This is a genomic window from Kitasatospora sp. NBC_01246, from assembly GCF_036226505.1.
GTDB lineage: Bacteria > Actinomycetota > Actinomycetes > Streptomycetales > Streptomycetaceae > Kitasatospora.
Map to the genome: position 1 here is coordinate 343188 of NZ_CP108484.1, position 57195 is coordinate 400382.

At 73.4% G+C, this 57195-nt stretch carries 48 protein-coding genes (1 of these 48 cut by a window edge); 12 read left to right on the top strand and 36 right to left on the bottom strand.

Annotated features, from left to right (window positions below; all coding sequences use genetic code 11):
* Window positions 1-99: 99 nt before the first annotated feature.
* Window positions 100-900 carry a helix-turn-helix domain-containing protein gene (locus OG618_RS01525; RefSeq protein ID WP_329485267.1) on the bottom strand — a complete coding sequence of 267 codons (801 nt, stop codon included), beginning with the start codon at window positions 898-900 and terminating at the stop codon, window positions 100-102.
* A gap of 64 nt (window positions 901-964) precedes the next feature.
* On the opposite strand from OG618_RS01525, the gene OG618_RS01530 reads away from it, so the two are divergent.
* Window positions 965-1558 carry a TIGR03086 family metal-binding protein gene (locus OG618_RS01530; protein WP_329485268.1) on the top strand — a complete coding sequence of 198 codons (594 nt, stop codon included), beginning with the start codon at window positions 965-967 and terminating at the stop codon, window positions 1556-1558.
* A 258-nt stretch (window positions 1559-1816) separates the two neighbouring features.
* On the opposite strand, the gene OG618_RS01535 is transcribed toward OG618_RS01530, so the two are convergent.
* Window positions 1817-2284 carry a MarR family winged helix-turn-helix transcriptional regulator gene (locus tag OG618_RS01535; RefSeq protein ID WP_329485269.1) on the bottom strand — a complete coding sequence of 156 codons (468 nt, stop codon included), beginning with the start codon at window positions 2282-2284 and terminating at the stop codon, window positions 1817-1819.
* A gap of 220 nt (window positions 2285-2504) precedes the next feature.
* Here OG618_RS01535 and OG618_RS01540 point away from each other — a divergent pair, with 220 nt between their 5' ends.
* On the top strand, window positions 2505-2960 hold the full coding sequence (locus tag OG618_RS01540; RefSeq protein WP_329485270.1) for a hypothetical protein: 456 nt from the start codon (window positions 2505-2507) through the stop codon (window positions 2958-2960).
* A gap of 91 nt (window positions 2961-3051) precedes the next feature.
* Here the strand turns inward: OG618_RS01540 and OG618_RS01545 are convergent, their stop codons facing one another.
* From OG618_RS01545 to OG618_RS01560, 4 genes are all read right to left on the bottom strand, one after another.
* Entirely contained in the window at window positions 3052-5769 is a 2718-nt protein-coding gene (locus OG618_RS01545) for a YhgE/Pip family protein (RefSeq protein ID WP_329485271.1), read from the bottom strand.
* Between the two features lie 901 nt (window positions 5770-6670).
* On the bottom strand, window positions 6671-7873 hold the full coding sequence (locus OG618_RS01550) for a polysaccharide lyase (RefSeq protein ID WP_329485272.1): 1203 nt from the start codon (window positions 7871-7873) through the stop codon (window positions 6671-6673).
* Between the two features lie 428 nt (window positions 7874-8301).
* Window positions 8302-8658 carry an STAS domain-containing protein gene (locus tag OG618_RS01555; protein WP_329485273.1) on the bottom strand — a complete coding sequence of 119 codons (357 nt, stop codon included), beginning with the start codon at window positions 8656-8658 and terminating at the stop codon, window positions 8302-8304.
* 312 nt (window positions 8659-8970) lie between these two features.
* Window positions 8971-9864, bottom strand: coding sequence for an SDR family oxidoreductase (locus OG618_RS01560; RefSeq protein WP_329485274.1), 894 nt, complete (start codon window positions 9862-9864; stop codon window positions 8971-8973).
* Between the two features lie 186 nt (window positions 9865-10050).
* Here OG618_RS01560 and OG618_RS01565 point away from each other — a divergent pair, with 186 nt between their 5' ends.
* Window positions 10051-10524 carry a hemerythrin domain-containing protein gene (locus OG618_RS01565; protein ID WP_329485275.1) on the top strand — a complete coding sequence of 158 codons (474 nt, stop codon included), beginning with the start codon at window positions 10051-10053 and terminating at the stop codon, window positions 10522-10524.
* Between the two features lie 710 nt (window positions 10525-11234).
* A complete protein-coding gene (locus OG618_RS01570; protein WP_329485277.1) occupies window positions 11235-12290 on the top strand; it encodes a substrate-binding domain-containing protein in 1056 nt (351 codons plus the stop codon).
* Between the two features lie 364 nt (window positions 12291-12654).
* Here the strand turns inward: OG618_RS01570 and OG618_RS01575 are convergent, their stop codons facing one another.
* The 18 genes from OG618_RS01575 to OG618_RS01660 all read right to left on the bottom strand — a co-directional run bounded on the left by OG618_RS01575 (window position 12655) and on the right by OG618_RS01660 (window position 34146).
* On the bottom strand, window positions 12655-13590 hold the full coding sequence (locus OG618_RS01575; protein ID WP_329485278.1) for an aldo/keto reductase: 936 nt from the start codon (window positions 13588-13590) through the stop codon (window positions 12655-12657).
* Window positions 13587-15080: a GMC family oxidoreductase gene (locus tag OG618_RS01580; RefSeq protein WP_329485279.1), complete on the bottom strand. Its 1494-nt coding sequence runs from the start codon at window positions 15078-15080 to the stop codon at window positions 13587-13589. The genes OG618_RS01575 and OG618_RS01580 overlap by 4 nt, the downstream gene beginning before the upstream one ends.
* Window positions 15077-16003: an adenosine kinase gene (locus OG618_RS01585; protein ID WP_329485280.1), complete on the bottom strand. Its 927-nt coding sequence runs from the start codon at window positions 16001-16003 to the stop codon at window positions 15077-15079. The genes OG618_RS01580 and OG618_RS01585 overlap by 4 nt, the downstream gene beginning before the upstream one ends.
* A gap of 172 nt (window positions 16004-16175) precedes the next feature.
* Window positions 16176-18284 (bottom strand): 4-alpha-glucanotransferase, encoded by a 2109-nt coding sequence (malQ, locus tag OG618_RS01590; RefSeq protein WP_329485281.1) that lies wholly within the window; start codon window positions 18282-18284, stop codon window positions 16176-16178.
* Entirely contained in the window at window positions 18268-19176 is a 909-nt protein-coding gene (locus OG618_RS01595; RefSeq protein WP_329485282.1) for an HAD family hydrolase, read from the bottom strand. Before OG618_RS01595 ends, malQ begins: the two co-directional genes overlap by 17 nt.
* 3 nt (window positions 19177-19179) lie before the next feature.
* Window positions 19180-21339 (bottom strand): glycogen/starch synthase, encoded by a 2160-nt coding sequence (locus tag OG618_RS01600; RefSeq protein WP_329485283.1) that lies wholly within the window; start codon window positions 21337-21339, stop codon window positions 19180-19182.
* A 38-nt stretch (window positions 21340-21377) separates the two neighbouring features.
* Window positions 21378-21920, bottom strand: coding sequence for an NUDIX hydrolase (locus tag OG618_RS01605; RefSeq protein ID WP_329485284.1), 543 nt, complete (start codon window positions 21918-21920; stop codon window positions 21378-21380).
* A complete protein-coding gene (locus OG618_RS01610; RefSeq protein ID WP_329485285.1) occupies window positions 21917-22804 on the bottom strand; it encodes an SDR family oxidoreductase in 888 nt (295 codons plus the stop codon). Before OG618_RS01610 ends, OG618_RS01605 begins: the two co-directional genes overlap by 4 nt.
* Window positions 22801-23829, bottom strand: coding sequence for an ROK family protein (locus OG618_RS01615; protein ID WP_329485286.1), 1029 nt, complete (start codon window positions 23827-23829; stop codon window positions 22801-22803). The genes OG618_RS01610 and OG618_RS01615 overlap by 4 nt, the downstream gene beginning before the upstream one ends.
* Window positions 23822-24922, bottom strand: a complete 1101-nt coding sequence (locus tag OG618_RS01620) for a sugar phosphate nucleotidyltransferase (RefSeq protein ID WP_329485287.1) — start codon at window positions 24920-24922, stop codon at window positions 23822-23824. Before OG618_RS01620 ends, OG618_RS01615 begins: the two co-directional genes overlap by 8 nt.
* Entirely contained in the window at window positions 24915-27020 is a 2106-nt protein-coding gene (locus OG618_RS01625) for a glycosyltransferase (protein ID WP_329485288.1), read from the bottom strand. Before OG618_RS01625 ends, OG618_RS01620 begins: the two co-directional genes overlap by 8 nt.
* Window positions 27021-27025: 5 nt before the next feature.
* Window positions 27026-28492 (bottom strand): hypothetical protein, encoded by a 1467-nt coding sequence (locus tag OG618_RS01630; protein ID WP_329485289.1) that lies wholly within the window; start codon window positions 28490-28492, stop codon window positions 27026-27028.
* A 2-nt stretch (window positions 28493-28494) separates the two neighbouring features.
* Complete coding sequence (locus tag OG618_RS01635) at window positions 28495-29301, bottom strand: ABC transporter permease (protein ID WP_329485290.1); 807 nt, start codon at window positions 29299-29301, stop codon at window positions 28495-28497.
* Entirely contained in the window at window positions 29298-30143 is an 846-nt protein-coding gene (locus tag OG618_RS01640; protein WP_329485291.1) for an ABC transporter permease, read from the bottom strand. Before OG618_RS01640 ends, OG618_RS01635 begins: the two co-directional genes overlap by 4 nt.
* On the bottom strand, window positions 30140-31156 hold the full coding sequence (locus tag OG618_RS01645) for an ABC transporter ATP-binding protein (protein ID WP_329485292.1): 1017 nt from the start codon (window positions 31154-31156) through the stop codon (window positions 30140-30142). The genes OG618_RS01640 and OG618_RS01645 overlap by 4 nt, the downstream gene beginning before the upstream one ends.
* Entirely contained in the window at window positions 31153-32454 is a 1302-nt protein-coding gene (locus OG618_RS01650) for an aspartate aminotransferase family protein (protein ID WP_329485293.1), read from the bottom strand. Before OG618_RS01650 ends, OG618_RS01645 begins: the two co-directional genes overlap by 4 nt.
* On the bottom strand, window positions 32451-32858 hold the full coding sequence (locus OG618_RS01655) for a cupin domain-containing protein (protein WP_329485294.1): 408 nt from the start codon (window positions 32856-32858) through the stop codon (window positions 32451-32453). The genes OG618_RS01650 and OG618_RS01655 overlap by 4 nt, the downstream gene beginning before the upstream one ends.
* Window positions 32859-32925: 67 nt before the next feature.
* The gene (locus OG618_RS01660; RefSeq protein WP_329485295.1) at window positions 32926-34146 is read right to left on the bottom strand and encodes a sedoheptulose 7-phosphate cyclase; all 1221 of its coding nucleotides are present in this window, start codon (window positions 34144-34146) and stop codon (window positions 32926-32928) included.
* A 176-nt stretch (window positions 34147-34322) separates the two neighbouring features.
* Here OG618_RS01660 and OG618_RS01665 point away from each other — a divergent pair, with 176 nt between their 5' ends.
* The 3 genes from OG618_RS01665 (at window position 34323) to OG618_RS01675 (ending at window position 37112) form a co-directional block, all read left to right on the top strand.
* Window positions 34323-35984: a glycoside hydrolase family 13 protein gene (locus tag OG618_RS01665; protein WP_329485296.1), complete on the top strand. Its 1662-nt coding sequence runs from the start codon at window positions 34323-34325 to the stop codon at window positions 35982-35984.
* A 133-nt stretch (window positions 35985-36117) separates the two neighbouring features.
* Window positions 36118-36552 carry an Hsp20/alpha crystallin family protein gene (locus tag OG618_RS01670; protein WP_329485297.1) on the top strand — a complete coding sequence of 145 codons (435 nt, stop codon included), beginning with the start codon at window positions 36118-36120 and terminating at the stop codon, window positions 36550-36552.
* Between the two features lie 161 nt (window positions 36553-36713).
* Complete coding sequence (locus OG618_RS01675; protein WP_329485298.1) at window positions 36714-37112, top strand: DUF2267 domain-containing protein; 399 nt, start codon at window positions 36714-36716, stop codon at window positions 37110-37112.
* A 98-nt stretch (window positions 37113-37210) separates the two neighbouring features.
* Here OG618_RS01675 and OG618_RS01680 read toward each other — a convergent pair whose 3' ends face one another.
* From OG618_RS01680 to OG618_RS01715, 8 genes are all read right to left on the bottom strand, one after another.
* Window positions 37211-38521: a cellulase family glycosylhydrolase gene (locus tag OG618_RS01680; protein ID WP_329485299.1), complete on the bottom strand. Its 1311-nt coding sequence runs from the start codon at window positions 38519-38521 to the stop codon at window positions 37211-37213.
* A 120-nt stretch (window positions 38522-38641) separates the two neighbouring features.
* On the bottom strand, window positions 38642-39256 hold the full coding sequence (locus OG618_RS01685) for an SGNH/GDSL hydrolase family protein (protein WP_329485300.1): 615 nt from the start codon (window positions 39254-39256) through the stop codon (window positions 38642-38644).
* A 66-nt stretch (window positions 39257-39322) separates the two neighbouring features.
* Window positions 39323-40630 (bottom strand): glycoside hydrolase 5 family protein, encoded by a 1308-nt coding sequence (locus OG618_RS01690; protein ID WP_329485301.1) that lies wholly within the window; start codon window positions 40628-40630, stop codon window positions 39323-39325.
* A gap of 56 nt (window positions 40631-40686) precedes the next feature.
* Window positions 40687-41880 (bottom strand): mannose-6-phosphate isomerase, class I, encoded by a 1194-nt coding sequence (gene manA / locus OG618_RS01695; protein ID WP_329485302.1) that lies wholly within the window; start codon window positions 41878-41880, stop codon window positions 40687-40689.
* 94 nt (window positions 41881-41974) lie between these two features.
* On the bottom strand, window positions 41975-43003 hold the full coding sequence (locus OG618_RS01700; protein WP_329485304.1) for a LacI family DNA-binding transcriptional regulator: 1029 nt from the start codon (window positions 43001-43003) through the stop codon (window positions 41975-41977).
* Between the two features lie 145 nt (window positions 43004-43148).
* Window positions 43149-44030 carry a carbohydrate ABC transporter permease gene (locus OG618_RS01705; RefSeq protein WP_442906725.1) on the bottom strand — a complete coding sequence of 294 codons (882 nt, stop codon included), beginning with the start codon at window positions 44028-44030 and terminating at the stop codon, window positions 43149-43151.
* The gene (locus OG618_RS01710; RefSeq protein WP_329485305.1) at window positions 44027-45025 is read right to left on the bottom strand and encodes a carbohydrate ABC transporter permease; all 999 of its coding nucleotides are present in this window, start codon (window positions 45023-45025) and stop codon (window positions 44027-44029) included. The genes OG618_RS01705 and OG618_RS01710 overlap by 4 nt, the downstream gene beginning before the upstream one ends.
* A gap of 97 nt (window positions 45026-45122) precedes the next feature.
* Complete coding sequence (locus OG618_RS01715; RefSeq protein WP_329485306.1) at window positions 45123-46430, bottom strand: ABC transporter substrate-binding protein; 1308 nt, start codon at window positions 46428-46430, stop codon at window positions 45123-45125.
* A gap of 348 nt (window positions 46431-46778) precedes the next feature.
* On the opposite strand from OG618_RS01715, the gene OG618_RS01720 reads away from it, so the two are divergent.
* Window positions 46779-47780, top strand: coding sequence for an ROK family protein (locus OG618_RS01720; RefSeq protein WP_329485307.1), 1002 nt, complete (start codon window positions 46779-46781; stop codon window positions 47778-47780).
* Between the two features lie 254 nt (window positions 47781-48034).
* Window positions 48035-49060, top strand: coding sequence for a LacI family DNA-binding transcriptional regulator (locus tag OG618_RS01725; protein WP_442906726.1), 1026 nt, complete (start codon window positions 48035-48037; stop codon window positions 49058-49060).
* Between the two features lie 13 nt (window positions 49061-49073).
* On the opposite strand, the gene OG618_RS01730 is transcribed toward OG618_RS01725, so the two are convergent.
* Entirely contained in the window at window positions 49074-50129 is a 1056-nt protein-coding gene (locus OG618_RS01730; protein ID WP_442906923.1) for a LacI family DNA-binding transcriptional regulator, read from the bottom strand.
* Between the two features lie 522 nt (window positions 50130-50651).
* On the opposite strand from OG618_RS01730, the gene OG618_RS01735 reads away from it, so the two are divergent.
* The 3 genes from OG618_RS01735 to OG618_RS01745 all read left to right on the top strand — a co-directional run bounded on the left by OG618_RS01735 (window position 50652) and on the right by OG618_RS01745 (window position 55330).
* Window positions 50652-53063: a glycoside hydrolase family 2 protein gene (locus OG618_RS01735; RefSeq protein WP_329485310.1), complete on the top strand. Its 2412-nt coding sequence runs from the start codon at window positions 50652-50654 to the stop codon at window positions 53061-53063.
* 536 nt (window positions 53064-53599) lie between these two features.
* The gene (locus tag OG618_RS01740) at window positions 53600-53941 is read left to right on the top strand and encodes a hypothetical protein (RefSeq protein WP_329485311.1); all 342 of its coding nucleotides are present in this window, start codon (window positions 53600-53602) and stop codon (window positions 53939-53941) included.
* A gap of 411 nt (window positions 53942-54352) precedes the next feature.
* Entirely contained in the window at window positions 54353-55330 is a 978-nt protein-coding gene (locus tag OG618_RS01745; RefSeq protein ID WP_329485312.1) for a 2-hydroxyacid dehydrogenase, read from the top strand.
* Between the two features lie 157 nt (window positions 55331-55487).
* Here OG618_RS01745 and OG618_RS01750 read toward each other — a convergent pair whose 3' ends face one another.
* From OG618_RS01750 to OG618_RS01760, 3 genes are all read right to left on the bottom strand, one after another.
* Complete coding sequence (locus OG618_RS01750) at window positions 55488-55853, bottom strand: hypothetical protein (RefSeq protein WP_329485313.1); 366 nt, start codon at window positions 55851-55853, stop codon at window positions 55488-55490.
* 456 nt (window positions 55854-56309) lie between these two features.
* A complete protein-coding gene (locus tag OG618_RS01755) occupies window positions 56310-56954 on the bottom strand; it encodes a dihydrofolate reductase family protein (RefSeq protein ID WP_329485314.1) in 645 nt (214 codons plus the stop codon).
* 141 nt (window positions 56955-57095) lie between these two features.
* Window positions 57096-57195, bottom strand: the 3' end of a protein-coding gene (locus OG618_RS01760; RefSeq protein ID WP_329485315.1) for a maleylpyruvate isomerase N-terminal domain-containing protein. Its footprint extends 566 nt past the window's final position; the window shows 100 of its 666 coding nt (coding positions 567-666); its start codon lies beyond the right edge, outside the window; the stop codon is at window positions 57096-57098.

Here is a 57195-nt window from a genome sequence, read left to right on the forward strand (position 1 = left end):
GGCCGGCCGCGACCGGTCATCCCCTGGTCGAACCCCATCGGCGGAGGGAACGGCCCGGACCCTCGGTGCGGGCGGCAACCCGCTTGCCGGGGGCCGGAGTTACGGCCTTCCCGAGGCGTAGCGGACCGGTGACGTACCGACCGTGGCCGTGAAATCGCGGGTGAGGTGGGCCTGATCGGCGTAGCCGAGGTCGGCGGCGAGCGCCGCCCAGTCGATGTCGGTACCGCGGTCGGCTCGCTCGGCGGCCTCGTGCAGGCGGGCCCGGCGCAGCACCCACTTCGGGGTGGCCCCGACGTACTCGGCGAACAGCCGCTGCAGGCGGCGCACGGTGATGCCGAACTCCTCGGCCAGTTGGTCGACCCGGCGCAGATCGGTGGTGCCGGCGATCCGCTCGACCATCGCGGCGACCTGCTCGGCCACCGGGTCGGGCGCGGGCGACCGGGCGAGCAGGAAGGAGTCCACCCGGGCGGCGAGGGCGTCGAGGTCCCCGGCACCGCGGAGCACCTCGTCGTTGAGCCGGTCCGCCCCGGGGCCGAAGACCTCGGCGGCCGGGACGATCCGGTCGGCCAGGTCGGCCACCGGGCGGTCGGTGAACGGACGGAAGCCGCCGGGGCGGAACTTGGCTCCGAGCACGTGGCCGGTCCCCTCCAGCCTGCGGACGAAGAGGGACTTGCCGACCCCGTGGACGTGGGCCGCCGGCGCCTCCAGGACGAGGTGGACGCTGGGGTGGACGAGCACCTTCTGCTCGTGGGCGGGCAGGCCGTCACGGTTCCAGCGCACCAGCCAGTAGAACTCGACGAAACGCGCCAGCTCCGGGGCGGGCTCGTACCGGATCAGGCTGATCGCGGCCGCGGCCCGGTCGGGATGGAGCACTCCGCGTCCGAGGTCCGGGAAGGTCATGCCGCCAGGCTAGCCGTCGCGTTTGTTCAAGACGGCGCCCGGCCCCCGGGGCGAGGATCGACACATGAACGGTCACGCACTCCACCCCCTCATGTCCCGCGCCGCAGCGGAGGCCGCGCGCATCGCCCGCAGTGTCCGACCGGAGCACCTGGACGGGCCGACGCCCTGCACCGCGTTCGACACCAGGACCCTGGTCAACCACTGGGTGCTGTACACCTCCCACGGCCTCGAACGCCGGGCACGCCGGGAGCCGCTGCCGGAGGAACTGGTGGCGCGCGACTTCACCGCCGACCCCGATTGGGCGCTCGCCTACGCGGACCAGCTCGACCGTGCCGTGGCGGCCTGGTCGGACCCGGCCGCCTGGGAGGGGGAGATCGATCTGGGCGGGATGTCGGTGTCGGCGGCATCGGTCGCCCGGATGGTGGTCAAGGAGATGGTGCTCCACGGCTGGGACGTCGCCCGGGCCACCGGCCGGCAGGTGGACGTCGACGACGATCTGGCCCGTCTGGTTCTCACGGTGGTCGAGGAGAACGCCGAGATCTACCGCCAGTACGGCGGCTTCGCCGAAGCGGTGCCGGTGGCCGCCACCGCCTCGTCCCTCGACCGCGCCCTCGCCGCCTCCGGCCGCGACCCGGGCTGGGAGCGTTCCACGGGCTGAGTTCCCGACGGCCGCCGTCGGTACGGCGGTCGAACCGACGGAGGGCGAACCGACGGAGGGCGAACCGACGGCGGCGCAGCGGCCCTCGCGCGGCCACGAGCGGCGTGAGCCACTGGAAGCCGACCGGACGGTGCCGCCCGGAGGTCGTGTTCCACCGCGGCTGAGACCCGCAGCCGAGACCCGCGGCTGAGCCGCGGGGCGGAGGCCCGGGGACGTGGTGCGCTCCTGGCCCGGGCCGGACGCCCGGGCCAGGGGTCGCTAGGCGAGCCGCCCGCCCGCGTTGCGGATCAGTCGCCGGAGCACCTTCACGGCGGTGACGTAGTCCGCGTCGTCGATGCCTTCGTGGAGGGCGGCGCGGATCGCGGGGGCGTTGCGCGCCAGGTCCAGGCGGGCCCGCTCCCCCTCCTCGGTGAGCCGGAGCCGGTCCCCGGTGTCCCGGCTCAGCCAGCCGCGCTCCAGGAGTACCGCGGCCTCCGCCGCCAGATCGTCCTCGGGCCGGAGGTACGAGGCCATCGCCTCCCGCAGCTCGGACAGCGTCATGCTCGCGCCGTCGGGCGAGATGTCGTTCACCGACAGATTGCGCAGCAGCCAGAACTGCGGCTGCGTGTAGCCCTTCTCGGCCTGCCGGGCCCGGGTGAACGCGATGAGCGACTCGTAGGCGACACCGGTCCAGTAGGCGGCGGGCTGGCCGGCGAGTTCGACGTCGGACATCTGCTGGGTCGTCATGGGGTGTCCCCTCGTGGTGCTCAGGTGGAATCCGCGGGCCCGGCACCTGCCGGGCGGGTCATACGAAGACCGTAGAACCTCAAGTCCGGTTGAAGGCAAGCCGGCCCGAGCCGGTCGGACGAAGCCACTCTCGACGCCGCCGGTCCGGATCCGTCGTCACCGAGGGCGCACCGCAAGGAGATCTCTGTGCAGAACAAGTTTGTTGCGCAGACCTGTCTGCATGACAACTCATCCTGGCCCGGCCGCGGGCGACCCTCGCCATCTCCTGACGATGCAACGGGACCTGGTCCGCCGTGTCCGCCGCGAGCAGCGCGGAGCCTGGTTCCCGCTCCTGGTCTTCGCCGTGGTGCGGTTCGGCGCTGCGCCGGTGGTCCGCTTCGGCCAGGGCGACAACGTCCGGCTGGCGATCTGGTACTACCCGGTGGCGTTGGGGCTGGCGTTCGCCCTGATCGGCTGGTTCTACCTGCGCCGTTCCGCCCGGCTCGGTGTGGGCACCCGGGTCGGTCCCTACCTGGCCGTCGGCCTCGTCCTGGCCGTCGGCCTCGTCCTGGCCGTGCTCACCACGGGTTACCAGGTGTGGGCGGCGCTGGGGACGGCGCCCTACCCCCACTTCCGCGAACCGACGTTCCTCTACACGCTCTACAACGTGGTCGGCCGGATCCCCACGACCGGCTGACGGGGAGGGCCCGGCGCCGTGCGGCCCGCCCTCGGCGTGGGGGCGAGCCGCACGGCGCCCCCCCGGGCGGGGCCGCGGTCGGGTCCGTCCGTCAGAGGTCCAGGTCGGGGTGGAGCCGGGCGACCGTCCACACGCGCCGACGGCGCAGGGCCAGCGAGGTGAGGACCAGGAACAGGACACCGAAACCCGCCAGAACGGCGATGTCCCGGATGACATGGGAGGACGGGCCACCGCTGATCGTCACCCGGAGCCCGTCGACCAGGTAGGTCATCGGCAGGAAGGGGTGGACCGCCTGGAACGGTGCCGGGGTGGTCTGCATCGGGTACAGGCCGCCGGAGGCGGTGAGCTGCAGGATGAGCAGGACCAGTGACAGGACGTCGCCCGCCGTACCGAACGCCGTCCGCAGGCAGTGGTCGATGGCGATGAACGCGGCGGCGCCGACCGTGAGGAGCAGGACGGTCGTCCACGGGGCGGCGGCGTGCAGCCCGAGACCGGCGCTGACGACGCCGTAGAGGATCACGGCCCCGAGCACGCCCAGCGCCGCGGCCGGGAGCCAGCCCGCCACGGCGACGGTGGAGGCCCGGGTACGGGCGGCCAACGCCCGGGTGTTGACCGGTCGCAGGAAGAGGTAGGCGAAGAGGCCGAACACCCACAGCGCGATGCCGAAGAAGAACGGGGCCAGTCCGCGGCCGTACACGCCGGCCGGGTGGAGGTTCGACCGGTCGATGGCGACGGGTGTCCCCAACACCTCGGCGGCGTGTTCCAGTTGGGCCGAGTCCAGGACGGGCACCTGCTTCTTCCCGTCGTCGATCACGGTGGCCAGGGTCGTGGCGCCGTTGTGGGCCTGGTCGGCGGCGGTCTGCAGCGCCACGGATCCCTGCTGAAGGGCGGACAGCCCCGTGGACACGGTGGCCGTCCCGGCGGCGATGCTCCGGGCGCCGGAGTCGACCAGGGCCAGCGGGGTCTGCGCGTTCTGGGCCGACTGCTGGACGGCCGCGGCCGTCCTCCGGAGACCGACGGCCTGCTGGAGCGCCGCGTGGGCGTTGCCGGCGGCGGTGGCGGCGTGACCGTCGATCTGCCCGGCCGCGGCGTCGGCCGCCGTCACATCCTGTTGGAGGCGCTGGAACAGGGGGTCGTCGCCCAGTCCCGGGTGCGCCGCGGCCAGGTGGTCCAGATCGGTCACCGCCTTGGCGGTTCCCTGCTTCACCGTCGACGTCGCGGTGTGGACGGCGTCCACGCCCTGGGTGACGAGAGTGGCCGCGCTCACCACGGCGTCGGCGGCCGCGCCCAGTGGCGGCGCGGCCTCGCCGAGGGCGGTGGCCGCCGCGTGCACCTGGGTCGTGGCCTGGCTCAGCTTCTGGGCGCCGTCGGCGAGTTGGGTGGAGCCGGACCGCAGCGTGGCGCTCGCGCCGGCGGCGGCTGAACTCCCCTGCTGGGCCACGGTGGTGGCGTTCACCAGCCCCTGGGCCGCCTGCGCCGCCGTGTCCAGCTTCCCGCCGATGTCCGCGAGCCGTCCGTAGACGCCGCGGACATAGGCCTCGTGCGCGGCGGAGTTGACCTGCTCCTGCAGCTTCGCTTCGACGACCTCGGTCATGACGCCCGCGATGTAGTTGTTCGCGTCGTTGAGCAGGATGTGGATCCGGGCCTGTTCGGGCTGGGTGTCGGGGCCGGTGGCGAGGCCGGCGCTGAAGTCGGCGGGGATCCGGATCGTGAACGCGTAGCGCCCGCGCTCCAGGCCGTCGCGGGCCGCGGCCTCGTCGACGAACGCCCAGTCGAACTGCCGTGAGGCCTTGAGCTCCGTCACCACCTGGGCGCCCGCGTCCACCCGCTGTCCCTGCCGGGTCTCGGCCGGGTGGTCCTCGTTGACCACCGCCACGGGGATGTGCCCCGTCTTGCCGTAGGGGTCCCAGTTCGCCCACAGGTACATGGCGCCGTACAACAGCGGGACCAGGCACAGCACGAGCGGGACGAAGCGCCTCAGTGGGCCCCGGAAGCCGCGCAGCTCCAACACGGCCAGCCTGATCGCGGTCATGCGTCCTCCTCGCCCCGGCGCGCGCCGGGGCGCCCGCCGTCCGGTTCCCGCCGCCCGAGCAACCGCCACGACCGACGCGTCTGTCCCGTCTGGCTCGGCTGCCCTGTCTGCCCCGTCTGTCCCGTCTGGCTCGGCCGGCTCGCCTGCCCCGTCCTCCTCGGCGGCCGCCGCCGGCCGCTCGGGCAGGTGGCTGCGGCGGGGCAGGGCCACCAGCACCGGCGCCGGGTCGAGGCCGGCACCGGAGGCGGGAGGGTCGAGGGCGCCCGCCAGGACCGTGCAGCCCACCCGGCAGACCCGCCCCACGAGCTGCCAGGCCCGGACGCGCTCGTCCGCCGGGCACCCGCGGTCCACGTCGTCCGCGACGATCACGGCGGGGCGCGTGGCCAGAGCGAGCGCGAGGGCCACGCCCAGTGCCTCCACCGGCGGCAGGTCCCGGACCAGCGTCCGGTGGTCCACGTCGACACCGAGGACCGAGAACGCCTCCCCGAGCTGTGCTCTGCTCAGCCGGCGGCTCAACCAGCGGCGCTCGTCCACCAGCTCCCGCACCCGCAGATCCGGGTCCAGGCCGAGGGCGGGCTCCGCACGGGCCACCGCCACCAGGTCCCTGACACGACGGCCGTCGCGGGGCAGGACGTGCCCGCCCACCCGAACCGCTCCGCCGTCCAGCCGCATCCGCCCCGCGAGCGCGAGCAACGCCGTCGTCCGGCCCGAGCCGCCCGGCCCGTGGAGCACCAGCAGCCCGCCGGGTTCCACCCCCAGGTCCAGATTCTCGAACACCGCTCCCCGGGGCCCTCGCACGCTCGCTCCGCGCGCGACCACGTCCATGCCGGCAATCTCCACTCCCAGTGGGTAACCCGTCCGTGCCGCGCCATGTCTGTCAGACCGGTCACACTCCCGCGTCCGCGGACCGCGGTCATCCCTCCCGGTCGGGCGGCGGGAGGGCGGACTGCCGGGCCGCGCACAAGCTACCCACGGCACGGCGGAGTTGGGCGGCCTCGCAGTCGGAGCACATCGGCCTGCCCGTAGCGCCATGGGCGGCGCGGCGAGCGCGAGGCTGTCGGCCGGCGGTCAGCCGTGCCCGGTCGACTGGGAGCTGGCCGGCGCACCGACCCTCGACACTATGGGGCACCGAGGGCATCAAGGAGGGGGTGCGGATCGGCCTCGGGGTGGGGCTGGTGCCGCGCCGGTCGGTCCGGCTCGAACTCCGGCACGGGGTGCCGGCCGAACTGGCCGTCAGCCCCGCGCCCGAGGCCCGCACGGTGACGGTCGACTGGACCCTGGCCCGGCCGCTGACGGCGTACCAGCAGATGCTGCTGCCAGTCCTGCGGGAGGTGACCCGGGCGCCGGACCACGACCGGTCGACGCCGCAGGGACGCGGCGGTGGAGGTGCCGTCAAGCGCCGATCGCCCTCTCAGAGGCGCAGGTCCGAGCAGCACGAAGTGATCGGTCGGCCGTGCCATGACGCCCTCCCCTCCGTGGCGTCCGGGGCCCCACCCCGGGAAGGGCACCCACCAGCCGCGGCGGGCCCCGCCGAACCGCCGCCCGCCGCGGCCCCCGGCATCGAGCGCCGGCTCGAACGGGCCCTTCAGTACGGCAGGGGGCCGCCCGGCGCGCACCTGACCCGGGGGGGAGGACCCGGGGGGCTCCGCGTGCCGAGGGCGGATCCTCCGGGCGGTGGTCAGTGCGCCTTTCGGTGGGTCCGGCGGGTGGCGCTCCTCCTCCGGAGCCGGTAGGCGAGGAGGAGTCCGGCGATGAGCAGGGTGCTACCGGCGGCCACGACCAGCGGGATGCGGCTGGAGGAGCCGGTGTGCGCCAGGACGTAGTCGTGGTTGTCCCTGTCCGTGTCCGTGTCCGCCTGGGCGAGAGCGTCGTCCACGGTCGGGGACGGGGTGGGGAACGCCGTCCCGGGTGCTGCCGCTCCGGTCGTGGCGGCCGGGGTCCGGGCCGACGGGGACTCCTGCGCCGGCTCAGAGGAGGAGGGCCGTACGGGCGGGGGTGACGGTACGGGCTTCGCGGTGGTGGCGGGCGCCGGCGCGGCAGCGGACGACATGGTGGGAGCCGGTCCGGCGGGGGTCGGTGCGGCCGTCGGGTTGCCGGCGGCCGGGGAGATGGAGGTGATGGAGACGTCGTCGTAGTAGATGACCACGGGGGGCGTCCCGCCGTTCACGTATCCCTTCTCGGCCTTCCAGTTCGGCCGGTACAGGCCGATCTTGTGATACGGGGCCGTGTCGCGGTGGGGGGCGTTCGTGGTCCGGCTGTAGTCGTTGGGGCCCTGGTGGGAGCCCACCAGGGTGCCGTCGAGGCGGGCGGTGAGCGAACCGGGTGTGGTGGCGGTGGACCAGGTGATGTCGAAGGACCACTGGTTCCAGTGACCAAGTCGTACGGGCCCGAGGTCGTACCTGGCCTCGTTCAGGGGACCCGCCCCCTCGGTCCAGTGGACGAGCATCAGCCACCTGTCCGCCTTGACCGCGAGGACGACGGCGGGGGTCGTGCCCTCCCCGCCGTGCCACTGGGACACGATGGTCTGGGCGTCGAAGGACGTCCAGTCCTGCGGCAGGTAGTTGGCGAATGTGTAGCGGTAACTGCCGTACGGCAAACGGCTGGTGGCGATCTCGGCGCGGTAGGAGTTGCCCTGGTCCGGCATGGTGAACCGGGCGGCCTTGCCGCCGTGGCCACCGGGCGCCGCCACGACGTCCACCGAGCCCTTGCCGTCGATGCCCTCGCGGGGCCACACGGCGGTGTTGCCGGACTCGAAACCGTCGCTGAAAGGGACGGCGGTGGACTCCGCGGCCGCGACGGGGCCGACGGACACGCCGCCCACCGCCAGGACGGCCGTCAGAAGTACGGCGGCCCGACGGCTGCGGCTGTGACGCTGGGACATGGACCATCCTTGGAGCTGAGGAGTGACGGCTGCGGTGCGGTGCGGGGACCCACGCCGGGGAGGGTGACGCGGACCCCCGCACCCAGCTCTCTCCGGACACGCCTGGCATATGCGGTGAGAGCCGACTACCGGTAAGAGACGGGCGTCTCGCCGCCCCGTCCCGGCCCGTTACCCACGTGTTATCGATGGCCTTCGGCCCACCGGTCGACCGCCGACCCGTCGGACCGTCCGAGGTAACGAACCGGCCAAGCCGCGGGCCGGGGCTCTCGCTCGGTACTCCCTCCTGGCTCATGACGACGCCCGGTCGGTGCGCAGGGCGCCACCGGGCGCGGACCCACCCGCACGCCCGAGGAGAACCGTGGGAGAGTCAGCCCTCGCTCATGTCGCCGTCCCCAGCGACGAGGCCGCCTGTTCCGTCCCGACCCTTCTCAGGCGCTGCGCGCCGGCGGCCCCTCGGTCACCTCGAACACCTGGTCCGTGCCGGTGACGTCGAGCAGCCGGACCACCTGGCGCGAGGGGCGGGCGAGAGCCAGGAGAGTCCCGCGCTGCTCGGCTTGCAGGCGGGCCCGGAGCAGCTCGTTGAGGCCGCTGGAATCGCAGAACGGGACCGCCCACAGGTCGACGAGCACCACGGACGGGGCCGGGGTGCGTAGCAGGACCTGGTTGAACACGGCATGCAGGACGTCGACTTGGTCGATGTCCAGGTCCCCCGAGACCTCGATCACAGGCCCGGTACCGGTCTCCCGGACGACGGCCGCGATCTCACGCCCTGGGGTATCGCTCACGGTGGCCCCTCTTTCCGCTGTCTCGCATCGAATGGACACGACGATCCTAGAGGGGGTCCGACCGCTGGTGATCCGGCGAAGCCTCTGTCCACCGCCCCGTCTCGTCAGTGATCGAGGGCGGGGTGTGCGGCGCCTGTCGGCCCCTGGGTGGGCGATCCCCGCTGGGGCCGCCGGTCGTCGCGGCGGGCCTGCCGTCCACCCGCGGGCACGCTGCCACACACCCGCCCGACTCGACCGGATGCGGCCGCCCGCCGTCCGGGCCTCCGCGAGCCCGGGCGTCCGGCCGGGGCCCGGAGGCCGGGGCCCCGCTGGTCAGGGCAGAGGCGTGCCGCCGGTGGCGTTGACGATCTCGGCGGTGATGTACGAGGACTCCTGGGAGGCGAGGAAGACGTAGGCGGGGGCCATTTCGGCGGGCTGGGCGGCGCGACCGAGCGGGGACTGCTCGCCGAAGTGCGCGACCTTCTCCTCGTCCATCGTCGCCGGGATCAGCGGCGTCCACACCGGGCCGGGCGCGACGGCGTTCACCCGGATGCCGTCGGGCGCGAGCTGCCCGGCCAGGCCCTGGGTGAACGCGACGATCGCGGCCTTGGTCATGGCGTAGTCCAGGAGGTGGGGGCTGGGCTTGTACGCCTGGACGGAGGCGGTGTTGATGATCGAGGCGCCTTCGCGCAGGTGGGGCAGGGCGGCCCGGGTAATCCAGAACATCCCGTACAGGTTGGTCCTCATCACCCGGTCGAACTGGTCGGTGGTGATCGCGGCGAGGCCGTCGGGCTGGGACATCTGGTAGGCGGCGTTGTTGACCAGGATGTCGAGGCGGCCGAACACGTCGACGCAGCGGGCCACCAGCTCGGCGCAGAAGTCCTCGTCGCGCAGGTCGCCCGCGACGGCGAGGGCGCGCCTCCCGGCGTCCTCGACCAGCCGGGTGGTCTCCGCCGCGTCGGCCTCCTCCTCGGGGAGGTGGCAGAAGGCGACGTCGGCGCCCTCGCGGGCGAAGGCGAGGGCGACGGCGCGGCCGATGCCGGAGTCGCCGCCGGTGATCAGCGCGACGCGGCCGGCCAGCCGGTCGGCGCCGCGGTAGCTGTCCTCCCCGTGGTCGGGGCTGGGGCGCATGGTCTCACCGCTGCCCGGGTGGGGCTGGGACTGCTCGGGGAACGGCGGCTGCGGCTGCTGGGAGGTGGGGTCCTGAGGGGTGTGCTGGTCGCTCATCACGGCGGATCCGGTGCTCCTTCGGAGTGGGTGCGTCGGGTTCGGGGCGAGTCTGGCCCCGCGCGGGGCCGTTCGCGCGGTGGGACGGGCCGTGCGGGTGGTCCGTGCGCCGCCCGGGTGTCCGCGGCGGCGCACGGGGTACACGTGCGCCCGACCACGGGCCGTCTACCCCGGAAAGGAACGCGCATGGACGCGATCGTGCTGCTGAAGGAAGACCACAAGACCGTCGAGAGCCTGTTCAAGGCCTTCGAGAAGGCCGGCGACCGGGCCTTCGCCGAGAAGCGCCGGATCGCCGACCAGGTGATCGAGGAGCTGACGGTCCACGCCGTCATCGAGGAGGAGGTCTTCTACCCGGCCGCCCGCGAGGCCGCGCCCGACACGAAGGACCACGTGCTGGAGAGCGTCGAGGAGCACCACGTCGTCGTGTGGATGCTCTCCGAGCTGGCCGGCATGGACCCGGAGGACGAGCGGTTCGACGCGAAGATGACGGTGCTTATGGAGAACGTCCGCCACCATGTCGAGGAGGAGGAGAAGGAGTGGTTCCCCGAGGTCCGCAAGGCGATGGGCCGCAACCGCCTGGTCGAGCTCGGCGAACAGCTGGAGGAGGCGAAGAAGTCCGCCACCCGCGACCCCCTCAAGGTGCCCAGCGCCACCGCGTGACGGGGGCGCGAGATGTACGGGAGCGTGTGGTCGCCGTCGACGGTGAGAGGTTCCGCTGCTTCGGCTGCCAGGGCGTGGCGGTGACACGTTCGTTCACGGGGGATCGTGTGGTGAAACCGAACATCCGCCCGTGAGCATCCGGGGGGGATGCGGTGGGAGGCCGTCCTCGGAGCCTCTCCGCTCTTCCGCCCCGGCGTGTTGTGCTCGCCGGCGCCGGGCCTCCCGGTGTGCAGAGGAGCAGAGCAGCAGAGCAGCAGCCCGGTGGGCCGCCGGTCAAGGGCCCACCGGGCTGTCGGCTTTCCGCTGGTGGGGCGGCACTCGGGGGAATCGTGCCGGTGCGCGCGGGGGATCCTACGGCTCGGTCGGGCCGCCCCCGCCAGGCCCCCCGGAAGCATCCCCCGACAGACCGTGACGGAATGTCAAAGCGATCTCGTTCACGTCCGATCTCTTGACGCTCGTCGGCTGAGGGTCTTCCATGTCACTGCACGTCGGAACCTGTTGTATTCCGTTTCCTTCTGTTGTCATGGTTCCGTCTGTGTGCGCCCGGCACCCACCCCTCCGCCGGGCACCTCTCGTCCCCGGGCCTCGGGTCCGGCCACCTGCCCCCGTCGTCGTGACTTCCCCACCACCACCAGCAGCCCGGCCGCCCTACCGGCCTGCGACGCACCCCTCCTTCCGCGCAGAGTCGCGCGTCCCCCACTGGAGCCGTCATGTTCACCACGCCCCAACGCCGAGCCGTGGCCGCCACCGGCCTCCTGCTCACCTTCGGTCTGAGCAGTGCCTGTTCCACCGGCCAGGAGTCCACCTCGGCCTCGGGGGCGGACGCCCCGGTCGCTCCGGTCAGCGGGAAGATCTCCATGACCTACCTCCAGAAGCAGGGCGACCAGGAGTACTTCGTCGGCGAGGCCGAGGGCGCCAAGGCCAAGGCGACCGAGCTCGGCGTCGACCTCAGGATCGTCAACCTCGGCAGCGACGCCAACAGGGCCGTCAGCGAAGTCCGGTCCGCCATCGCGCAGAAGAGCAACGGCCTGATCGTCGTCGTCCCCGACCCGGCGGTGGGCCCGCAGGTGGTCCAGGCCACGCGGGACGCCAGGGTCGCGCTGCTCACCTCCGACGACCAGATCTGCGCCACCGGCCCCGACCCGTCCACCTGCGCGAAGCAGAACCTGGTGCCCCGGATCGGCTTCTCCGGCGCCCAGATGGGCGGAGAGGTCGGCAAGCGGGCCGCCGAGGAGTTCAGGAAGGCCGGCTGGAACCCGGCCGAGACCCGCACCATCTCCGCCTGGAAGCAGGACGTCACCGTCTGCACCGACCGCGTCAAGGCGGCCAAGGAGGCCTTCGCCGCCGGCGCCAGCGCCGGTGTCCAGAACATCGACGTCGCCACCGACAACACCCCGGCCGGCGCGCAGGACAGGATCGCCGCGACCGTGACCGCGAACCCCGGGGTGAAGAACTGGGTCGTCTGGGGCTGCAACGACGAGAACGTCCAGGGCGGCGTCACCGCGCTGGAGAACGCCGGCATCGGCCCCGACCGGGTCATCGGGGTGGGCCTCGGCGCCTACCTCGCCTGCAAGAACTGGGCCGGCGGCAGGCCCACCGGCATGAAGGCCGCCCTGTTCATCAACGGCAAGGACGTCGGCGCCCTGGCCGTCCAGACTCTGTACGACAAGCTCAAGAACGGCAAGGACATGCCCGCCGAGGCCTTCGCCCCCACCACCATGGTCAACGCCACCAACTGGCAGAGCAGCGGCGTCACCTGCCACTGACGTCGTTCAACGGCAACATCGCCAACCTGAGGCCTCGCCGCCTTCCACGCGCTGCTGCCCACCGGCAGGCCCCGCCCCGCCCTGGCCGAGTACGCGCTTCTCTACGAGCCCTTCGACGCCGAACTCGTCAAGATCCTCTCCGGCCAGGAGGACACCAGCACCGGCCTCGCCAACGTCGTGACCGAGGCGGCGAAGCTCCTCCCCGGCTACACCACGCCCTGACCCGGCGGGCGGCCCCCGGCCGCGGAGCCTCCCGCCGGGTGGCGCCCCACCGCCGACCGTCGTGACGCCCCCCGGACCCGAGTCCCGGGGGGGTCGTTCCGCCCTGCGGTGTCAGGCCGCGCGGGACCGGACCGGCGCCGGATCAGGGCAGCGGGGCGCCACGGGCGGCGATCCACAGCTCGTACCACTCCTCGTGGCTGAGCTCCGGCTCGCGCAGCACGGCGTCGCGGCAGGCCGCGATGCGTTCGGGGCGGGCGGTGCCGATGACCGGCGCGATGCCGGCCGGGTGGCGCTGGAGCCACCACAGCACGATCGTCTCCGGCGTCGTCCCCCTGCGCTCGGCGAGCCTGCCGACGAGTTCACCGGCCGGCGTCGGCTCGCTGCCGGTGAAGCGGCCCCGGGCCAGGGCGCCCCAGGCCTGGAGCCGGATCCCGTGGGCGGCGCAGTACTCGACCGTCCCGTGCGGGAAGCCGTTCGAGGCGGCGGCGGAGGTGTTGACCAGGACGCCGGCCTCGACCCAGTCCCGGCGGTCCAGGCTCATCTCCAGCTGGTTGACGACCAGGGGCACGTCGAGCACCGACTGGAGCCGGGCGATCTGCGCGGCGCTCATGTTGGACACGCCGAACCGCCGTACCAGGCCCTGCCGGTGGAGCGAGCCGAGGGCCTCGGCGATCTCCTCCGGGCCGGCCAGCGGGTCGGGCCGGTGCAGCAGCAGCACGTCGAGGCTGTCGGTGCGCAGCCGGGTCAGGCTCTCCTCCACCCGTCGGAGGATGCTCGGCCCCCGCAGGTCGTAGTGGCCCGGCCGTCCGCCTTCGGGGAGCCTGATACCGCACTTGGTCTGCAGGGTGATGCGCTCCCGCAGGCCGGGGGTGCGGGCGAGCACCTCGCCGAAGACCGCCTCGGACTTGCCGTACCGGTAGATGTCGGCGTGGTCGAAGGCGGTGATCCCGGCGTCCAGCGCGGCGCCGACCGCCGCCTCGGCGTGGTCGATGTCCGTCGCCGTGTACGGGCTGTCGTCCCAGCTGCCGCCGAGGCCCATGCATCCGTACAGGACGCGGTCGGCGGTGGCCCCGGTCATGCCGCTCCCCCGATCAGGTCCGCCAGCATCTCCGCGACGGCGAGCACCGGAAGCTGGGTGTTCGCCGCCGGGACGGTCGGCAGGACGGAGGCGTCGACGATCCGCAGGTTCGCCACGCCGCGTACCCGGGCCTCGCCGTCGACCACCGCCAGGGGGTCGTCCGGCGCTCCCATGGCGCAGGTGCCGACGGGGTGCCAGTAGGTGCCGAGCCGGCCGCGCAGGTCCTGGTCGGACAGGTCCCGGGCGGGGTGGCCCCGGACCGGACCGGCCAGTGGCTTCAGGGCCGCCGTCGCGGCCATCCGCTCGACGATCTCCAGGCCCGAGCGCAGGACGGCGAGGTCGTGGCCGCCTTCGTCGGTGAGGAAGCCGGGGTCGATCTCGGGGGCGGTGGCGGGGTCGGCGGACGCCAGCCGCACGGTGCCGCGCGAGGTCGGTTTCATGACGAAGGCGGAGATGCCCGCCTCGTACCGGCCCGGCGGGAGCTTGCCGAACAGCGGCGGGCCGGCGACGGGCAGGATGTGGAGGTCCCAGGAGTCGTCCGGGCAGAGTTCGCCGGCCGCCCGGACCAGCATCCGGCTGACGTACAGGTCGCCGTCGGCCTCCTTCGCGGCGAGCGCCGCGTTCAGCTCGTCGGTCGGGGCCAGCGGCACGAAGACGCCGGGCTGGTCGGTGAGGTTCGATCCGACCCCGGGGAGGTCGATCTCGGGGCGGATGCCGACCGTCCGCAGGTGGTCCGCCGGGCCGACCCCGCTGCGCATCAGCACCGCGGGCGAGCCGAAGGTGCCGCAGGCCAGCAGGTAGGCGTCGGCGACCAGGGTCTCGTGCCGGCCGCCGATGTCGACGCGGACGCCGCGGACCCGGCCGTCCCCGATGTCCAGCCGGTCCACGGCGGCTCCGGCGAGGACGGTCAGGTTGGGCCTCGCGCGTGCCGCGTCCAGGTAGGCGAAGGCGGCGTTGTGGCGCACTCCGTCGAAGGCGTTGAGCAGGGGCGTGCCGTAGCCGGGCCCGCTCGGGGTGCCCATGTCCACCTCCCGGAAGCCGAGTTCCGCGGCCGCCGCCAGGGCGGCGCGGCTCCACGGCGAGAACTCGCGCTCCGGTACCCGGCGCAGGCCCATCTGTTCGACCGCCGCGAGGCGGTACGGCTCCAGCGCCGCGGCCGTCCAGCGCGGACCGCCGGTCCGGGCCCACTCGGCGTGGTCGGCCTCGGATCCCCAGGTGTTCCAACAGCCGTTGATGCAGGAGGAGCCGCCGAGGACGCGGGCGCGGATGCGGTGCGCCGGGGCGTGCCGCTCCCACACCTCCTCGCGCGGCAGGGCGCGGGCGTTCAGCACCTTCGCCGGCCAGTCCTGCCGGTCGGGGCCGAAGTCGGGACCGGCCTCGACCAGGCAGACGGTGCGGTCCGGGTCCTCGCTCAGACGGGCCGCCAGCACGCAGCCGGCCACTCCCCCGCCGAGGACGATCACGTCGTAGCCGGCCGGTGTGCCCGTCACGCGCCCGCTCCCGCTGGCGCGGCGTCGAGTTCGGTGAGGCGGGCGAGGAGTGCGTCCCGGCCGATGGAGTCGGTGCCGGTCGCCGGCACGGTGCAGGCGTAGGCGCCGGCGATCGCGCCGTACCGGGCGCAGCGCGCCGCCGGCTCACCGGACAGCCAGCCGAGCAGGAAGCCCGACGCGAAGGCGTCGCCCGCGCCGTTGGAGTCGATCACCGGTGCGGGCGGGGTGACGACCGGGACGTGGGTGATCTCCCCGTCGGCGAGCAGGTACGCGCCCTCGGCGCCGGCGGTGGCGACGACCACCCGGGCCCGGCCGCGTTCGGCGATCTGCCGCATGGTCCGCTCGGGGTCCGCCAGGGCGGTGGTGGACACGAACACGACATCGGCCTCGTGGGCGAACGGCTCGTGGTAGGGGTTGGTGCCGTCCCAGTTGTGCAGGTCGGTGGAGACGGTCAGGCCGGCCTCGCGCAGCAGCGGCAGGGCGAAGGCGCAGGGATAGGTGATCGAGACGTGCGCGTGGCGGCTCACCGCGGCCAGCGCCCGGACGGTCTCCTCGGGCAGCCGGTCCGCCTCGTGCGAGCGGCTGTCGTCGTACAGCGAGAGGCGCCGCCCGTCGGGGCCGACCAGGTTGACGGCGCGCTTGGTGCCGCCCGGCAGCGGGACCTCGGTGAGCGGGATCCCCCGGTCGCGGTGCAGGGCCCGGATCAGGTCGCCCGCGTGGTCGGCGCCGATCATGTCGAGGTGGTGGGTGCGCAGGCCCAGCGCGCTCAGGCCGAGGGCGACGAAGTCGCCGGTCTGGCCTGCCCGCATCTCGATCCTGGGCACCATGTAGCTGTCGGCGAACGGGAGCGGCAGCTCGGGCACGTACACGATCGTGTCGACACCGGCGCCTCCCAGGACGAGGACGTCTGTCTCGGTACTCATGGGTGTTCCTCTCGGACGTAGGGTCCGGGTGGCGGTGGCCGTGGGTCCCCACCCGGTGGTGGGCCGCTCCCCCGGCAGGCGGGTCGGCGGGGCGGTGCGGCGGACGGGCAGGGTCCCGCGGACGGCTCCGGCGTGAGCCGTCACCCGGTCGAACGCGGGGCCGCCCCGGACGTCACGGGGTGGCCGGCAGGTCCCGGTAGACCTCGGCGACGGCACGGGGGCCCGGCAGGGCGGCCAGCTCCTCCAGGGTGAGCGGCCGGCCGGCCGGATCGGCTATCGGCAGCCGCCAGTTGGGGTACTCGTCGACCGTGCCGGGCAGGTTCTGCGGGCGGCGGTCCCCCACCGTGTCGGGCAGCCAGACGCCCAGCAGCTTCGCCGGGGTGAGCGCGAGGAACCGGTGCAGGCCGAGCACCTCCCGGCTCGGCACCTCCGGGCCCGGCACCTCCCCGGTCCGCGGGCCGGGTGCGCCGGGTGCGCCGAGTGCGCCGGCCCGCTCCGCCTCGGCGAGCCAGCCGGCGCTCTCGGCTGCCGCCGCGGCCGCGGCCTGCTGCACGGGTTCGGCGAGCAGGCCGAGCTTCTCGTGCAGGCCGACGTGGTCACCGTCCAGCCAGGCGGCGGTGCTGGGCAGGTCGTGGGTGGTGAGGGTGGCCAGGCAGCCGTCGCGCCACTCCTCGGGCGGGAGCGGACCGGAGCGCTGTTCCGAGCCCCCGAGGTACTCGAAGCGCAGCACGGACGTACCGAGGATCCCCCGGTCCGTCAGCTCCTCGCGGACTCCGCGCTCGACGGTGCCCAGGTCCTCGCCGATCACCATGCTGCCGGCCCGGTGCGCCTCCAGGGCGAGCACACCCAGCATCGCCTCGTGGTCGTACCGGACGTAGGCGCCCTCGGCGGCCCGCGCGCCGGCGGGTACCCACCAGAGCCGGAACAGCCCCATGATGTGGTCCAGCCGCAGTGCGCCGGAGCGGTGCAGCGTGCCGCGCAGCACCTCGGCGAACGGCGCGTACCCGGCCTCGGCGAGCGTGTCGGGCCGCCAGGGCGGCAGGCCCCAGTCCTGGCCGTGCGGGTTGAAGTCGTCGGCCGGGCAGCCGACCGTCATGCCCTCGGCGAGGTAGCGCCGCAGGCTCCAGGCGTCCGCGCCCTCGGGATCGACGCCGACCGCCAGGTCGTGCATGAGCCCGATGGCCATGCCCGCCCCGGTCGCGGCCCGCTGCGCCTCGCCGAGCTGTTCGTCGACCAGCCAGGCGACCCTGCGGTGGAACTCGATCCGGCCGGCCAGCTCGCGCCGGGCGCCGGCGACGTCGGGCCCGTCGGGGCTGCGCAGCCCGGCGGGCCAGGACCGCCACCCGGTGCCGTGCACCTCGGCGAGGGCGCACCAGGTCGCGAAGTCGGTCAGCCCCGGCCCCTCCGTGTCGGTGTACCGCCGGTAGGCGGCCTGCCGGGCCGCGTCGAGCGGTACCCGGTGGAGGAGTTCCAGGGCGCGGAACTTGAGGTCGCGGACGGCCGCCCGGTCGATCAGTGCGCCGGTGAGGACGGCCTCGCGCAGCCGGCCCCCGCTCGCGGCCAGCTCCTCGACGGCGGCCCGGTCGGCGGGTGACAGGGCCGCGTACTCGGGTACCGCCTCGATGCGCAGGTTCATCGGGTCGGGGTAGCGCCGGCTGCTGGGCCGGTACGGGGACGGGTCGGGCAGCGGGCCGGGCACGTAGGCGTGGAGCGGGTTGAGCTGGACGAAGTCGGCGCCGAGGGCGCCGGCCCAGCGGCCCAGGTCGGCCAGGTCGCCGAGGTCGCCCATGCCCCAGGAGCGCGCGGAGAGCACCGAGTAGAGCTGGGCCAGGAATCCCCAGCCGCGCCCGGCGGGACCGGCCAGCCGGGTGGGCGCGACCAGCAGCGGGGCGGCCTCCCGCCGGCCGGCCCGCTCGGCGTGGAGGGTGTGGCGGCCGACCGGGAGTTCGGCGAGGTCCGTGCCGAGGTCGCGGACGGGCCTGGTCCGGCCGTCCTCGGTCTCGACCAGCAGGTCGGTGCGGGGCGGTGTCCGCAGGTCGGCGCGCGGGCGTCCGGAGCGGAGCACGACGCTGGGCGGGAGCAGGCGTTCGGCGAGGGCGCGCCGGCGCTCGGAGAGGGCCGCCCGGACGGAGCCGCCGGTGGCGGCGTCGACGCCCAGGGCGGCCAGCACGGCCCGCAGCGTGTCCGGGGGAGTCTCGATCCGTCGGCCTACGTCGGTGGTCCAGTGGGTGGAGACGCCGTGCAGTTCGGCCAGTGCGGACAGCTCACGCGTGGGCGACATCGGTCGGACTCTCCCGTCGGTGGGTGGTGGATGGGGCGGCGGCGGGCCGGTCGGCGGCGGATCGACCGGCGTCGGGCGGGAAGAACCGTTCGAGCACCACCGCGACCCCGTCCTCCTCGTTGCTGGGGGCCGTTTCGTCCGCGCGGCGCCGGAGTTCGGCGTGGGCGTTGCCCATGGCGACTCCGTATCCGGCCCACTCGATCATCGGGATGTCGTTGGGCATGTCGCCGAACGCGATGGTGTCGGCGGGGGTGAAGCCGAGCAGGGCGGCCGCGGCGGCCAGTCCGCTCGCCTTGCTGACTCCGGCGGGGAGCAGCTCCACCAGCCCCTCGCCGGAGTGGGTGACGGCGACCTCGTCCGCGCAGACCCGTCGGGCCAGCGCGGCGAGCTCGTCGTCGCCCAGGTGGTCGTGCCGGATCAGCACCTTGTCCACGGGCCGCGCCCAGAGGTCGTCCGGGCTCTCGGCCAGCCGCCAGCCGTGCCGCAGGCGGCTCTCGAACCCCGGTGTGACCAGGAAGTCCCCGGTCAGGCCGGCGGTCACCACCGCGAGTCGCAGCGGCCCCGCCTGCTCGGCGATGCGCGCGACCAGGGGTCGCACGGTCGGACCGTGCAGGCCCTGCGAGGACAGCAGCCGGTCGGCGCCGACGTCGTAGAGCTGGGCGCCCTGGCCGCAGACCGCCAGTCCCCGGTAGTCGAGTCGTTCCAGCAGGGTCCGGCAGCCGGCCGCTGCCCGGCCGGTGACCACCAGGTGGAGGGCGCCGGACGCCTCGGCCCGCGCGAGCGCGGCCCGCGTCCGGGCGGAGAGGCTGAGGTCGCCGCGCAGCAGGGTCCCGTCCAGGTCGGTGGCGACCACCCCGAAGGGCGGCGGACGGCGGCGGGTGGGTGCGGTCATGGGTCAGTCCCTCTCCAGTCCGGCGCCGACCGGCGTGACCCGCCGGGGGGTTTCCAGCGGGCACTCGTCCCAGGCGGAGCGGCCGTCGCGCAGCCGCAGCAGGAGGACCAGCGGCCCCTGCGGCCGCTCGCGCAGCACGGTGGTGAAGTACCCCTCGGCCCCGGCCAGCCGGTGCTCGCCGGTCGGCAGTACGAGCAGCACGCTCTCGGCGTGCGGCAGGCGGTAGTCGATCCGCAGGCCGTCGCCGACCGGCTCGACCAGGCAGCGCCCGTCCACGAGGGCGGTTCGGCCCGGGTCGTCCAGGAGGACGGCGAGTTCGGCGCAGCGGGCGAAGTCGGCCCTGGCGTACGCGGCGGCGAACAGCTGCTCCAGCGCGGTCCGGTCCACCGCCGGCACACATCTGCGGTAGTTCGCCAGGTCACCGCGGCCGAGCGCCGATTCGGCGATCTCGCGCCGGTGGGTGACCCAGTCGGTGTCGGCCAGGCTCTCGAACCAGCCGTACCCGGCGGCCCGCTCCGGCGTCAGTCCAGGCAGGACTCCGGCGGCGGCGGCCGCGAAGGTCGCCAGCCGGGTGGTGGCGGCCTTGCGCCAGGTGAAACGGCGGGCGAGCGCACGGGAGTTGTCGGAGAGGCGGCGGTACTCGGCCGGGTCCTCGCGGTGGATCCGGGCGGCCTCCAGGATCCGGTCCGTCAGGGCGGCGGCGAGCAGCGGGTCGTCCTCGGTGAACGAGCGGGGGACGGCGAAGCCGGTGACGTCCGGGTGTTCGCGCGGCAGCTGGTGCCGGTAGTGGGTGGTGACCTCCTGTGCGGTGCCGATCGGCACCGCGCCGCAGGCCATCAGCTGTCCCTGGGCGATCAGGAAGGAGTCCAGCTCGAACTTGGACGGGAAGAGGCAGAAGTCGGCCGCCACGGCCTCCCGGTGGAGCACGTCCTCACCGGCCATGGACCAGTCCAGCCGGACCCGCCCGGGGTGACGGTTCGCGACCTCCTCGAAGAAGGGGTCGCCGACCGGGCTGACCACGCCGTCCCCGCCGGCCGCGACGGCGCAGCGGACGACGAAGTTGATGTCCGGGTCGACGGCGAGCACGGCGTCGATCGCCCGGAACAGTTCGACCTGCCCCTTGTGGTGCACGGAGAAACGGGCCACGTGGTAGAAGGTCGGCAGGGCCGGGTCCAGCCCGCGGGCGGTGAGCAGTCGCGCGCGGTCGGCCCCGGCCGGGTCGCGGGCCAGCCAGCCGTCGGGCACGGCGCAGCCGCCGACGAACTGGCGGGCCGCCGACTCCCGGACGATCCGCGCGACGGTCAGGTCCTGGAAGGCGCGTTCGAAGGGCGTGTCCCGGAAGGTGGAGTAGAAGTCCAGCTGACCGGGGGTGAGGAAGTCCAGCAGGTCGCAGTTGGCGGCGACGAGCGCGTAGTAGCCGATGCCGTCGGCGGTGGGGCGGTCGGCCAGGTGGGTGCTCGGCAGTTGGGAGGTCATCGCCGCGGCGAGCCGGCCGGTGGCCGGCGGGTCGGCGAGCGCGTCCAGGTCGGCGTCGGTGTCGAACAGTTCCAGCAGCCGCTCCAGCTGCGGCCGGTGGACCTGCTGGTTGATCGGCATGTTGCTGGCCAGGGTGCTGACCACCAGGAAGCGCGGGTCGGTGCGCAGCACCGGCGGCAGCAGGTAGTGGTAGTAGGGCTCGTAGGCCTGCACCACCGCGGGCTCCGCGCCCAGGTCGAGGTGGGCGCGCAGGAAGCGCAGGCCGGAGACCTGGAAGACGAGCGGCTTGAAGAAGGCCAGGTCGTGGCCCTCGCTCGTGCGGGCCGGGTAGATCCGCTCGGGCAGCAGGTCGAGGTACTCGTCGGACAGGAAGTAGATGTCGACGCCCTCGTGCCGGAGCCGGTGGGCGCGGGTGGTGAGCCGCAGTTCGAGCTCGGCGGGGTGGCCGGGCCAGACGGCGCGGTCGAGTACCAGCGGCACGGTGTGCCGGTCGACGTGGTCCAGTTCCTCCAGCTCGTAGTGGGCCCTGAGGTGTTCGAGGCAGCCGTGCGCCGGGGTGATCACGGAGACGCGGTGGCCCTGGTCGGCGAACTCGCGGGCCAGGTTCCACACCAGTGAGGCGAGGCCGCCACGCATGAGGCGGATGTCGAAGCCCACGCTCTCGAAGGCGAATTTGACGATGTGCACCGCCGGGTCCTCTCTGTCGTCGCGTCGGTCGTGCTGTCTCAGGCCTCGCCGGGGGCGTGCAGCGTGAGCAGGGTGTGCGCGGCCAGGGTGGCGGCGTCGGTGATCCGTCCGGACCGGACGAGGGCGCGCCATTCGTCCGGATCGGCCCAGCGCTGGACCATGTCCGCCTCGGAGGCCTCCCGCTCCGGCTCCCCCGCCGTCAGCTGTTCCGCCAGGAAGACGTGGCAGCCCTGGCTGGAGTAGCCGTAGGCGACGTGCAGCCGGCCCAGGTAGGTCATCCGGGCGGCCCGCAGGCCGGTCTCCTCGCGAAGTTCGGCGCGGGCCAGGTCGAGCGGGGCCTCGCCGCGGTGGCCCTCGGGCCAGGAGCCCTGCGGGAACTCCCAGTACCGGCCGCCGGCCGGGTAGCGGTACTGCTCCACCAGGTGCACCCGGCCGTCCTGGCGGGGGACGACCAGGGCGTAGTCGGGTTTGTCGACCACCCCGTACCGGCCGGCGCTGCCGTCGGCCCGTTCGATGTCGTCCTCGCGGACGGTCATCCACGGATTGCGGTAGACCTCGCGGGAGCGGACGGTGCGGATCACGGGTTGTCCTCCAGCAGGGCTCGGGTGCCCTCGGCGACTCCGCGCACCCGCAGGCCGTGGGCGGCCAGGAAGCCGGCCAGCCGGTCGCTGGTCAGGCAGGTGTTGGTGGGGCGGCTGGCGTAGCGGCCGGCGGCCTTGGGCACCTTGCGGACCAGCGAGCGGGGCACGCCGAGGCCGTCGGCGACGGCCTCGGCCCAGGCCGCCCGGGAGATCCGGTCGGGGCCGCCCAGGTGCAGCAGCGGGGGCGCCGCGCCGGCCAGCGCGCCGGCGGTGACGGCGGCGACGTCCTCGACCAGGACGGGTGTCGTCCACTGGTCGTCCGGGGCCTCCACCGGCTCGCCCCGGCGCAGGCTGTGGGCGCAGGCCGAGAAGAAGTTGAGCCACTTCCCCGCGTCGGCCGGCTCCCAGCCGTAGATCAGGCTGACCCGCAGCACGGTGGCGCCGGGTGTGCGTCCGACGATCCGCTCGGCCCGCAGCTTGGCCCGGCCGTAGGCGTTCGCGGGGGTGGTGGGCGCGTTCTCGTCGTTGGCCGGCGAGCTGCCGTCGAAGACGTTGTCGGTGGAGATCAGCACCGTCCGGCAGCCGGGTGCGGCGGCCGTGAGGTTGGCCGCCGCGGCCGTGTGCAGGTCGGCGGCGCGTTCGGGGTTGGCCTCGCACCAGGTCACGTCGGAGGGGCCGTGCACGAGCACCAGCCGGTCGGGGCGGACCTGCTCCACCACCCGGGCGCAGGACCGGGCGTCGGCCGCGTCGAGCGCCACCCAGGGGGCCGGCGGGGCGGTGAGCGGGTGCCGGGAGGCCAGCACGGGGCGGTCGCCGGAGGCGGCCAGCCGGGTGGCGACGGCGCGTCCGACGAAGCCGCTGCCGACGATCAGGGTGCGGGTCACCGGGCGGCCACCGCCTGCCGGGCGGTGCCGCGGGCGGTGAGCAGCCGGCCGGCGCCGATCAGCCCGTGGTCGTCGTCCGGCTCGCCGAGGACGACCATGCGGCCGATCTCCTCGGCGCTCAGGCCGAAGCAGCCGAGCCGTCGGAGCTCCTCGGTGAGCAGTTCGACGAAGCGCGGGCCGACGGCCAGGGCGAAGCCGCCCATCAGGACGTAGCGCCGTACGCCGATCGAGGCGAAGACGGAGGTGATCGCGGAGGCGAGGTGGGCGAGGCCGCCCCGCAGCACGGCGGTGGCGAACGCGTCGCCGGCGCGGACGGCGGCGACCAGGGCGCGGTTGTCGAGCCGCGCGGGGTCGGGCGCGTCCTGCGCGAGCCGGGAGCCGGCGTAGCCGGCCGGGTCGGCGAGGGCCGCGCGGCGGGCGGCGGCCTGCATGCCGCGGCCCGAGGCGATGGCGCCGAGGTGGCCGCGTCCGCCGCAGTCGCAGCGCGGTGCCCGCGGGGACGGGTCGCTCGTCCAGTGGCCGAGCTCGCCGCCGTGCCCCTCGGGGTCGAGCAGCACCTCCCCGGCGCGGTAGACCTTGCTGCCGATCCCGGAGCTCACCGTGATCAGGCAGAACGGCTGCCGGCCCTCGGTGGCGACGTACCGCCAGACGGCGGCCGTCAGGTCGTTGACGACGACGACCGGGAGGCCGAGCCGCTCCTCCAGCAGCAGGCGCAGCGGCAGCGGTTCGCCGCGGCCGCCCCAGACGGTGGGTGCGGTCATCACGCGGCCGTCGGCCGTGACGGGGCCCGCGAAGGCGAGCGCCAGGGCGCTGCTGCGGTGGCGCCGCACGGCCCGGCCGGCCAGTTCGGACAGTTGTGCGACGATCCGGTCCTGCAGTTCGGGCACCGGCGCGCCGGGGTGCCGGTCCATGCCCTCGGTGGGGGTGCGGCGGATGTCGGTGAGCGCGTCGGTGGCGGTGTCGTAGCGGGCGATCCGCAGGGTGGTTCCGCCGAGGTCGGCGACGGTGAAGGCGGACTCAGCCACGGGCCCCTCCCCGGGCGTACTCCATGGGCTGCACGTAGCCGTCCTCCAGGACGACCGCCGAGTCGATCTCGGCTCCCGCGGGCACGCTCGCGCCGGGCAGCAGGACACTGCGGCGCACCACCGCCCCGGCGCCGATCCGCACGCCCGGGAAGGCGACGCTGTGCTCGATCCGGCCGTGGTTGGCCAGGTCGGCGGGCACCACGCTGCGCTCGACGCCCGGGGCGCGGACGACCAGGCCGCGCGGCGTCGCGGGCCGGACCGTGAGCGGCAGCCGGTCGAGGGGCAGGGTCGGGCCGTCCCCCACCATGGCCAGGTGGGCCCGGTGGTAGCGCTCGACGGTGCCGATGTCCTCCCAGTGCCCGGGGACTTCGTAACCGAGGATCCGCTCGCCCCCGGCGAGCATGGCGGGGATGACGTCGCGGCTGATGTCGTGCTGCCAGTCGGTGCCGTCGAGGTGTTCCAGGTAGCGGTGCAGCACCGTCGCGTCGAAGACGCAGAAGGCGGCGAACACCAGGTCGCTGGTCGGCTCGGCGGGCTTCTCCACGAAGCCGGTCAGCCGCCCGGCGGCGTCGAACTCGACCATCCCGAAGAGGTGGACGAAGCGGCGTTCGATCCGCTGGTAGGCCACGGTGAGCGCGGCGCCGGTGCGGCGGTGCCGCTCGATCAGCGGGCGGTAGTCGAAGCGGTAGACGTGGTCCGCGTGCAGCACCAGCACCTCGCTGGTGCCGGGGCCGAAGACGTAGCGGGCCTTGCGGATCAGCGCGTCCGCGGTGCCCCGCTCCGGCGGCCCGTCGGGGCGGACGAGCGCGCTCGCCCCGCCCTCGCGGTAGGCCCGGTCGTAGGGGCCGAAGTGCACCCGGAAGCCGGGGCGCCACCACGTCCGGTGCAGGTCGTCCATCAGCTGCTTCTCCTCGTACTGGGAGAGCAGCAGCACCTCGCCCAGGCCGGAGGCGGCGGCGTTGGCGAGCGAGAAGTCGATCAGGCGGCAGGCGCCGCCGAAGGGCACCAGCGGCTTGAGCCGGCCGTGGCCGAGCCGGCCCATCCGGCGGCCCTCGCCGCCGGCCAGCAGGACGGTGCGCACGGAGTCAGCCATGTCGGATCACGTCCCAGGTCGCGCGGCCGGTGGTGAGGGTGAGCAGGAAGTGCAGGTCCTCGCCGGGGGCCGGCAGCGGGCAGGTGAACACGTCGCCGCTGCGGTCGAGCTGGTGCACGATCACCTGTCGGCGGCCCGGTCCCGGCGGGGCGAGCCGGACCAGTTCGACCCGCTCGGCGTGCGGCAGCCGGTAGACGATCGAGCCGTCCTCCACGGTGCAGCGCCCGTCCAGCCTGGCGCGCAGCGCCGGGTCGCGGTCCGCGGTCGGCTCGCAGCGGACGAAGTCGGCGCGGGCCCAGGCCGCTTCGAACAGGGCACGGTCGGTCGCCGGGTCCGGTTGCTGGCAGCGCCGGTGGGCCTCGGCGTCGCCGAGCCGGGCGGCGGCCTCGGCCACCGCGGCCCGGTCGCTCTCGTACGCCTCGTCCGGCAGCAGGTCGAACCAGCCGTGCCGGAGCACGCGGTCCAGGCCCAGCTCCGGCGAGCGTCCCTCCCAGAGCGGGGTGAAGGCCGCCACGTGCAGGTCGGCGGCGTGACTCCAGGTGAACCGCCGGGCGTTGGCGACCGCGTTGGCGCGCAGCCGGCGGTACTCCTCCGGCCGCTCGCGCAGCAGTGCCGCGGCCTGGTGGATGCGCCGGGCGAGGGCGTCGGCGAGCAGGGGGTCGTCCTCGGCGAACGAGCGGTTGACGGCGAAGCCGGTGGCCCGCTCGGCCTCGGGGCCGGCCAGCGGGTCGGCGACGTGTCCGAAGTGCGCCATGCCGCGCTGGGCGGTGGCGATCGGCACCGCGCCCGCGGCCATCGCCTCGCCCTGGGCGATCAGGAACGTGTCCATCTCGAACTTGGACGGGAAGAGGCAGAAGTCCGAGGACGCCGCGTACTCGACGATCCGCCGCTCGTCGACGCGCTGCCACTCCAGGTGCACGCGGCCCTCGTGGCGTCGCACCACGTCGTGGACGTAGGGGTCGTCGATCCCGGAGTCGCTGATGCAGCGCAGCACGAAGTTGGCGTCCAGGCCCTCGTTCAGGACCCGGTCGACGGCGCGGAACAGTTCGACCTGCCCCTTGTGGTTCACCGCGTAGCGCGCGTTGTGGAAGAAGGTCGGCCGGGCGGGGTCGAGCCCGAGCCCGCCCAGCACGGCGGCCCGGTCGACGGCGGGCGGCTCGCCGGTGGTCCAGGTGTCGCCGACGGCGCAGCCGCCGACGAAGCTCTTGTGGGCGTTGCGGCGCACCGTGTCGTGGATCGGCAGCCGGGTGAAGAGCTGTTCGAAGGGGGTGTCGGCGAAGTCGGTGTAGAACTCCAGGTGGCCGGGTGAGAGGAAGTCGACCAGGTCGGCGTGGTCGGCCACCAGGTCGTACACCCGGACGTGCCCCGGGCCGTACTCGTAGTGCAGGTGCGTGAGTTGCTGGTAGCCGCTCATCACCTGCTCGTGCTCGGTGAGCGGGTGTCCGGCGTCCTCGGCGGGCAGCTCGACCCCGGCGCCGAGGAACTCCAGCAGCCGTTCCACCTTCGGGCGGTAGACCTTCTTGGTGATCGGCATGTTGCTCTGCACGGTGCCCACCACCAGCTTGTCCGGGTCGTGGCGGAACGCCGCGGGCATCAGGTAGTGGTAGTACGGCTCGTGGGCGTGCAGGACGGCCTTCTCCTCGGCGAACCGCTCGCGCACGAAGCGGATGCTGTCCACCTGGTAGGCGAGCGGTTTGAAGAAGACCAGGTCGTGGCCCTTGCTCTGGTAGGGCGGGTAGAACCGGTCGGGCAGTTCGTCGAGCAGCCGGTTGGAGAGGAAGTAGAGGTCGACGCCGTCCAGGCGCAGCAGGTGCGCGGTGGTGGTCAGCGGGATCCGCACCTCGGCGGGGAAGCGCTCGCCCCAGGTCTGCGGGTCGAGGACGAGGGGCAGCTCGTACTCGTCCCGGTAGTCCAGGGTCTCCAGGTCGTGGAGGCGCCGCAGGTCGTCCAGCCGGCCGTGGGCCGGGGTGACGATGGAGACGCGGTGGCCGCGGTCGGCCAGCGCCTTGGAGAGGTTCCAGAGGTAGACGGAGGTGCCGCCCTGGATGAGGCGGTGGTCGAAGCCGCCGCACTCGAAGTAGGTCTCGATGATGTGCACGGGTGTCAGTCCTTCGCCGCGGAGGCGGGGAGGCGGGCGGCCTCCACGGCGTGCCGCAGGTTGATCGCCGCGTGGTAGGCGCGGTCGTGGGCGTACGCGTAGTCGAGTTCGTGGACGAGCCGGCGCAGCCGCAGCAGCCGCCAGGCGGGGTGGCCGGCCAGCGGCCGGCCGTCGGTGATCAGCAGGTCGCCGGTGCGGGCCGCCCAGAGCCGGGCGGCGGAGGTGAGCCGGGCCAGCTCGGCGACGTGCCGGGGGGTCCAGCCGGGGGTGTCCGGCGCCGCGCCGGCGGCGAGCAGCAGCGCCGTCCGGCAGGTGTCCTCGGGGTCCGTCCGGAGCGTCCGGGCCGCGTGGTCGGCCAGCTCGTCGGCGGTGAAGACCTCCAGGCCGCGTTGCAGGGCGGCGAGGTCCTGCCAGGGCGACTGCGCGGTGGACGGGTCGGCCGGGTCGGCCTCCGGGGTGGAGAGGTCGATCACGCACAGCTCCCAGCTGCCGTCCGCGCGCTCGCGGCGCAGCAGGTGGGACAGGTGCAGGTCGCCGTGGCAGGGGCCGGCCGGCCAGGGCCGCGGCGGCAGGGCGGCGATCCGCGCCAGCTCGCGGTCGAGACCGGCGGCGGCGGCCTGCCGGACGGCGACGGGGAAGCGGTCGTCGTCGAGGATCAGCGGGCGCAGCGCGGCGGTCCGCCCGGCGGTCTCGGCCAGGAAGTCGCTCGCCGGGAACTCCGGGTGCGGGCCGAGCCGTTCGGCCAGGTCCCGGTGGAACTCGTGCAGGAACCGGCCGGTCGCGCGCAGCGGCCCGGCCAGGGCGCGCTGGGAGTCGGCGACGGCGTCCTCCGGGTCGGCGCCGGCGTGCAGGAGGGGCCACATGGCGCGGATCGCGGCGCTCAGCGGAACGTTCAGGCCGTCGCCGTCGACGTAGCGGTAGAGCACGCCGAGCGGCTCCCGGCGGCCGGTGGCGGTCTCCACGTAGGCGTAGTCACCGGCCGGCTGCTGGGTCCGGCCGCCCGGTGCCATCAGGCGGAGCAGCTCGGGCTCGCGGGTGCCGACGCCGATCCGCCGGTACGTCTTGTGGGCGTGCGCGGCGCCGCCGAGGTCGAGCAGCGAGAGCGCGTTGGAGGACCAGCCCGGGTCGAACGGCAGCCGGCCGCGGTACTCGGCGGGGTCGCCGCGGAACTCGATCAGGTTGCCCCGGGCGGTGGGCAGCCGCAGGCCGTTCCGCAGGGCCCGGACGACCAGTTCGTCGTACTCGGGGGTGCGGTCGGCGCCGCGGCCGGGGTCGTCGTCCATGACGGGCACGAACCAGCGGCCGGTGCGCTCGCCGGCGGGGGCGACGATCAGCAGGCGGACGGTCTCCAGCGTGGCCTGGTCCAGGAGTTCGAACCGCCCGGCGCGGCGGCCGGTCTCGTCGATCCAGGAGGCCCGGCGCAGGAGGTCGACCGTGGCCGGCGGAAGGCTGCCGAGCAGCAGGGTGTCCATGTTCAGCTCCCGGTCATCTCGTAGCGGTCGACGCCCCGGTGCCACACCAGCAGGGCGAGTGCCGCCAGGGCGGCGGTCACCACCGGCAGCCAGCGCAGCAGGTCCGTCGCTCCGAAGAGCAGGTAGGACGCGGGGGCGTAGGCGGTGAAGGCGTAGGGCAGCAGCCAGGTGAGCAGCCACCGCAGGGAGGGGTGGTACAGGTCGAGGGGGTAGCCGGCGAAGTCGCCCAGCTGGTTGGCGGCGTACAGGGCCGGGAAGCTGTTGGTGGTCCAGAAGGACAGCGCGGCGAACGCCGTCTTGATCGAGGCGAGGATCAGGGCGCCGCACAGCACCAGCAGCGGGACGAGCAGCAGCCGGCCGGCGCTCGGGCCGAGGTCCAGCTGGTCGGCGGCGTACCAGGTGATGGCCACGCCGGTGACCAGCTCGCCGAAGCCGTCCGGGTAGAGGAAGCGTTCGGACAGCAGCGCGTACAGCGGGTGGACCGGCCGGATCAGGTACCGGTAGAACTCGCCGGACTGCACCAGGCGCCGTGCCAGGATCCACAGTTGGTCGGTGAACAGCCGGTCCAGGCCGCGCGGGAGGAGCGAGAACCCCAGCAGGAACAGCACCTGGTGGAAGTTCCATCCCGCGATCACCGGGACCTGCCGGAAGACCATCCCGACCACGGCGAGCTGGCCGCCCACCCGGAGCAGCAGGCCGCCCGCCCCGAGGGCGAAGTCCATCCGGTACTCGGTCAGCCGGTGCAGGCTGACGGCGCTCAGGTACCAGGTCAGCCGGGTGTAGCGGGCCGCGGTGGTGAACGCGCTCATCCGCCCAGCACCTCCACCCTGCGGACGGCCCCGCGCCAGGCGAGGGCGGCCAGGGCGGTCAGGCCGACGGCCCAGCCGGCCTGACCGGCCAGGATCCCGGCGGCCTCGGCGGGCCCCCGGTAGTGGCCGAGCAGCAGCCGCAGCGGTCCGTCGACCAGGGCCTGGAACGGCAGCAGGTGCGCGACGGCGGCCAGCGGCCCCGGCATCAGGGCGAGCGGCACGACCTGGCCGGCGAAGAACGCGACCACGCTGTCCTTGACGATCCGCACGCCCCAGATGTTGGTGGTGACAAAGCCCGCCAGGCCGACCAGCAGGTTCACCCCGAACCCGATCACCAGCGAGAGCCCGGCGGACAGCGCGAACAGCAGCCCGCCCGCCCAGCTCGGCGCGGACAGCGGCAGCAGCAGCGCGTACAGCAGCACCACCGGGACGGCGACCGTCCCGGCGTTGACCAGGGAGACCGGCAGGCCGGCGGCGAACCGCGCCAGCGGGTAGCTGACCGGGCGCAGCAGCGAGACCGCGATGTCGCCGCGCTGGACCTCCCCGGCCACCTCCTCGTCCACCCGGCTGGCCTGGAGCAGCGCCAGCATCTGGGCGAGCAGCACGTACGTGGTCAGCTCGGGCAGGTCGTACCCGCCGGGCAGGCCGCCGGTGCGGCCCGCGTACACCGCGCGCCAGAGGAAGACCTGGAGGCCGACGGCCGTGGTCGCGGTGACCGCGTTGATCACGAAGGTCGAGCGGTACTGCAGCAGGCCCTGAAGGCTGGCGGCGGCGAACGGGGTGTAGCGGCGCCAGGTGACGGCGAGCGGGGTGCGGCGGTGCCAGGTGGCGGCGGCCGTCACAGCAGCGCCTCCCGGGGCTCGGCCCGGCCGGTGTAGATCCGGCGGAGCACCGTTTCGAGGTCGGGCTCGGGGGCGACGCAGTCGGTGACGTCGAAGTGCTCCAGCAGGAAGCCCATCACCTCCCGGGCGGACGAGTGCCGGGTCGGGTACTCGACCCGGATCCGTCCGCCCTCGACCGGCCGGGCGGTCACGCCCGGCAGCCTGTCCTCGATCATCGCGATCGCCTGGGCCGGCGCGGGCCAGCCCTGGTGTTCGAAGACGACCGCCCGGGTGTCGGCGGCGCGCAGCAGCTCGTGCACGGTGCCCTGGTGCACCACCTCGCCCCGGTTGACGACCAGGACCTGGTCGCAGATCGAGGTGATGTCGCCGATGTCGTGGCTGGTGAGCATGACGGTCGTGCCGAGTTCGGCGTTGACCCGGTTGACCAGTTCGCGCACGGCCTCCTTCAGGACCAGGTCCAGACCGACGGTCGGCTCGTCGAGGAACACGACGGCGGGATCGTGCAGCAGGCTCGCGGCCACCTCGGCGCGCATCCGCTGGCCGAGGCTCAGCTGCCGCACGGGAGTGCTGCCGAGGGCGTCGAGGTCGAGCAGCTCGCGGTAGAGCGCCATGTTGCGCCGGTAGACCGGGGCGGGGATCTCGTGGATGCGGCGCAGGATCCGGAAGGAGTCCGGGACCGGGAGGTCCCACCAGAGCTGGCTCCGCTGGCCGAACACCACGCCGATGTTGGCGGCGTTGCGGCGGCGCTCCCGGTACGGCTCCAGGTCGGCCACCAGGCAGCGGCCGGAGGTCGGGTTCATGATCCCGGTCAGCATCTTGACGGTGGTGGACTTGCCCGCGCCGTTGGCGCCGATGTAGGCGGCCCTGGCGCCGGCCGGGATCTCGAAGGAGACCCCGGAGACGGCGCGCACCACGCGGTGCTCCCGGCTGAACAGCGTGCCGAGGCTGCCGAGCAGACCGGGCCTGCGCTCGTAGACCTTGAACTCCTTGACCAGGTTCTCCGCGACGATCACCGGCCGGCCTCCGTGACCTGCTCCAGGGCGCGCCCGAGCAGGGTGATGCCCTCCTCCAGGAGCGCCCGGTCGATGGTGAACGGCGGGGCGAGCCGGATGATGTGGCCGCCGAGCGAGGTGCGCAGTCCGAGGTCGAGGGCGGCGAGGTAGACGGCGCGGGCGATCTCGGGCGCGGGCTCCCGGCTCTCCCGGCTGCGGACGAACTCCAGCCCGTGCAGCAGTCCGAGGCCCCGGACGTCGCCGAGGACCTCGAACCGGGACTTGAGTTCGGCCAGCCGGTCGTCGAGCAGCGCGCCGAGGGTACGGACGTTCTCGATCAGGGTGTCGCGGGCCACCACCTGCAGGGTGGCCTTCGCGGCGGCGATGCCCAGCGGGTTGTTGGCGTAGGTGGAGGCGGTGGATCCGGCCCGGGCCGCCCGCGGGTGGCGCAGCACCTCCGCGCGTCCGGCCAGGACGGCGAAGGGGAAGCCCGAGGCCATGCCCTTGGAGAGGGCGACCAGGTCGGGCTGGACGCCGAAGCGCTCGCTCGCCAGGAAGCTGCCGGTGCGACCGCCGCCGGTGAGGACTTCGTCGGCGACCAGCATGACCCCGTTCTGCCGGGCGCTGTCGGCGATCTGCTCCCAGTAGCCGGGCGGCGGCACGATGACTCCGGCCGCGCCGAGCACCGGCTCGAAGACCAGCGCCGACACGTTGGACTTCTCGGTGATGTGCCGCCGGACCAGCGAGGCGCACCGCACCCCGCAGGAGGGGTACTCCAGTTCGAGCGGGCAGCGGTAGCAGTACGGCGAGTAGCCGAGGATGCTGTTGCCGGCATGGGCCTGGTTGCCGATGTCCCAGTGCACCAGCATCCGGGCGCCCTGGGTCTTGCCGTGGAAGCCGTGGCGCAGCGCGCCGATCCGGTTGCGGCCGGGGTCGGCGACGGCCTGCACGGCGCGCAGCGCGGCCTCGACGACCTCGGCCCCGGTCGAGAAGAAGCCGTAGGTGTCGAGCTGTTCGGGCAGCAGGCGGGCGAGCAGCTCGCACAGCTCGGCCCGGTCGGCGGTGGCGAAGTCGTGGACGTTCCACAGCCGGCCGGCCTGCTCGGTGAGCGCCGCGACCACCTCGGGGTGGCAGTGGCCGAGCGACTGGGTGAGGGTTCCGGCGGCGAGGTCGATGTACTGGTCGCCGTCGAGGTCGGTGAGGACGGCGCCGCTGCCCTCGACGAACACCCGGCGCCCGAGGGCGGACTCCTCCGAGGCTCCCGGCGCGAGGTGGACGGCCTCCCGGGCCAGCAGCTCGCTCTGGCGCGGGCCGGTCACCGGGCGCCGCCCATCGGGCCGACCTCGAAGACCAGCAGCTGGAGGTCCTCGTCCGAGGCGTTGGCGAGGCCGTGCTCGCCGTACGCGCGGTTGGGGACGACGTCCCCGGCCCGGACCTCGAACTCCTCGCCGTCCAGGGTCATCAGGCCCCGGCCGGACAGGATCACGTAGGTCTCCTCGTCGTCGGCGTGGCGGTGCAGGCCGATCGAGGTGCGGGGCGGCAGCACCACCAGGTCGATGAAGGCGACGGGGGCCGGGGCGCTCTCGCCGTGGTAGGCCCGGTGGGCGAGGATCGTGCCGGCACCCCCGTGGTCGGCGTTCACCCCTCGGAGCAGGCCCTCGTGCAGGTTGGACACCCGGCTGCGGGTCACACCACGGGCCGGCGGCGGTTCGGCGGGACTCATCTCGGTGCGGGCTCCTGTCGGGGAGGGGACGGACGGGGCGGACGGGTCGTCCGTCGGCGGGCCGGGTTCAGTGCGCGACGGCGAGCGGACCGGGAAGGCTTCCCGGGCGGACGGCCAGGGCGTCCAGCGCCTCCTCCAGCGCGGCGGCCGGGATGTCCTCCAGGTCGTCGACGAAGACCGCGGAGCCGATGCCGTCGGGCACCACCAGGTGCAGCCGGCGCCCGCGCCGCTCCCAGGACGCTCTCAGGGCCCGCTGCATCAGCTCGGGCGTGCAGGTCTGCGGGTCGTGCACCGGAAGGCCGAGGCGGGAGATCAGGCGGACGATCCGTTCGCAGTCCTCGGCGCCGATCACGCCGAGCACGCGGGCGAGTTCGCTGGAGATCGCCATGTCGACGGCCACCGACTCGCCGTGGGCGATCCGGTAGTCGCTGGCCGTCTCGATCACCGGCCCGAAGGTGTGCCCGAAGTCGACCAGCCGCGCCAGGTCGTGCTCGCGGAGGTTCGGGCAGAGCTCCTCCATCATCAGCGCCATGGAGGTGCGCAGTACGTAGTCCTCGACGCCGCGCCCACCCTCGGCGGCCAGCCACGAGGGGGGCGGGCAGGGCTGCCGGAAGACCTCCGGGCACTCCTCCAGGGCGCGGAACAGCTGCGCGTCCTTGATGATCGCCATCTTGGCGATCTCCCCCAGCCCGCAACGGATCTGGCGCGCGGGCAAGGTCCGGAGGAACGCCGGATCGTTGATCGACGCGTGCGCCGGGTGGTACGACCCGAGCATGTTCTTGGTGCCGAGGGCGTTGACCCCGGTCTTGACGCCGACGCCGACGTCGACCTGGCCCACCAGGGTGGTGTTGACCTTGATGTAGCGCACGCCCCGGCAGTAGACGGCCGCCGCGAAGCCCACCGTGTCGCAGGTGACGCCGCCGCCGACGGCGATCATCACGCCGCGCCGGTCCAGCCCGGCGGCCTTGGCCTCCGCGCAGATCCGCTCGACGGAGTCCATGGTCTTCTGTGCCTCGCCGCCGCCGATCACCACCACGCTCCAACTGCCCGGCGCCAGACGCTCGGCCAGGTAGCGGCGTAGCTGTGCGCCGTAGAGCCGGTCGACGGACGGGCCGAGGAAGGCGATCACCCGGCGCCCTTCGCAGTACTCGGCCAGCAGCGGGTTCCCCGGTGCGAACACGCCGTCGGTGAGGTCGACGCGGTACGAAGTCCCCTCCGGTGCACGGAGCGCGAAGCCCCCGTCGTCGGCCAGCACCCCGTGCCCGGCCCATGCTGTCTGCTCCGCCACAACACTCCTCGGATCGGCCGGTCCCTGACCGGACGTGTCGTCAACTGCGGTAACGGGCCAGAGTTAAACAGTTGATAGCCAGATATGGCAAGGATCTTCAGAAACTTGCAGCAATCTCTTGCAGAGGTTTGGGGCCGGTGCGAGCATCGAGGCTCCGCCACCCGAGGAGTCCTCAGATGACCGCACCCATGACGGCGCCGGCCCCCGCACGCACACGTTGGGACTGGTGGGAGGACGCCGTCATCTACCAGGTCTATCCGCGCAGCTTCGCCGACAGCGACGGCGACGGCTGCGGGGACCTGAACGGAATCCGCGACCGTCTGGGCCACCTGCGGGAGCTGGGTGTCGACGCGCTCTGGATCTCGCCGTTCTACACCTCACCGCAGGCCGACGGCGGCTACGACGTGGCGGACTACCGCGCCGTCGACCCGGTGTACGGCACGGTCGGCGACGCCGACGCGCTGATCACCGACGCGCACGCCCTCGGCCTGCGGGTGATCGTCGACGTGGTCCCCAACCACTGCTCGGACCAGCACCCGTGGTTCCTGCGGGCACTGCGCGAGGGCGCCGGCTCCCCACTGCGGTCCCGGTTCCACTTCCGCCCCGGCCGCGGCCCCGGCGGCGAGGAGCCGCCGAACGACTGGATCTCCCTGTTCGGCGGCCCCGCCTGGACGAGGACCACCGAACCCGACGGCACCCCGGGCGAGTGGTACCTGCACCTCTTCGCCGCCCAACAGCCCGACCTCAACTGGGACTCCACCGCCGTCCAGGACGAGTTCCGGTCCATCCTGCGGTTCTGGCTGGACCTCGGCGTGGACGGATTCCGGGTCGACGTCGCACACGGCCTGGTCAAGGCCCCGGGCCTGCCCGACCTCGGGCGCTACGAACAGCTCGGCCTCCTCGGCGAAACGTCGGTACCGTACTTCGACCAGGACGGCGTCCACGAGATCTACCGCTCGTGGCGCACCCTGCTGGAGGAGTACCCGGGCCAGCGGATCGCGGTGGCGGAGGCCTGGACCCGGACACTGGACCGCACCGCCCGCTACGTCCGCCCCGGCGAGCTCCACCAGGCCTTCAACTTCAAGTTCATGAACGCGCCCTGGGACGACGTCCGGCTGCGCGAACTGATCACGACGTCCTTGGCCGCCATGGGCACCGTGGACGCCCCCACCACCTGGACGCTCTCGAACCACGACGTCATCCGGCACGCCACCCGGTACGCGCAGGGCGACCCGGCCCGCGGCCTGCGCCGGGCCCGGGCCGCCGCGCTGCTGATGCTCGCGCTCCCCGGCTCCGCGTACCTCTACCAGGGTGAGGAGCTGGGCCTCCCCGAGGTCACCGACATCCCCGACGAGGTCCGCCGGGACCCGGCCTTCCACCGCGCCGACGGCGGCCACGGCATGCGCGACGGCTGCCGGGTCCCGCTCCCCTGGTCCGGCACCCGGGCCCCGTACGGCTTCGGCCCCGTGCCCGGCGGCCCCTCCTGGCTGCCCCAGCCCCCCGAGTGGGCCGACCTCAGCGTCGAGGCGCAGACCGGCGATCCGCGATCCGTCCTGGAGCTGTACCGCAGCGCGCTGCGCCTGCGCCGGACCCTTCCCGCGCTCGGCGCCGGCCGGTCCGTCGAATGGCTGGACCTGGCACCCGGGGTGCTCGCGTTCCGGCGCGACAGCGACCAGGGCGCCGTGGTCTGCGCCGTCAACACCACCGGCGCGCCGGTCCGCGTCACCGACGGCGGACTCGGCGCCCTCCTGCTCTGCTCGGCCGAACCACCGGTCACCGAGCACCCCGGCGAGGTGCTGCTGGCAGCCGACAGCACCGGCTGGTGGCTGGCCGGCTGACGAGCGTCCCCGGGGGCTTCCCGCTGCCGTCACTCTAACGGCGACGCCAGAGCTTGTCATCGGATGGATGACGCGCTACAAAGGTGTCAGGTGAAGCGCACTGGCCCCCTGATCCTTCTGGAGGTGTTTCGCGATGCTGATGCGCACCGACCCGTTCCGCGAACTGGACCGTCTGACCCAGCAGTTCCTGAACACGACCGGCACCTGGTCGCGTCCGGCCCCGATGCCGCTGGACGCCTACCGCACCGGCGACGAGTACGTGATGTGCTTCGACCTGCCGGGTGTGAGCCCGGACGCGATCGACATCGACGTCGAGCGGAACATGCTCACCGTCAAGGCCGAGCGCCGTCCCCGCCCCGAGGGCGACGACGTGAAGTGGGAGCTGTCCGAGCGCCCGCTCGGGATCTTCTCCCGCCAGGTGATGCTCTCGGACACCCTCGACCCGGCCGGGATCAGCGCCGACTACGACGCCGGCGTGCTGACCCTGAGGATCCCGGTCGCCGAGAAGGCCAAGCCCCGCAAGATCGCCATCGGCCACAACGGCACCCCGAAGCAGATCCAGGCCTGACCCGCACCCCCGGAGCCGTTCCGGGCCGCCCCGCCCCTCCCCCGCGGGGCGGCCCGGAAGACCTCGCTACGACCTCCTCCTCGGCCGCCCCGCACCACGGCACCGCTCCTGATGACACGTCCCGCACCGCGCGGGCCCCTCTCCCCCGGAAGGCCACCGTCATGACCCGGCACCGCCACCTGATCCAGCAGGTCCGCGCCCTGGGCCGCTACACCACCGACGAGGAAGCCGAGCGCGTCCTCACCGCGGTCCTCACCGTCCTCGGCTCCCAGCTCACCGGCGAGGAACGCTGCGACCTCGCCGCGGCGCTTCCCGAGCGGGCCCGCGCCCTCTTCGCCGCCCAGATCCCCCTTCCCGAACCGGTCACCGCCCCCGCCTTCGTCGAAGCCGTCGCCCGCAACCTGGGCACCAGCCTCACCGCCGCCCGCTGGGACACCTCCTCCGTCCTGGCCGCCCTCGGCGACCTCGCCGACGACCGGCTCACCGACCGCCTCCTCACCCACCTGCCCCGCGGATACGCACTGCTGTTCGGCCGCGCGGACCTGACGATCGCCGCCTGAACGGCCCCGCACCCAGGCGTCCCCGCCCCGGCCGGACGCCCGTTCCGGAAGCTCGACCTGCCGCCCGGAGACGCCGTGCGCGGACCAACGGCGGCCGGTCAGAGGTCGGCCCGGCCGCCGCGGACCACGCAGGAGGCGCTGTTCTCCCAGCCCCACCCGTCACCATCGGGGTCGGAGGAAGCGCTCACGCAGTACGGGTAGCCGTTCGGCGCCCTGGTCGGCAGGGGGGACGGCGTACTGCCGGTGTCGGCCCGGCCGCCGCGGACCACGCACGAGGCGCTGTTCTCCCAGCCCCACCCGTCACCGTCGGGGTCGGAGGAAGCGCTCACGCAGTACGGGTAGCCGTTCGGCGCCCTGGTCGGCAGCGGGGACGGCGAGGGCGACTGGCCGGGCCGGTCGTAGATCGTGGCGGGGCGGGCGGTGGCGGCGATGCCGTTGGCTCCGTCGAAGAACCGCTTGCCCCAGGCGGTCGGCGAGTTCGTGTCGAAGCCGTCGACCAGGTCGAGGTACTCGACGCCGCCGCCGTTGCCGCTCCAGGACCAGCCGATGTAGCCGACCGAGAGGGACTGGGCGGTACCCATGATGGCGTCCTCGTCGGGGTTGCCGTCGCTGTGGTTGGCGCCGAACTCACCGACCACGATGGGCAGTCCGGCGTTGACGTAGGCGCCGAGGTAGGACTGGACCTCGGCGGCGGTGTCGTAGACGCCGTACATGTGGATCGAGAAGATCGTGTTGCGGTCGGGGTCGGACTGGAAGACCGAGCCGGCGTTGTCGCGCATCGTGTGGGACCAGTCCTGGCCCCAGTTCGGCCCGTCGACCATCAGGGCGTGGTGGAGGCCGGCGGCGCGGATCCTGCTGATCGCGCTCTTGGTGGCGGCGGTCCAGGCGGCGTAACCGCTGTTGCCCCAGGGTTCGTTGGCGATGTTGACGACGACGTAGGCCTCCTGGCCGGCGAGGACGCTCTTGTTGTCCACCCAGAACTGGGCGGCCCGGTCGAGCGTGGTGGCGGCGCCGTCCTCGCCGTAGCCGGTGGCGTCGTGGACCTCCAGCACGCAGATCACCTTGGCGCGCTTGCACTGGTCGATCAGGGTGGCGAGCTGGGCGGAGCCGGTGCGGGTCCAGCGGTCGCCGTTGCTGAGCACGACGCGGACGGTGTTGGCGCCCCTGCCCGCGATGTCGGCGATGGCGGTGGTCCGGGTGGGGTACCAGGTGTACGCGTGGTTGACCCCTCGCATCACGAACTGGCTCCCGTTGGCCTCGTAGACGCGGCCGTTACTGACGTGGATGCCGGTACCGGCGGCCTGGGCACCGCCCGGGGCGAACCCGAACACCCCGAACAGCAACCCGAAGGCGGCTGCGAGTGCTGCTCCGACCGTCGTGAGCGCTCTGCGGCTCTGCGGCTTGTCCATTGAGACTCCTCAAATCGTTTGTGGGGGCCTGGAGTCGATGGCCTCGACCAACGCGCGGGTACGCGTCGACGCCGTCATCGCCCTCCAGTCGTTCTCGAACGGCCTGCCGGTGATGGGGCGTCAGGCCTTCGGGGCGCTCACCAGGGCGAGCCACGCGTCGGCCAGCAGGCGGTGGCCGACGGGGGTGGGGTGCACGCCGTCGGCCGCGATCAGGGCGGGATCGCCCGCCGTCCGGGCGGCCTGGTTGAGCAAGCCGTCGGCGGCCAGTAGGCCCGCGTCGTGCGTGGCGGCGAGGCGGCGGACGGCCTGGATCCGGGCGTCGAGGTCGGCCCGCCAGCCCCACTGCTCCTCCCGCACGGGCACCAGGAACGGCTCGATCAGCACCAGTCGGGGAGCGCAGTGCCCGGACAGGTCTCCGAGCAGCCGGTGGTAGTCCCGCTCCCACCGGTCGACCGGGCTCGGCAGGCCCCGGTCGTGGCGGCGCCAGGTGTCGTTGACGCCGATCAGGACGGAGACCAGCCCGGGCCGGTGGGCGAGGGTGTCCGCCGGCCAGCGCTCGCGCAGGTCCGCGAGGCGGTCGCCGCCCACGCCCCGGTTGAGCACCACCGGGGTACCGGGGAGCCCGGCGGCGGCCAGCGCGGCGTAGCCGTGGCCGAGGTCTCCGGGGCAGCCGCGGTCGCGGCCGGCCTCGGTGATGCTGTCGCCCTGGAAGAGGACGGTGGTGCGGGGGTGCATGCGGGACTCCTCCCGGAGGGCCCGCCGCCCGGGCTGACGGTCACCGGGCGGCGGGCGGTCAGTGGGTCAGCCCGCCGCGGCCATCGCCTTCGCATGGGCTGCGAAGAGCTGCGCGCCGGCACGGGTGGGGTTGGCCGGGTCGTTGTTCCACATCACCCGGTGGCCGTCGTGGTCGGGGTAGAAGGAGCCGTCGTCGACGCGGGAGGTGAGCAGCCAGAACTGGTCGCCGGCCGCGCCGTTCGCGAGTGCGGCGTCGGTCCAGGCGCGATAGGCGGCGTCGCGGGTCGCGGCGTCGGGGATGTCGCGGGCCGGGTCGATCTGCAGGCCGAACTCCTCGACGACGACGGGTTTGCGGAGCTCGCGGCCGTCGGCGAGATGGTCGGTGATCCAGCGGGTACCCCATGCGGTGGCGTTGGCGCCGTGCTTGGAGCCGCTGGTCTCCCCCCAGTTCTGCGGGTAGACGTGCACGGTCCCGTAGTCGACGGCGGGCAGGGCGGTGAGCTTGCGCCAGTCGCTGCCCTCGTAGTCGGAGTAGGGATAGTCCGCGTGGCCGGGCTCGCCGTAGAAGCCCTCGTCGCCGACGGCGAGGAGCTGGCGGGGGGCCAGGGCCTTGACGTAGTCGCTCATCTCGCGGGCCCAGCCGAGGAGAGTGGCGCCGGACTTGTCACTGCGGCAGCGCGGCTCGTTGGCGAGCTCCCAGGCCATGACGGTGGGGTCGTCGTCGTAGCGCAGACCGGTGTAGCGGTTGCGGCGCCCGATGACGTGCTTGGCCCAGGCCCGGTAGGCCTTCTTGCATGTGGCGTCGGTGTAGAAGCGGTCGTGGTGGGTGCCGTCGCCGTAGGAGTCGTCGGGCAGGTCGAGGAACCAGGAGACGTACTGGCGCATGCCGCCGTAGTCGGGCCAGTTGTTGACCAGCGGGAGGACCAGACGGAGACCGAGCCGGCCGGCCTTGTGGACGGCGTAGTCGAGGCTGTCGAAGGCGGCCTCGTCGTACTGGAACGGCTGGGGCTGGAGGGCTCGGTGGGAGTGCCCTTCGCCGTCGGCGAAGGCCCAGGCGCGGATCACGGTCAGGCCCATCGCGGCGGCGTCGTTCAGTACGGCGTCGATCATGTAGTGGGACTGCTGGTGCAGGTAGTAGCAGTTGGTGCCGCCGAAGCGGAACTTCCGACCGTTCAAGCGCAGTTCACCGTTTCCGGCGGTGACGAACGAGCGCCTTGCGCCGTCCTCGCTGCCGCGGCCCTGCCGCTGCTCGTCGTCCTGGCCGGCGCCAGTGGTGGCGGAGGCGGCGCCGCCGAGCAGCGGGGTGGCGGCGACGCCGAGGGCGACGGCGCCGAGCAGGGTGCGGCGGGCGGTGGTGCGGGGCTGGTCGTTCACGGGTCTCCTCCGGACAAGCGGCGGGTGGGATGGTGCCTGGGGGCGTGAGGGTTCGGTCAGCGGGCCCGCGGGACCTTCGCGCGGAACAGGGTGGCGTCACCGTCCAGCCGGACGGGTCCGCCGGCAGCAGGCAGGTAGGCGGACCGGCCGGGTCCGAGGGCGGGCCCGTCGTCGACCCGGGCGGTGCCGCGGACGCAGAGCAGGATCTGCGGTCCGTCGTCCGCGATCCGCAGGGGTGCTCCGAGTTCGATCCGGGAGAGGCTGAACTCCTCGGCGGGAGTGAGGAACTCGAGCTCTTCGGGCCCGACGGGGACGGCGGGGACGTGGTGCGGCGCGGTGGGACGGAAGTCGACCACGGCGGCCAGCCCGGCGGTGTCGACGTGCTTGGGGGTGAGGCCGCAGCGCAGCACGTTGTCGGAGTTGGCCATGATCTCGACGCCGAGGCCGTGCAGGTAGGCGTGCGGAACACCGGCGTCCAGGTAGAGGGCCTGGCCCGGGCCCAGCCGCACGTGGTTGAGGAGCATCGCGGCGAGGATCCCCGGGTCGCCGGGGTGGTCGAGGGCGGCGCCCCGGTAGGCGGCCCAGACGGCCGCGTCCGGGTCGGCACCGGAGGCCAGGTCCGCCAGGGCGGAGGGGAGTTCGGCGGCGGCCTGCTCTCCCCTGGTCCGGTCCTCGGCGAGTGCGCCGGTCAGCACGGTGCGCAGTGCCTGGTCAGCGGGGGCGGTACGCAGCTGCCGGATCCAGGGGTCCAGTACCGGCAGTGCCAGCCGCTCCCAGAGCGCGGCGGTGACCCGCGGGTCGCGGAAGCCGCAGAGTGCCTCGAAGTCGCTCAGTGCGCAGATCAGTTCGGGCTTGTGATGGCGGTCGCGGTAGATCCGGTGCGGGGCGTCCAGCGGGATGCCGGCGGCCTGTTCCCCGTCGTACCCGGCCGCCGCCTGGGCGGTCGTCGGGTGGACCTGCACGGAGAGGGCGTGGTCGGCGGCCAGCAGCTTCAGCAGGAAGGGCAGGCGGGGTCCGAAGCGGCCGGCCACCCGGCCGCCGAGCTCGTGCTGCGGATCCCGGGTGATGACGGTGTCCAGGCCTTCGCTGCCGTGGCCGCGGTCGATCCGGGCGGGAGCGCCGGGGTGGGCACCCATCCACAGCTCGGCCTCGGGCACGCCGGTGGGCCGGCGGCCCGTCAGTTCGGCGAGCGCGGTGGCGGACCCCCAGGTGTAGTGGCGGATGGGAGTGGTGAGCAGGTCGGCGGTCATGTCGGTGCTCCGGTGTGCGTGGGCCCCGACCCGTCCCCGGGCTTCCTCACCCTCACGAGGAGTCGGGGACGGGTCGGGAGTCTGTGGGAGGGGGTCAGCGGGCCGGTGGCCCGCTGCTGCCGCGCGGCACCAGGACAGGGGTGGAGGCCGGCCCGGTGGGCGGTCGCCGGTGCTCGATGACGTCGAACAGGGTGCGGGCGACAAGGGCTCCGTAGCCGTGGACGTCGTGGCTCATCGCGGACAGCGGGGGGTGGGTGAGCCGGCACAGCTGGGAGTCGTCCCAGGCGATCAGCGACAGGTCGGTGGGTACCCGGAGGCCGAGTTCGGCGGCGACGGCGATGCCGGCCACGGCCATGATGTCGTTGTCGTAGATGATCGCGGTGGGGCGGTCGGCGGAGGCCAGCAGCATCCGGGTGGCCCGGGCGCCGGCCCGGCCGGAGAAGTCGGTGGGCAGGCTGCGCGGCGGCTCCAGGCCGAGCTGTTCGGCGACGGCCTCCAGCGCCCGGGTACGAATGGCGGTGTGGCCGAGTGCCGGGTCGCCGCCGACCCGGGCCAGCCGGCGGTGGCCGAGCATCGCCAGGTAGCGGACAGCGTCCTCGACGGCGGCGCAGTCGTCGGTCCAGACGGCGGCCAGCGCCCCGCCGGCGAGCGTCGGGTGGCCGGCCGCCACGGCGGGCAGGCCGAGCGCGGCTACCGCCGGGACACGCGGGTCGGCCTCGGTGAGGTCGACCAGGACGGCGCCGCCGACGCGGCGGGCGCGCCACCAGGTGCGGTGCACGGCGATCTCCTGCTCGCGATCGCGCACCAGGCGCAGCAGCAGGGTCGCCGAGCGCTCCGCCAGGACGCTCTCGATGCCGGAGATGAACTCCATGTAGAAGGGTTCCAGGCCGAGTTGGTGTGCCGGGCGGGCGAGGACCAGTCCGACGGTCTCGCTGCCGGGGGCGCGCCGGGCCAGGCTGCGGGCGGCTCGGTCGGGTACCCAGCCGAGTTCGTCGGCGGCGGCCCGGATCCGCTGCCGGGTGGGCGCGGACACCCCGGGCCTGTCGTTGAGGGCCAGTGATACGGCGCCGGCGGAGACACCCGCGCGGGCGGCGACGTCGCGGATGGTGACGCGTACGCTCATCGCCGTGCCCTCCTGGCAGTGCTCCGGGCCGCGTTCCGGGCAGGGTGCCGGGCCGGGTTCCGGGTCGGGTTCCGGGCGGGGTTCCGGGCCGGCGGCACCGCGGCGCGGGTGCGGTGCCGCCGGACCGTCGCCCTGGGGAGCCGGTTCACTTGCTGGAGCCGGCGGCGAAGCCGGCGTAGATCAGGCGCTGGAGGGCGAGGAAGACCACCAGTGTGGGCAGGATGACCAGGATGGTGCCGGCGGAGATGATCTCCCAGTTGACGCCGAACGGTCCCTGGAAGCGGAACAGTGAGGTGGAGATGGTGCCCAGGTCGCTGGAGGGCATGTAGAGGAAGGGGATGAAGAAGTCGTTGTAGACGGTCACGCCCTTGACGATCACCACGGTGGCGATGGCGGGCTTGAGCATCGGCAGGATGATCCGCCAGTAGATCGTGAAGCTGTTGGCACCGTCGAGGCGGGCGGCTTCGTCGAGGGAGACCGGGATGGAGCGGATGAACTGCAGGAAGATGTAGATCGAGACGATGTCGGTGCCGAGGTAGAGCAGGATCGGCGCCCAGCGGGTGTTGAACGCGCCCAGGTTGTCGATGATCTGGAAGGTCGCCACTTGGGTGGTGACGCTGGGCACCAGGCTCGCCAGCAGGAAGAGCGCCATGACGAGCTTCTTCAGCCGGAAGTCGAAGCGGTCGATGGCGTAGGCGGTCATCGAGCCGATGACCACCGTGCCGGTCACCGAGACCAGCAGGATGAAGGTGGTGTTGAGGAAGGCGGGCAGCATCTTGCCCTGGGTGAAGGCGATGTGGAAGTTCTCGAAGTTGAGCCAGTTGCCCGGCAGGTCGAGCGGGCCGGTGTCGAGGGCCTCCTGACGGGTCTTCAGCGCGGTGAACATGATCACCACGAGCGGGATCAGCACGACGGCGCCGGCCAGGACCAGGGAGAGGTACTTGGCGCCGCCGGCGGCGGCGGACCGGGCGTGGATCCTCCCCGCGGCGCGGGGGTGCCGCTCGGGGGTGACGGGGTCGGTGGTCACGACAGTTCCACCCTCTCCTCCGGCACCAGGCGGCGCTGGATCCAGGTGACGAGCAGGATCAGGACGAGCAGGACGACGGCGCTGGCCGAGGCGAGGCCGTACTTGTCGAACTTGAAGGCCATGTTGATGCTCTGGATGACGAAGGTCTGCGAGCCGTTGGCGCCGCCGGTCATGATGTAGGGGATCTCGAAGACGGCCAGCGAGCCGGAGACGGCGAGGATCGCGCTGAGACTGATGACGGGCTTGATGCCGGGCGCGATGATGTGGCGGAACTGCTGCCAGCGGTTGGCGCCGTCGAGCGCGGCCGCTTCGTAGAGGTGGGGCGGGATGGACTGGATGGCGCCGAGGAACAGCACCAGGTTCAGGCCGGTGTAGCGCCACACCGACACGCCGGCCAGCGACGCGTTGACCAGGTCCGGGTCACCCATCCAGAGGTGCTCGCCGTGGACACCGAGGAGCGCGAGCAGGGAGTCCAGGGTGCCGTGCGGCCGGAAGAAGTAGAGGAAGACGAAGCCGATCGCGACGCCGTTGATCAGGTACGGGAAGAAGAGGATGCCCTTGAAGAAGTTCCGGAACCTGGTGTCGAAGCTCAGCACCGTGGCGAAGTAGAGCGCCAGGCAGATCTGCACCACCGCGGCGATCAGGTAGACGCCGCTGACCAGGAACACCTTGAACAGCTCGGGGCGGGTGAACAGGTCGGTGTAGTTCTCGAATCCGACGTTGTTCTTCTCCGGGCTGATGCCGTCCCAGTCGGTGAAGCTGTAGCCGATCATGTCGCCGATCGGCAGGTAGGTGAAGGTCACCAGCAGCCCGAGCGGCACCAGCAGGTAGAGCCACGGGGTGAACCACCAGTGCCTGCGGACGCCCTCGCGCCGGGCGACGCGGTCCCGGACGCCCTTGCGCCGGGCGACGCGGCCCCGGTCGGCCGGGGCGGCGGCGAGGGTGGTCCGCGCGGGGGGCTTTCCGGTGCCCCGGTCCCTCTGCAGTGCAGTCATCTTCGTTCCTTCGTAGGTCCTGGCGTCCGGTGAGCGGCACGGCCCGGCCCCGGTGTCAGAGCGGATGGGCCCGGGCCGCGCCGCTCGGTCCCGTGGGTCAGCCGACCGTCTTCTGCGACTCGGACCACTTCTTGTTGAGCTCGGCGAAGTAGCTCTTCTGGTCGCCGGCGGCGGCGCCGCGGGCGATGTCGACCAGCTTCTGCCGGTAGTCCGGGGCGTCCAGGTTGATCTCCGCGCCCTTGTCGATCTTCTTGACCGCGGCCAGCTTCTCCTGGTTCTGGCTGATCATCCGCACGCCCTTCTCGATGAAGGGCTTGAGCGCGCTGGGGAGTTCGGTGCCCTTGACGGAGGAGATGCCCTGCTCGTTCTGAGCGGCACCGGACTTGTTGACGAACCAGTCGATCCAGGCCCGGGCCGCTTCCTGGTTCTTGGAGTGCTTGTTGATCGCGTACTTGTAGTCCGGCTGCAGGACGGTGCACGGAGTGCCGGTCGTCGAGGGGAAGGGCATGTAGCCGATGTCGTCCGGGTTCGCACCGGCCTTGGAGGCGGCGTCGCGCACCTGCGCGATGGACCAGGAGCCGAGGTACATCGACCCGACCTTGCCGGTGGCCAGCAGGACCTTCGAGTTGTCCCAGTTGGTGGTGGTCGGGTCCTCCTCGGAGAGCTTCTCGTGGACGACCGAGTACAGCAGGCTGTCGATGGTGAAGATGTCGTTGCCGCCGGTCCACGGCAGCGGTGTGGTGGCCATGGCGTCCTTGGCCCCGGGGTCGCAGCTCGGGGAGCTGACCGCGTCGGTCCACTGCCGCAGCGGCCAGCCGTCGTGGTAGTTGGTGTAGTACGGGGTGGCGGCGCCCTTGGCCTTGAGGGCCTTCAACGCGGTGACGAACTCCTCCGGCGTCTTCGGCCACTCGGTGACGCCGGCGTCCGCCCAGACCTTCTTGTTGTAGACGAAGCCGGTCACCGTGCCGTAGTTGGCGATGCCGTAGACCTTGCCGGCCACCGTCGAGTAGTCGGTCCACTGGTACTGCTTCGACAGCTCGGCGGCCTCGCCCAACGGCGAGAAGAAGTGGGGGAACTGGGCGATCGACAGGTCCGAGGGGATCGGCAGCACGTCACCGTAGTTCTCGGTGTTCATGCGGATCTTGACTTCGCCCTCGTAGTCCTTCATCCCCTCGAACTTCACCTTGACGTTCGGGTAGACCTTCTTGAACTCGGCGGCGTACTTGTCCAGGATGCCCTCGCCGAGCTGGTCCGTGCGGTTCGTCAGGACCGTGATCGAGCCCGACACCTTGGCCGGGTCGGCGTTGACCGTCGGGACCGAGGAAGCGCCGTCGCCGCCGTTGCTGCTACACGCCGTGAGCACCACCGTGGTCGCGGCCGCGACGGCCACCCATCCTCTTCGCATCTCGCTCATCCTTCGTGCTGATCGTCTTGTGACACGGGGGAGGCAACACCCAGCAGGCCTGGCCGGTCTCCCTGGCTGCTGGACGCTTAACGTAGACGTCACTTCGCCGTCATGTCCATAGAGCGGTCAACATTGATATCCACTAGTTCTGTGTCCAATCAAGGCGGTCTTTACTAAAACATTGCCTAACAAGATATCGAATCGTCCTTGATGCCCGATCGCGACCGGCGGCCGCTGGACAACGTTGTCGCGGTGGATCAGAATCACCGGGATCGCCCCGGCGGCGCCCCGTCCAGCGCTGCGGCACCCCCCTGCCACACATGCGGAGAAGTTACAATGAGTTACGACATGGCCGCTCCCGCAACGACACCCGGACCTGTTGGGCCGGCCCCGGGCGGCGCCCTCGCGGGACCGCTGATCGCGGCTATCGACATCGGTGGCACCAAGATCGCGGGCGGCCTGGTCGACACCGACGGCGCACTGCTCCACCAGCTCCAGGTGCCCACCCCCGCCGACGGTGACCGGCACGAGCTGATGGCCGCCGTCGACCACGTCCTCGACGAGCTCGCCCGCCTCCCCGCCTGGCAGCACGTCCGGGCCCTCGGCATCGGCAGCGCCGGCCCCGTCGACATCGCCGCCGGCACCGTCAGCCCGGTCAACCTGCCCGGCTGGCGCGGTTTCCCGCTGCGCTCCGAGGCCGCCGAGCACCCCGCCGTCCGCGGCCTTCCGGTCGTAGTCGGCGGCGACGCCGTCGCCATGACCGCGGCCGAACACTGGCGCGGCGCCGCCCGCCCCTTCCGCCACGCACTGTGCCTGGTGGTCTCCACCGGCGTGGGCGCCGGGCTGGTGCTCGACGGCCGCCTGCACACCGGCGCCACCGGCAACGCCGGGCACCTCGGCCACATCAGCATCGACTACCGGGGCCGCCCCTGCCCCTGCGGCTCCCGCGGCTGCCTCGAAGGACTGGCCTCCGGCACCGCCATCGCCCGCACCGCCGCAGAACTCGGCTGGCGGCCAGGCCCGGACGGCCTGGCCACCGCGGGCGCGGTCGCCGTCGCCGCCCGGGCCGGCGACCCGCTCGCCCTGACCGCCTACGACCGCGCCGCCCTGGCGCTGGCTGCCGGGATCGCCGCCACCGCCACCCTCGTCGAGATCGAGGCCGCGGTGATCGGCGGCGGCGTGGCCAGGGCCGGCTCCGTCCTCTTCGACCCGCTCACCCGCCACCTCGCCTCGTACGCCACCCTGTCCTTCGCCCGCGGACTGAGCCTGGTGCCCGCGCACCTGGGCACCGACGCCGGCCTGGTCGGCGCCGCCGCCCTCGCCCTCCCAGCCCTGCCCGCCCACCGCTGACGCCCTTGGCCTTCCCGCCGACCCGCGGGACGACGGCGCCGACCCGCGGGACGACGGCGCCGACCCGCGCCGTCCCTGCCCTCCGGACCCGGATCCCCACCCGCCCGACCGCCCGGGGATCGGCGGAGAAGGCCCCGCCGCCCGCGAGATGAGCCGCGGGCACGCGGCGGTCCGCCGGCCGGACGACCTGACAGGATGTACCGGGAACGCGTGCACGCGCGTCGCCGGGCCACCAGCCGTCGGAGGGGAACAGCATGCAGCACCGGGTGACGATCCGAGACGTCGCCGCCCGCGCCGGGGTCTCCGCCGGCGCCGTCTCGCTCGCCCTCAACGACCGGCCCGGCGTCTCGCAGGAGACCCGCCGCCGCATCACCGAAGCCGCCCGCGAACTCGGCTGGTCCCCCAATCTCGCCGCCCGTTCACTGGCCCGCGGCCCCCGGGTGCACACCATCGGCATGGCGATCAGCCGCGAAGCCGTGGCCGAGGGTCTCGACGCCCTCCACATGGCGCTCATCGGCGGCATCGAGAACGTCCTGTCGGAACGCCCCTGCTCCCTGCTGCTCCGCCTCACCGCCAGCAGGGAGATGGAGATCGCCCTCTACAAGCAGTGGTGGCAGTCCGGCCAGGTCAACGGAGCGGTGCTGACCGGGGTGACCGCGAACGACCCCCGGATCGAGCCGACCCACCGTCTGGGCATGCCGGTGGTCGCCGTCACCCACCCCGACCACAGCGGGCCCTTCCCGGCGGTCTGGATGGACGAGGCGGCGGCGATCACGGAGGCCGTGCGCTACCTCGCCGTCCTGGGGCACCGCCGGATCGCGCACATCACGGGCCCGGCCAGGCTCGGCAGCGCGCTGGTCCGCTCGCGGGCGTTCGAGGACGTCGCCGTCGAACTGTCTCTCCAGGACCACCGCCACGTGCCCACCGACCTGTCCGCGCACCAGGGCGCCAGAGCCACCCGGGAACTGCTCACCGCCGATCGCCCGACCGCGATCGTCTACGACAACGACATCATGGCCGTGGCCGGCCTGGCTGTCGCCGCCGAGTTGGGCCTGCGGGTCCCCGAGGACGTGTCGCTCGTCGCCTGGGACGACTCCGACCTGTGCCAGATCACCAGACCCGGACTGTCCGCCCTCAGTCACGACCCGTTCGCGTTCGGCTCCGAGATCGCGCGGTGCCTGCTCGAACTGCTGGACACCGGACGGGCCGATTCCCGCATTTCCGGTACGCCCGTCCTGGTCCCGCGCGGTACCACCGGCCCGCCGCCGCGCCGGCCGTGAGCCCTGCCCGTACTCAGCGCCGGGCCGCTGGGACGGGTGGCGCGGCAGTGCTTCCGCGGGGTGTCAGCTGCGGGGCGGTGTCTTCGTAACCGCCGCTCTTCTGCCCCGAGATCAGCGCCAGCAGGGTCTGGGCGGCGTGCGCGCCGTAGGCGTGGATGTCCCGGGTCAACGCGGTCAGCGCGGGCCGTACCACCTGGACGAGTGGGGAGTCGTCCCAGGCGACGATCGACAGGTCCCCGGGCACCTGGAGTCCGATCTCCTGGGCGACCGACAGGCCGGCCACGGCCATGATGTCGTTGTCGTACAGGATCGCGGTGGGCCGGTCGGGGGTGAGCAGCAGACGCCGCGTCGCCCGCGCACCCTCCACGCCGGTGTAGTCGGTGTGGACGACCGGCGCGGCCTCCAGCCCCAACTCCTGGCACACGGTGGTGAAGGCCACGTCACGCAGTGAGGTGTGCACCAGGCCGGTGAGCCCGGCGACCCGGCCGACCCGGTGATGGCCCAGCGCCGCGAGGTACTCCAGCGTCTCGCGGATCGCCGCGGCGTCGTCGGACCACACCGGGGTCAGGCCACCCGAGCCGGACGGGTGACCGATGACGACCGTCGGCAGGCCGAGCTCCTCCAGGGCCGGCACCCGCGCGTCGTCCTCCCGCAGGTCCACCAGAATCGCACCGTCGATCTGCCGCTCGCCCCACCAGCGCCGGTACGCCTCCAGTCCGCGTTCGTGGTCGGAGACCACCTGGAGCGCCAGCGAATAGGAGGCGTCGGACAGGACGTTCTCGATCCCACCGATCAGCTCCATGAAGAACGGCTCGGTCCCCAGCATCCGGGCCGGCCGCGCCAGCGCCAGACCCACCGCCGATGACTTGGCCCCGCTCAGCGCCCGGGCGGCGCTGTTGCGCACGAACCCGATCTCCTCGGCGACCTCCGCGATCCGGGCCCGGGTCGCCTCCGAGACGCCCGGCTGACCGTTGAGCGCGTTCGAGACGGAGACCTTCGACACGCCGACGATCTTGGCGATGTCGGCGATCGTCGGCCGTCGCCCGGCCGGACGCTGCTGCGGGGACACCTGATCCACGAGGACCCTTCTGGACGGCTTGGGCAGACCTTGCCCCCAAGCTACTACGGGCCCGGCCGTCCGCAGAAGCCGCCCCGGCATGCTCGGGGCAACCGGTTAACCAGCGGTTGACAGCGAGCTGGTGACCACGATGGCGCGCCTCGGAGTGAAGCGGTTAACTCGACGAGCGCCGTAGCCGGACGCGCCGGCGGCCGCCTCGGCGCGACCGCCGCCGACTCCGGTCGCACCCCAGCGGTCGGAGGTGGCGCGCCGGTGCGGCTCAGCAGGCGGCCTGCCGCACACCGGTGATCGACCGCAGCTGGCGAACCGGTAAAGGAAAGGCACTTAACTCCACGCTCGTCGTCAACGATCAGCGCGCTCCCGCAGACTCGATTGCCAGCTCCATCAGGGACTTCATCGCTCGACTGGGCCCACAAACTTCACCTAACCGGTTTATGGACAGGTTCAGTAGGAGGGGCTACGGTTGCTCCCACCCGCCTCCGGAACCACCCCCACAGCGAATGGAGCCGCACGATGAAGGACGTCACCCAGCTCGACCAGGGCTGGGCCCTGCACCACGCGGGGAGTCGGCTCCCCGCCGCCGTGCCCGGCTGCGTCCACACCGATCTGCTGGCCGCCGGTCTGATCCCGGACCCGTTCCTGGAGGCCAACGAGACCGACGTCGCCTGGGTCAGCCGCCAGGACTGGACCTACACCCTGGACCTGCCGGACCACGGCACCCGGCACGAGCGCACCGACCTGGTCTTCGAAGGGCTCGACACCGCCGCCACCATCACCCTCGGCGGCACGGAACTCGGCTCCACCCGCAACATGCACCGCGGCTACCGCTTCGACGCCACCGGCCTGACCGGCGAGCTGGCGGTGCGCTTCACCAGCGCCTACCGGGAGGCCGAGCGGGTGCGCGCCCTGGTCGGCGACCGCCCCAACGTCTATCCGGAGCCGTTCCAGTACATCCGCAAGATGGCCGCGAGCTTCGGTTGGGACTGGGGCCCGACCCTGCCCGGTGCCGGCATCTGGCGACCGGCCCGGATCGAGCGCTGGTCCACCGCCCGACTGGCCCGGGTGCGCCCGCACACCGCCGTCAACGGCACCACCGGCACCGTCGAACTCCACCTCGACCTGGAGCGCACCACCACCGGCGCGGCCCGCGAGCTCACGGCCACCGCCACCATCGGCGACCACACCGCCACGGTCGCCTTCCCGGTCGGCCAGGACACCGCCGTCATCGTCCTGGACGTCCCCGACCCCGCGCTCTGGTGGCCGCGCGGCTACGGCGACCAGGCCCTGTACGACCTCGACGTGACGCTCGCCGACGCACAGGGGCCGCTCGACAGCTGGCACCGCCGCGTCGGCTTCCGCACCATCGAGCTCGACACCTCCGACGACGAACACGGCAGCGGCTTCACCCTGGCGGTCAACGGCGTCCGCCTGTTCGTCCGGGGCGTCAACTGGATCCCCGACGACACCCTGGTCAGCCGGGTCACGCCCGAACGCTACCGGGAGCGCCTCACCCGCGCCGCCGAGGCCAACGTCGACCTCGTGCGGGTCTGGGGCGGCGGCATCTACGAGGACGAGGCCTTCTACGACACCTGCGACGAACTCGGCCTGATGGTCTGGCAGGACTTCCTCTTCGCCTGCGCCGCCTACCCGGAGGAGCAGCCGCTGCGCGGCGAGATCGAGGCCGAGGCCCGCGAGAACGTCGTCCGCCTCATGCCGCACCCCTCACTCGTGCTGTGGAACGGCAACAACGAGAACCTCTGGGGCTTCCGCGACTGGGGCTGGGAGACCGAACTCGCCTCGGCCTCCTGGGGCGAGGGCTACTACCTCGGCGTGCTGCCCCGCATCGTCGCCGAACTCGACCCCACCCGCCCCTACACGGCCGGCAGCCCCTGGTCCGGCAGCTGGGACCACCACCCCAACGACGTCGACCACGGCACCCACCACTCCTGGGAGGTGTGGAACCGCCAGGACTACGCCGAGTACCGGGCCACCGTCCCCCGCTTCGTCGCCGAGTTCGGCTGGCAGGCCCCGCCCGCCCACGCCACCCTGCGCCGCGCCCTGCCCACCGAAGAACTGGCCACCGACTCCCCCGGCATGCTCCACCACCAGAAGGCCGAGGACGGCAACGGCAAGCTCGACCGCGGCGTCGAGCGCCACTTCGACCTCCCCGCCGACTTCGACCGCTGGCACTACCTCACCCAGGTCGTCCAGGCCCGCGCCGTCGCCGCCGGCATCGAGCACTGGCGCTCCCACTGGCCCCGCTGTGCGGGGACCGTCGTCTGGCAGCTCAACGACTGCTGGCCGGTCTCCTCCTGGGCCGCCATCGACGGCGACGGCCGCCTCAAGCCGCTCTGGTACGAGCTGCGCCGCGTCTTCGCCGACCGACTCATCACCCTCCAACCCACCACCGGCGACGCCGCCCCGACCGTCGCCCTGGCCAACCAGGCAGCCCAGCCCTGGCACACCGTCGTCACCCTGCGCAGGGTCTCCGCCGACGGCACCACCACCACGACCACCGAACTGCCGGTGACCGTCGAAGCCCGCTCGGTGCTGCGCCTGCCGGTACCGAACGCGCTGGCGCCGACGGCCGGCTCGACCAAGGAGTTCCTGGCCGCCGACGCCGACGACCTGCGTGCGGTGCACTTCCCGGTACCGGACAAGCGGTTCGACTACGCGCGGCCCGAGTTCGAACTGACCGTGGAGCCGGTGGCCGACGACGACACGGCCCTCGACATCGTGGTCACCGCCCACACCCTCGTCCGCGACCTGCTGCTGCAGGCGGACCGGCTGGCACCCGACGCGGTCGCCGACCGAGGCCTCCTGACCCTGCTCGCGGGCGAGCGGGCCCGGATCCGGGTCACCGGGGCGCCCGGCATCGATGCCGACACCGCCCGCGCCGCCCTGTACTGCGTGGAACCCGCGTGACCAGGTCCACCTGACGCGCCGCTGACGGCTCGCTGCTACCGGGCTCCCACCGCCGGCAGCAGCGAGCCGCCAAGAGCTTCGCCGCCACCACCATGGTCGACGCCACCACCTGGCAGAGCAGCGGCGTCTCCTGCCCCTGACCCACACACGCCCGGGTGCCGCCGGGCCGCGCCGCTCCCGACGCGGTCGCGGGCCGCCGTACGCGCGGGCCGCGACCGCTCCCCGACCCTGCCGAGGGCCACCGGCCTTGATCGGCCGGCGGGCCGGCGCTGCCGCGCACGCCGGGCGGCGGCCGTACGGGGTGGGAGCGGGGGCGGTTCACCGGCGGGGGCGGTTTCCGCCGGCGGGGGCGGTTCGTGCCCGTTCGGACACGGGGCGGTTGCGCCCGTGCGCAGGAGTTGGCGCCGCGCGCTGCTCTTTCGCCCGACGGTCTGGACGGGCCCGACGGCCGCGATCGAGCATCTGGTGATCCATCGTCACCTCGCCGCCCCGTCAGCGGCGTTGCCACCGGCTGCCGATCACCGAGGAGGACCGCCGTGCAGCACCGTTCCCGCCCCACCCCCAAGGCGCTCGGCGCGGGCGCCGCCCTGAGCCTGGCGCTGGCGCTCACCCTGAGCGCCGCACCGGCCCTGGCCGCGCCCCCGGGCCCGGGGGCCGAACCCGATCCCGTCCCCGCCCTGGTGGCCGGGGAGGGCACCGCCGCTCCGCAGCTGGTGACCGGACTGGCAGAGGCCGCGCCCGGCGGCGCGGGCGAGGCGGCACGGGCCCATCTCGCGGCCCACCCCGACCGCTACCGGATCGACCCGGCGCAGCTGACCGAGCTCGCCGTCGCGGCGCAGCGGCCTGTAGACCGAAAATCCTTCGGCGCCGTACGGTGAAAGACCGTCATTCGAGGCGGTGAAGACCGGAAGATTTCCCGTCTCGCCTCGGTTGTCGCCCCGTCATCCGCCGACCGGAGCACCAGTGGGAGGCCGGGGCTCGGGCGTTCCCGGCCCAGAACCCTGCTTGTGGTGCCCTTCCGTACACCGACCCCGATGTCCACCTGTCGGAGCGATCTCCGCGCCGCGAGACCGGCTTCCGGCCGGAGAACCCGGGGCCGGCTGTCCTCCGCGCTCGGGTGTCCCGCGAGCCGTGCGCGTCGGCCGCGCAGGAGAGACCAGACGGTTCCACCGCCTGGACGACTTCCTCCGGAGCGGCGGAGACATCCGGTCCGCCGCCCGTAGGCTGGGGCCCGCGGCGCCGCCGGGGGGCGGAGCGTGCCGCGCTCAGAGTCGACCGAGGAGCCGAGCATGGACAGGCGCAGGGTGGTCGTGACCGGGGCGACCTTCCCGGACCAGGTGGTACGGAAGCTGGAGGCCGGCGGGTTCACCGTCGAGTCGCTCCCCGGCGACCTGGACGAGGACAAGGTGGTCCAGGCGCTGCACGGCGCCTGGGGCTACGTACTGGGCGGGTCGGAGGTGATGTCCGCGCGCGCGTGGGACCGGCTGCCGGATCTCGCGGTGGCGTGCTTCATGGGCACCGGCTACGGCTCCTTCATGGAAGTACCCGAGGGCGCTTCGCCGACCCGGTTCTGCTACACCCCGCACGCCAACGCCGTGGCCGTCGCGGAGTTCACCGTCGCTCAGATGCTCGACCTGGTCCGCGGGGTGACCCGCCGGGTGACGGGCGTGCGGGCGGGGCTGTGGAGCGAGGACGCGACGCCCTCGCTGGTCGGCGCCCGACTCGGGGTGGCCGGCATGGGCCACATCGGCCGCGAGGTGGCCCGGATGGCGCACGCCGCGTTCGGCATGGAGGTCCTGTACTGGAACCGCACGCACCGCCCGGAGCTCGACGGGCTGCCCTACACCGCAGTCGCCTCCCTGGACGACCTGTTCGAGGCCGCCGAGGTCGTGACCCTGCACTTCCCCCACCAGCCGGGCGTCAACGACGGCGTGATCGGCGCACGGCAGTTGACGGCGCTGGGCCCCGACGGCTTCCTGATCAACACCGCCCGCGCCGCCCTCGTCGACCCCGACGCCCTGCGCACCGCGCTCGCCGAGGACCTGATCGCCGGCGCGGCCTTCGACGGCTACTACACCGAACCGACGCCGGACCCGGCCGAGGACCCGTACGGACTGATGGAGTTCGTCCCGGACCGGCTCCTGGTCACGCCCCACTGCGCCTACCTCAGCACCCAGGCCGTCCGGCACATGGCCGAGATGGCCGCGGAGAACCTGCTCTCCGTCGCCCGGGGCGACGAACCCCGCTACCCCGCCACGGCCGGGTAGCGCGCCGCGCCAGGTGGTCGGTGACGCGGCGGGCAGGTGGCCGGTCCCGGGCGCGGGATGCCTTCGACGTCCCCGGTGACGGTCCACCCTCGCCCGCCGCGGTCCGGGCCGCCGGCTCGCGGCGACACCCGGACCGCGGCGGGCTCCTCGCCGGACCCTAGCGAACGACCTCGTAGCTCAGCGCCGGGAACGGGAAGTCGGCCCAGTGCAGGCTGCCCAGCACGTAGGACAGGTCGCTCGGCTTGCCGGGCAGGCCGGTCCGGCAGTCGGCGGTGAAGTAGACCCTGATGTTCACTTCGGTGAAGTCCACCGCGGACAGTGCGGGGGACGGCAGCGCGCGGCAGCCGGTGCTGCCGGTGTCGACCGGGAACCTGGTGCCCGTCAGGTCGGCTCCGGCGGCGAAGTAGGCCACCGGGGCATGCGGGAGTTCGACGGCGGCGGCGGGCTGGGCGAGAGCTCCGCCCAGCAGCAGGGCGGCCGCGGTGGCGGCGACGGCGGTGAGGCGCTTCAGGTGGACGGTCATCGCGGGACTCCTCCTCGAAAGGTCTTCCTACGGTGCGGTCAAGCTCATTGCATCTTCAACTACGCCTGCCACCCGTGCCAAGACCATCCGGGAACCCGCCCTCCCCCCCAACACCGGTAGGCGGCCGCGGCGATGAGCACACCCGGTGCCCACCGCCGCGGCCGCCGCTACCGGCGCCACGCGCCGGGGGTCACCGCAGCGTGGGCAGCGTGGCGTAGCAGTGGAACACGTCCTTGGTGGGCGAGACCATGACGTCACCGGTCCGCGGGCCCACGACACCGTCCTGGGCCAGGCTCGCCCACGGGAGACGGCGGCGGGACGGGCGGGACGGCCGGCGCGGCAGGCGCCGTCGTACCGGTGCAGGACGCCCGAGCGGGCCCGCCCGCCGTGGTCACCGTGCTCGGCGGGCGGCTCCGGGGAGGCACCGCGGCCGGTCGGGGCCGCTCCGGGGCTGTGTCACTTACGCCAGAACAGATGGTGCGTCACACCGCTGGAGCTGGGCACGACGTCCAGGTGGAAGCGGTCGAGCAGCTCGTCGGGGGACTCCCAGAGCCGCAGGCCGGACCCGAGCTTCAGCGGCGAGACCGCCACGTGCAGGGTGTCGACGAGGTCGGCGTCGAGGAACTCCCGGACGGTGGTGACTCCCCCGCCGAGCCGGACGTCCTTGCCCTGCGCCGCCTCCCGCGCCTGCTCCAGGACCGTGGCCGGGTCGCCGTCGACGAAGTGGAACGTGGTGTCGGAGAGCGTGAACGACGGCCGCGTGTGGTGGGTCATGACGAACACCGGGGTGCGGAACGGCGGCTCGTCCCCCCACCAGCCGCGCCACTCGTGGTCCTGCCAGGGCCCGCGCTGGGGCCCGAACTTGTTGCGGCCCATGATCTCGGCCCCGATGTTGCGGGGGTAGTCGCGGGTGAAGTAGTCGTCGAGACCCCGGCTGCCCCCGGGGTCGGTGCGCATCGGCCAGCTCGCCGTCGCGCCGGCCCAGGAGAACAGCCGCTCGGGGTGGTCGAAGCCGAACGGGCGCTCGAAGCTCTGGTCCTCGCCGGCCGCGACGCCGTCACTCGAGACGACGAAGTTCTGGACCCTCAGCAGTTGCGTCATGTGTGTTCCTCCAGTGGTTCCTGCCGGACGACGACGGTGCGGCTCCCGGGCGCGGGACAGACACGGCGGCAGTCTTGCAGGCGCCACCGACAATCGGGCCGAACCGCACCGGTCGGCGGCGGGCCGCTGCGGCTGCCCGGCTCACCCGAGGACCAGCGGCACCTTCGTCCCCGGTGCCCCGTGCGCCCCGAGTGCCGTCCGCTCGGCCGGGGTCGCGGCCCGCCGCCCGGTGCCGACCAGC

Excerpts from the sequence above, each read along its gene's own strand:
- OG618_RS01525 (WP_329485267.1), bottom strand. The coding sequence starts at position 900 with ATGACCTTCCCGGACCTCGGACGCGGAGTGCTCCATCCCGACCGGGCC.
- OG618_RS01530 (WP_329485268.1), top strand. The coding sequence starts at position 965 with ATGAACGGTCACGCACTCCACCCCCTCATGTCCCGCGCCGCAGCGGAG.
- OG618_RS01535 (WP_329485269.1), bottom strand. The coding sequence starts at position 2,284 with ATGACGACCCAGCAGATGTCCGACGTCGAACTCGCCGGCCAGCCCGCC.
- OG618_RS01540 (WP_329485270.1), top strand. The coding sequence starts at position 2,505 with ATGACAACTCATCCTGGCCCGGCCGCGGGCGACCCTCGCCATCTCCTG.
- OG618_RS01550 (WP_329485272.1), bottom strand. The coding sequence starts at position 7,873 with ATGTCCCAGCGTCACAGCCGCAGCCGTCGGGCCGCCGTACTTCTGACG.
- OG618_RS01560 (WP_329485274.1), bottom strand. The coding sequence starts at position 9,864 with ATGAGCGACCAGCACACCCCTCAGGACCCCACCTCCCAGCAGCCGCAG.
- OG618_RS01565 (WP_329485275.1), top strand. The coding sequence starts at position 10,051 with ATGGACGCGATCGTGCTGCTGAAGGAAGACCACAAGACCGTCGAGAGC.
- OG618_RS01570 (WP_329485277.1), top strand. The coding sequence starts at position 11,235 with ATGTTCACCACGCCCCAACGCCGAGCCGTGGCCGCCACCGGCCTCCTG.
- OG618_RS01575 (WP_329485278.1), bottom strand. The coding sequence starts at position 13,590 with ATGACCGGGGCCACCGCCGACCGCGTCCTGTACGGATGCATGGGCCTC.
- OG618_RS01585 (WP_329485280.1), bottom strand. The coding sequence starts at position 16,003 with ATGAGTACCGAGACAGACGTCCTCGTCCTGGGAGGCGCCGGTGTCGAC.
- malQ (WP_329485281.1), bottom strand. The coding sequence starts at position 18,284 with ATGTCGCCCACGCGTGAGCTGTCCGCACTGGCCGAACTGCACGGCGTC.
- OG618_RS01595 (WP_329485282.1), bottom strand. The coding sequence starts at position 19,176 with ATGACCGCACCCACCCGCCGCCGTCCGCCGCCCTTCGGGGTGGTCGCC.
- OG618_RS01620 (WP_329485287.1), bottom strand. The coding sequence starts at position 24,922 with ATGGCTGACTCCGTGCGCACCGTCCTGCTGGCCGGCGGCGAGGGCCGC.
- OG618_RS01630 (WP_329485289.1), bottom strand. The coding sequence starts at position 28,492 with ATGGACACCCTGCTGCTCGGCAGCCTTCCGCCGGCCACGGTCGACCTC.
- OG618_RS01635 (WP_329485290.1), bottom strand. The coding sequence starts at position 29,301 with ATGAGCGCGTTCACCACCGCGGCCCGCTACACCCGGCTGACCTGGTAC.
- OG618_RS01655 (WP_329485294.1), bottom strand. The coding sequence starts at position 32,858 with ATGAGTCCCGCCGAACCGCCGCCGGCCCGTGGTGTGACCCGCAGCCGG.
- OG618_RS01665 (WP_329485296.1), top strand. The coding sequence starts at position 34,323 with ATGACCGCACCCATGACGGCGCCGGCCCCCGCACGCACACGTTGGGAC.
- OG618_RS01670 (WP_329485297.1), top strand. The coding sequence starts at position 36,118 with ATGCTGATGCGCACCGACCCGTTCCGCGAACTGGACCGTCTGACCCAG.
- OG618_RS01675 (WP_329485298.1), top strand. The coding sequence starts at position 36,714 with ATGACCCGGCACCGCCACCTGATCCAGCAGGTCCGCGCCCTGGGCCGC.
- OG618_RS01680 (WP_329485299.1), bottom strand. The coding sequence starts at position 38,521 with ATGGACAAGCCGCAGAGCCGCAGAGCGCTCACGACGGTCGGAGCAGCA.
- OG618_RS01685 (WP_329485300.1), bottom strand. The coding sequence starts at position 39,256 with ATGCACCCCCGCACCACCGTCCTCTTCCAGGGCGACAGCATCACCGAG.
- manA (WP_329485302.1), bottom strand. The coding sequence starts at position 41,880 with ATGACCGCCGACCTGCTCACCACTCCCATCCGCCACTACACCTGGGGG.
- OG618_RS01700 (WP_329485304.1), bottom strand. The coding sequence starts at position 43,003 with ATGAGCGTACGCGTCACCATCCGCGACGTCGCCGCCCGCGCGGGTGTC.
- OG618_RS01710 (WP_329485305.1), bottom strand. The coding sequence starts at position 45,025 with ATGACTGCACTGCAGAGGGACCGGGGCACCGGAAAGCCCCCCGCGCGG.
- OG618_RS01715 (WP_329485306.1), bottom strand. The coding sequence starts at position 46,430 with ATGCGAAGAGGATGGGTGGCCGTCGCGGCCGCGACCACGGTGGTGCTC.
- OG618_RS01720 (WP_329485307.1), top strand. The coding sequence starts at position 46,779 with ATGGCCGCTCCCGCAACGACACCCGGACCTGTTGGGCCGGCCCCGGGC.
- OG618_RS01725 (WP_442906726.1), top strand. The coding sequence starts at position 48,035 with ATGCAGCACCGGGTGACGATCCGAGACGTCGCCGCCCGCGCCGGGGTC.
- OG618_RS01735 (WP_329485310.1), top strand. The coding sequence starts at position 50,652 with ATGAAGGACGTCACCCAGCTCGACCAGGGCTGGGCCCTGCACCACGCG.
- OG618_RS01745 (WP_329485312.1), top strand. The coding sequence starts at position 54,353 with ATGGACAGGCGCAGGGTGGTCGTGACCGGGGCGACCTTCCCGGACCAG.
- OG618_RS01750 (WP_329485313.1), bottom strand. The coding sequence starts at position 55,853 with ATGACCGTCCACCTGAAGCGCCTCACCGCCGTCGCCGCCACCGCGGCC.
- OG618_RS01755 (WP_329485314.1), bottom strand. The coding sequence starts at position 56,954 with ATGACGCAACTGCTGAGGGTCCAGAACTTCGTCGTCTCGAGTGACGGC.